This window comes from Quadrisphaera sp. RL12-1S, from assembly GCF_014270065.1.
GTDB lineage: Bacteria > Actinomycetota > Actinomycetes > Actinomycetales > Quadrisphaeraceae > Quadrisphaera.
The window spans coordinates 284,911-341,862 of sequence record NZ_JACNME010000002.1; the positions used below are offsets into that span (position 1 = coordinate 284,911).

The following is a 56,952-nucleotide window of genomic DNA, read 5'->3' on the forward strand; positions in this document are numbered from 1 at the left end:
GTCAACGAGCTGCTGGTGCACGCCTGGGACGTCGGCCAGGGCCTCGGGGTGGTCGTCGAGCCACCGGAGGACCTGGCACAGGTGGTGCTGGACCGGTTGTGGACGCGCGCACCCGCCGGGCCGGCGTGGGAGGTGCTGCTGTGGTGCACCGGCCGGGTGGCCCTGCCGGACCACCCACGGGTGGGCGACTGGGCCGAGCCGTCGCCCGCCCCCGCTGTCGGTGCGGGCCAGGACTGGTGACGCGCGCCGCTCGAGCGGCCGGGTCGCCGGCAGCGGCGTAGCATGATCGTCATCGGCACCACGAGACCGGAGGCGCTGTGGAACCGCAGTTCACGTGGGAGCTCTCGTCGTCAGGCCTGGCGGCGCTCGGCCTCGGTCTGGCGCTGCTGGGCGGGGCCAGCGTCGTCGTCGCCCGCTGGGGTGGCCGCAGCCGGCGCCGCGACGACCTGCGCCGCGCCGGACGGCCGGGCGCGGTGGCCCCGGACGAGGCCTACGAGGCGGGCAGCGCGTCGTCCGCGTGGATGCGCATGACCTGAGCCCCCGGCCGACGTCCCGCCGACGTGACCATCTGTGCTCCTGCGCTGACGGTCCGGGGTGTTGCCACGGCCGGGGGTGTGACGAGCGCCCGGAGGACCATCCCGGGTGTCGGCGTGCGGAGAGCTCGGCTGCCACCGTGCCGGGATGAGGATCTTGCGTGGTCGGCCGTCCCGGCCGAAGCCCGTCCCGACCGGTCATCCGCTCGACGACCACTTGCTGCTGCTGATGTCCCAGCGCAGCGACCTGACGTCCCCCCGGCACTGGGTGCACTACCTGTACTTCCCCGAGGAGGCAGACGCTCGCCGTGCCGGCGCTGCGATCACCGCTGCCGGGTGGGAGATCCAGGCCCTCGAGCCGGCCGTCGAGGGAACGAGCTGGGTGGTGGTTCCCGAGCAGCACGACGCCGTGGTCAGCGAGTCGGCCGTGGTGGCCGCCCGCCAGTTCTTCGAGGACGTCGCGGCCCGGGTCCCCGGCGCCGAGTACGACGGCTGGGAAGCCAGCGCCTGACCCACCGGCCCGGAGGACTACCAGCGCAGCCGGTCGAGGTGGCCACGGGTGCCTCCTCGGCCACGGCCAGTTCCACGCTGGGGCAGCCGCACCAGCGGTCGGAGACCACGACGGCCGTGCCGGCTTGCTGGCGCAGTGCCGCGACTCCGCGCCCGTCCAGGCTCAGCATCTGGTGCAGCACCGCGGCCTCGGCGGGCGTCAAGGGCCGGGGGAGGTGCGCCGTCATCCAGGGAGTCTCCTGCAGCGCGAGCGTCGTGCCCACCGCCGGCCGCATGCGGGGCAGCGATCGCCGACGCCAGCCCTCGGTGGTGGTGCTCCCCAGGCTCGGAGGATCGGCCCCTTGGGCGTGGTCGGCTGGTCACGCTGAAGGGGCCGATCCTCCGAGGTGCCTGACCGCGGCTCCTGCGGCGGTCCCGCGACCGGTTCCCGCGGGGAACCTCACCACGCTCTCAGGACACCGGCGAGAGCGACCCAGGGGCCTGGTTCCCGCGCAGGTCTCGGTGGCCGTGATAGGCAGACCTCCATGATCGGCAGTCGCTCCCGCGCGGTGACCGGCGCGGCGTGCGGGGTCGCGGCGGTCCTGGTCGGGACCGGGTGCTCGGGGCCGGCCCCGGTCATGAGCTCTCAGGAGGTCGCCCTCGTCGTCGGCGACCGGAGGAGCACCCCTGAGCGGGTGGTCACCGCGTACATCGCCGCTCTCCAGGAGCACGACGTCGATGCCGCGCGCGCCCTCGAGGCCGATGCAGACGCGGGACTGGCCGACCCGTGGCTGGACGACGCACCGCGGATCAGCGACGTGCGCGTCCGTCCCGCAACGCCTGAGCCCACCGCCGGCTCTGCGGCCGAGGGGTTCCGCACCGCCGTGTACGTCCCGGTCCAGTTCACCCTGCACGGCGGCGACGGGTCGATGCAGGACGGCGCCAACGGCTGGGGCTACCCGCTCGCCCGGAACTCCGACGCCGACCCCTGGCGCATCGTCGACGACGGCGTCGGATGAGTCCGGCCCGTCGTGCCTGCGGTCCGACGGGCCGCTGAGGGAGCAGCTCCGCGAGAGGGCCGATCGCTGTCGCCGAGCGGGGAACCGCGTGAGGACGACCGGGCAGACCGGTGGGGCTCACTCGGTGAGACTCAGGTAGGACGTCGTCCCGAAGAGCTGGAAGATCCCCGTCGAGGCAGGTCCAGCCGGCTCGACGTACAGCGTGCACGGCGGGAGGCTCTCAGGGTCTGCTGCGAGGCACCTGCAGGTCGCGGAGCCGAAGTCGGACGGCGCCGGTGAGGAGCGCCGTGTCGTCGAGCCGTCCCTGCGGCACCGGACCGGACGAGGAGGTGGCGCGTCACAGGCGCTCCAGCCACGGGTGCTGCGGGTGGGCCGTGGACAGCGCCGACCGCAGCCAGCTCCTCGCGGGGGCGTCGAGCAGCGGCAGCGCGGCCTCGGCGTCGACCCGGTCCACGTCGCGCAGCGCCGCTGCCTTGTGCAGCAGCTGCACCTCCGGGCGCAGGTAGCGCACCCCGTCCCGCTCCCACACGAGCTCGGCCAGCGGCCTGCGGACCCGGGCGTCGCGCTTGTAGACCCAGTCCGCCCCGTCCGCGGTCATCAGGAGGACGTCGTACACCCACGGGCTGGCGCCGTCGGCGCGGAGCCAGAGGTTGCTGCACCCCGCAGGGAGGACCTGCCGCGGCGTCAGGAGAGGACGCAGCGCGCCGTCGAACGCCGCCCAGACGTCCAGCCGGCCGTGGAGGTGCTCGTGCAGCAGGGGCGTGTCGGCGACGGGGATGCTCAGGTCGAGGTCCCCGTGCGGGCGCGGTGCGCCCGTGAAGGCCTCCACCGCCCAGCCCCCGGCGATCCACCACGCGCCGGGGTAGCCGCTCAGCAGGGCAGCGGCGTCGTCGGGGGTGCGTCTGCGCCAGGGGCCGTACCACCGGACGACGTCGTCATGGCTCAGCACCGGTCACAGGCTGCCACGACGACGCGGTGGCCCCCGTGCTGCCCACGGCCTCTCCCGCCGGCACGGGCGCACGGTGGCGGTGTGTCAGGCCAGGCCGAGCACGTCCAGGGCCCAGGCGTCCTCGAAGGCCCGCTCGCGCCACGCCTCGTAGCGGCCCGAGCGGCCGCCGTGCCCGCCGTCCACCTCGGTCTTGAGCAGCACGTCGGGGGCGCCGTCGCCGGCCTGCAGCCGCATCCGCGCCACCCACTTGAACGGCTCCACGTAGAGCACGCGGGTGTCGTGCAGGCTCGTGGTCACGAGCAGCTGCGGCCACGTCGGCGACCCCGGCCCGCCGTCGTGCACCGACGGCAGGTTCTCGGTGGGGGCGTAGCCCTTGATGAGCGCGTAGGCGTCCGCGTCGCGGATCGGGTCTCCCCACTCCTCCTGCTCGGGCACGGTCAGGGGCAGCGACTCGTCGAGCATGGTGGTCAGCGGGTCCACGAACGGCACCGCCGCGAGCACCCCCGCGAACAGCTGCGGCGCGAGGTTGAGCGCCGCGCCCACGAGCAGCCCGCCCGCCGAACCGCCGGAGGCGACCAGCCGCGCCGGGTCGACGTACCGCTCCCGGCCCAGGTGCTCCGCGGCGGCCACGAAGTCGGTGAAGGTGTTGCGCTTGCTCGCCAGGCGCCCGTCCTCGTACCAGCGCCGTCCCAGCTCACCGCCGCCGCGCACGTGCGCCACCGCGAACACCACGCCCCGGTCCAGCAGCGACAGCCGCGGCACGGAGAACCACGGGTCGAGGCTGACCTCGTAGCTGCCGTACCCGTACAGGTATCCCGGCGCGGTGCCGTCGGCGGCGACGTCGGCGCGGCGCACCACCGACAGCGGCACCGCCACCCCGTCCGGGGCCGTGGCCCAGGCGCGCTCCTCCACGTAGGCCGACGCGTCGTACCCGCCGCGCACGGGCGTCTGGCGGCGCAGCACCAGCTGCCCGTCGCGCTCCCCGCCGGACAGGTCCAGGTCCACCACCCGCACCGGCGTGGTGAACGACGTCTGCTGCAGCCGCAGCAGCGGCGCCTCGAAGGACGGGTTGCCCGCCAGCACCGAGGACGCCAGCGCCGTGGGCACCGGCACCTCGACCGGCTCGCCCAGCACGCCGTCCCCGGAGATCCCCAGGACGGCGACGCGCGGCAGCGCCTCCCGCCGCCACGACACCGCGACGTGCCCGGCGAAGGCGTCGACGTCCTCCAGGCGCCGCCCCGGCTCGTGGCCGACGACCGTGGTCCAGCGCTGGTGCGCGGTCGCCGGGTCGGCGCTGCCGTCGAGGACGCCGTCGGCGTCCAGCAGGGCGAGCGCGAAGTCAGGGGCGTCGTCGTCGTGGAGCACCAGGAGGGCGTCACGTCCCCCGAGGACGACGTGGTCGACCGAGTACTCGACGCCGTCGCGGCGCCCCGCCACCGACACCGGCGCCTCGCCCGGCGCGCGGTCGGTGCCCCCGGCGTCCAGCAGCCACACCTCGGAGGTGTTCTTCGACCCCGCCGACAGCACCAGGAAGCGCCCCGAGCGGGTGCGGCCCACGCCCAGCCAGTACCGCTCGTCGTCCTCGCGCAGCAGCACGGCGTCGCCCTCGCCGTCGGCGGAGCTCTCGCCGACCACGTGGCGGCGCACCTCGAACGGGCGCCACGCCTCGTCCACCACGGAGTACAGCAGGGTGCGCGAGTCCGAGGCCCACGTCGCCCCGTGCCCCAGCCCGGCGATGGCGACGTCGAGGTCGGCGCCCGTCACGAGGTCGCGCACGCGCAGCGTGAACCGCTCGTCGCCGGTGGTGTCCGCCGACCACGCCAGCAGCTGCCCGTCCGGGCTCACCGACGCCGCCCCGAGCGCGAAGAACGCGGAGTCACCGGCCTCGGCGTTGCCGTCCAGCAGCACCTGCTCCCCGGGCAGGGCGGAGCCGTCCTCGGGCAGCGCCGGCGGCTCCCACGCGCCGGGCTCACCGACCGGCACCGGCGCGGGGACGCGGCAGACGAGCCCGTACTGCTGGCCCTCCACCGTGCGCCGGTAGTACCACCAGGCGCCGTCGCGGGAGGGCACCGACAGGTCGGACTCCTGCGTGCGCGAGCGCACCTCCTCGAACAGCTGCTCCCGCAGCGGCTCCAGGTGCGCGGTGCGCGCGGCCGCCCACGCGTTCTCGGCGTCCACCAGCTCGCGCACGCCCGGGTCGTCGGTGTCGCGGAGCCACTCGTGCTCGTCGACGACGACGTCGCCGTGGTGGACGCGCTCGACCCGCTCGCGGCGGGCGACCGGCGGGTGCTGAGGGACGGTCTGCACGTCGGGAGCGCTGCTCACGCGTCCGACCCTACGGCGCCCCCTGCGCCGCGCGGTCAGCCGCGGGGGACCCAGCCGACGGCGAGGACGGTGGTGTCGTCCGCGCGGGCGGACACCGAGCGCATGAGCTGGTCGCACAGGGCGTCCAGCGACGGCGCCCCACCGCTGGCGGTGGCCAGCACCCGCGCCAGCCGGTCGGTCCACTCGGTGCGGCGCTCCTCCACGAGCCCGTCGGAGTACAGCAGCAGGGCCCCTCCCGGCTCGAGCGCCACCTCCGTGGCGGAGAACTCCACCTCGTCGATGAGCCCGACGGCCGGGCCGCGCTTGCCGTCGTCCACCAGGCGGGCCACGCCGTCACCACCCCGGAGCACCAGCGGCGGGTGTCCGGCGTTGGCGATCCGCGCCGCGCCGGTGGCCGGGTCGACCACCACGACGACGGCGGTGGCCAGCTCACCGGTCAGCAGCCGCGTCACCAGCTCGTTGAGGCGCTCCAGCGCCTGCGCCGGGTCCCGCGTGGCCAGCACGTACGCGCGCAGCGCGTTGCGCATCTGCGCGCTGATGGCCGACGCCGCCAGGCCGTGGCCCGCGACGTCGCCGAGCACCACGGCGGTGCACCCGTCGGCCAGCGGCACGATGTCGTACCAGTCGCCACCCACGACGTCGTCGCTGTGGGGGACGTAGCGCACCGCGAGGTCGAGCCCGGGGACGTCGGGCAGCTTCTCCAGCAGCAGCGTCTGCTGCAGCGCGGTGGCCAGCCGGTTGGTGCGCTCCACCTCGCGCAGCATCGAGTCGGACAGGTGCCGGGCGAAGCCGAGCGCGGCCTCCACCTCGTGCGGGGCCCACGCGACGGCCGTGCGGCGCACCGTCTCGCTCCAGGCCGCGAAGGAGTGGCGCGGGCTCAGGCGCAGGTCGCCGCCGGGGGCGCTGACCACGGCGTTCGACCGCGGGTCACCGCCCCAGGTGACCTCCCGGAGCACCTCCGGGCGGAACCAGGCGACGAGGTCGCCGGGCTGACCGCCCGCGACGGGCGCGGCGAGCACACCGCTGGCCACGGCCCACACCTCGTCAGCGTCCGCCCCGGGCACCGCCGCGGCGACCTCCGGGGCGCTGGCGGCCAGCGACGACGTCACCAGCGGTCCTGCCGCAAGGTGCGCCTGCAGCGCGGAGAGCACCTCGGCGGGCGGCGTCGCGCCCAGCAGGCGCAGCTCGCCGTGCACGCGCAGCGCGGCGCCGCCGCACGGCACCAGCTCGGCGACGGTCACCTCCTCGCGGGTCAGCGCCTCCAGCGGCATGTCGGGGGTCGTGGCGAGCAGCTCGGTCAGGCGCCCGCGCACCCGGGCGGCCGCCACGACGTCCTGGTCGGCCTCGCGGCCCACCGCCACCGGCAGCAGCAGCGAGGCGGTGCGCCCGAGGAACTCCGCAGCCGTGCGCACCGGGACGCTGGGCCGGTGCGGCCCGGCGTAGTGGTGGCAGGCGATGAGGCCCCACAGGCGGTCCCCGTGCATCAGGGAGATGGACATCGAGGCCGCGACGCCCATGTTGCGCAGGTACTGCAGGTGCACGGGGGAGACGCTGCGCAGCACCGCCAGCGACAGGTCGAGCGGCTCACCGGTCGGCTGCGGGGGCTCCAGCGGCACGGGTGCGTAGGACGAGGTGGGGATGATCCGCAGCCACTGGCGCGCGTAGAGGTCGCGGGCCTGGGCGGGGATGTCGGAGGCGGGGTAGCGCAGCCCCAGGAACGGCTCGAGGTCCTCGCGGCGGTCCTCGGCCAGCACCTCGCCGTTCCACTCCGCGTCGAAGCGGTAGACCATCACGCGGTCGAACCCGGTGAGCTCGCGCACACCGGTGGCCAGCCCCTCGGCCAGCTCCGCCACGCTGCCGGCGTCCTGCAGGCGCCGCAGGACGGCGGGCAGCTGCAGGTGCCAGGGGGTCGCCGCGCCCTCGTCGCCGGCGGCGGCCTCGAGCTCCAGCACCACGAGCGGCTCGCGGCCCGCGCGCGGCAGGCGGTGGGCCACCGCGTGGTAGCGACGGCCCGAGCCGGGCGGCAGCTCCACGGGGTCGGTGGTGGTGGCCTGCGCCTCCCCGCCGGAGGCCACGGAGCGCACGAGCTCCGCCAGCTGCACCGCCAGGTCGGGCAGACGGCCCCCGGCCTGCGCGGCAGCTCCGAGGGCCTGCGCGGAGCCGGCGGAGGCGGACAGCACCACCAGCCCATCCAGCTCGTCGGGCTCGTCGGGCTCGTCGGCGCGGGGACCGACCACGAGCAGGTGGCCGTGGGGCTGCACCGAGCCGGGGACGCGGATCGGCTCGACCGCGCAGGCGGCCTCGGCAGCGGCCAGCTCGGCGGCGTCGAGGTCACCAGCGCGGCCCACCTCGACGGCGGGGCCGCCGGCGGCGTCGACGCGCTCGCCGGTCAAGGGGCCGTGCGCAGGCTCGGCGGTGGACCGCTCAGGGGAGGGCACGGGGCTCCAGCCGTCGGGAGCGGGTCGAGCGCGGGGTCACCGCCCGGTCTCCGCTCGGTCACCACCTGATCGCGGTGCACGAGGTCCGGGACCAGCGGGGTGTGCGCTCGGCCTGCGCGGGTAGGTCCGTGCCATCATCGCACCGCTGCTGCGCCCACCCGCCGACCAGGAGGCACCGTGCACCTCAGCTACGGTCTCCGGCTGCCGACGGACGTGCGCCACGTCCCGGTCGTCCGACACCTCGCCACCGCCACCCTGACCCAGCTGGGGGTGAGTCCGGACAGCATCGACGACATCGCCCTCGCGGTCACGGAGGCCTGCAGCAACGTCGTCCAGCACGCCGGCTCCGGCGCGGACTTCGAGGTCCGCGTCAGCGTGGAGGGCCAGTGGTGCCGCATCGAGGTGGTGGACGGCGGAGGCGGCTTCGACCCGGTCCGCGCCGCCGCCGACGTGCTCGCGGAGGGCCCCAGCAGCGACCTCACCCACGGGCGCGGCCTGGGGCTGATGCGCATCCTCGTGGACCAGCTCCACTTCGAGCCGGGCGAGTCGGGCACCACCGTGGTCCTCGTCAAGCACCTGCAGCTGCTCAGCGGCTCGGTGCTGGCCGTGGCCCCGCCCAGCGGCTGACGCGCGCGGGGGCGCCGCAGGCCGTCGGCCTCCGGCGCCCCCGGCGTCGTCGTGCTGCGGTGGTGCTGGTCAGGACTCCAGCGAGGCGTCCAGGGTGATCTCCACGCCGGTGAGCGCCTTGCTGACGGGGCAGCCGGCCTTCGCGTCGGCAGCGGCCTTCTGGAAGCCGGCCTCGTCGAGGCCCTCGACCTCGCCGACCACGGTGAGCTTGATGCCGGTCAGCTTGAAGCCGCCGTCGGCCTTGTCCGGGCCGAGGGAGACGTCGGCCTTGACCTCGAGGGACTGGGGCGTGCCACCGGCGGCCGCGATGAGGGCGGACAGCTGCATCGCGAAGCACGAGGAGTGCGCCGCGGCGATGAGCTCCTCGGGGCTGGTGGTGCCGTCGGCGTCGTCAGCGGCGCGCTTGGGGAACGACACGGTGTAGGTGCCGACGCCCGAGCTGGTGAGCTCGACCTGGCCGGAGCCCTCCTCGAGGGTGCCGTTCCAGGCGGTGCGAGCGGTGCGGGTGGGCATCTCGTCTCCTTGTCGTCAGTCAGCGCGTCTCGTCGACGCCGTCCTCCGGCAAACCTATCGCGCGCGACAGGAATCCCCCACTCGGGGCACCCCCGCCCGGCGATCAGCCGGCGATCTCCAGCCTGCCCGGGGGGAGCACGGCGTGCACCCCGTGGACCCCGCCGTTGACCACCTGCGTGACCCGCAGGTCCACCGCCGCCGACGCCAGCGCCAGCGCCCGCTGGCGTGACAGCCCGTGCCGGGCGACCAGCAGGTCCACCACCCCGCCGAGCGCGTCCGCGGTGGCCTCGTCCAGCGACGTCCCGGTCCCGAGGACGACGACGCCGGCCGGCGTGCTCGCCCACGGGCGCCCGCCCGGCAGCGTCCACGCCGCCTCGCCGTCGTCGTCGTGCGCCTCGCCGCCAGGGACGGCTGCCCGGTGCAGCACCAGCTGCAGCTCCAGCCGCTCCAGCGGGCACTCCAGCGCCACCCCCGCCACCTCGCCGTCACCCTGGGCGGCGTGGCCGTCCCCGAACGACAGCAGCGCCCCCGGGACCTGCACGGGCAGGAACAGCGCCGAGCCGGCCACCAGCTCGCGGCAGTCGACGTTGCCCCCGGTGCGCCGCGGCGGCACCGTGGAGCGCGGACCGGCCCCGGCGGGGATGGCGGGGCAGGTGCCCACCAGCCCGGGGAACGCGCGCACCGCCACCCGGTCGCCGTGCTGGTCCACCGCGGTGCGCCGCTGCTCGTCCAGGCGCCACACGAGGACCTCCCGGGGCAGTCCGTCCACCCCGGCCGCCCGGTCGGCGAACGTCTCGCGAGACCCCGCCCCGGTCAGCGCCCACGCACCCGGCCGCACGTCGCGGATCCGCACCTCCAGCACGTCACCGGGCTCGGCGCCGCGCACGGCCACCGGGCCGGTGAGCGCGTGCCCGGGGTCGAGCGCGGGGTCGTGGCCGGGCCAGCGCAGCAGCCCACCGGGGTCTCCGGCGGCCAGCGCGGCTTCCGGCTGCTCCAGCGCGTGCCAGCCGGAGTCGAGCGTGACGGCCTCCACGACGTCGCCGTCCTCGACCACGAGCACCGGGGCCAGCGACGGGTCGAACCGCCCGTGCGGCGGGTGCTCGCGCGGGTCCAGCCGGTGCCGCGCCGGTCCCGCCCCCGGTGAGGACGACGAGCCGGACGACGACGACGACGGCGGCGGCGTGGCGGCGCGGCTCACGCCGAGGCGCCGCGCAGGGGCAGGACCAGCTCGGACAGGGGCCTGCGGGAGCGCTCCAGCTCGCGCCGGCGGGTCTTCTCGTCCAGCACCGACAGGTCGCCCTGGCGGCCCACGGCCAGCACCACGAGCGGCTCCACGCCGGCGGGGACCTCGTACGCCTCGCGGACCCGCTCCACCTCGATGCCGCCCATGGTGTGCACCACGAGGCCCTCGGCGGCCGCCTGCACCGTCAGGTGGGCCACGGCCTGACCGGCGTCGAGGTCGGCCCAGCGCAGGTCCTTCCCCTCCGGCGTGGTGCGCTCGGCGGCCACCAGCACCAGCGCCGAGGCGCCCGCGGCCCAGGCGGTGTTGAAGCCCATGAGGGTGCCGAAGAGCACCTCGTGCTCGGGGGTGCCCCGCAGGGCCAGGGCCACGCGCCACGGCTGGGTGTTGCTCGCGCTGGGGGTCCAGCGGACGGCCTCGAGGAGGCGGCCCGCGGTCTCGTCGTCCAGCTGGTGCTCGGGGTCGAAGGCGCGGGTGCTCCAGCGCTCGGACAGCAGCGGGTGCAGGTCCGGCGCGGCGGGGGCGGAGGTGGTGGTGGTCACGTGGTCGGGAAGCGACGGGCGTCGCCCGTTTCTTCCCGCCGCCGCGCCGCACCGTCCGCGCTCCACCCCGACGGGCGCGTCACAGGTGCCCCAGGCGCGCCCGCACCACCGCGTAGACGCCGTAGGCGGCGAACCCGGCGCCCACGCAGCCCAGCAGCACCGACCCGGCCGGCAGGAGCAGCAGCGCCCGCAGCGCGGCGTCCAGGCCCCCGGCCTCCCGGGGGTCGTTGGTGACGGCCGCCACCACGAAGAGCACTCCCACCACGCACAGCGCCAGACCCTTGGCCGCGTACCCGACCACCCCGGCCACGTCCACGCCCAGCCGGCCGGGCCCCTCGGGCAGGCGCAGGTCCTCCCGGAACCGCCGCCGCACGCCCTTGACCACGTGGTAGGCGCCCACGGCGAACACCGCCAGGCCCGCGGCCGCCACCGCGACCGTGCCGGCCAGGTTCTCCATGAGCTGCTCGGTGACGTCGTCGCTGGTGTCCTCGGTGTCGGTGTGACCGCCCGCCGCGTACGTCACCGCCGTGACCACCACCGCGCTGTAGACCACCCCCTTGGCGAGGTCCTTGACGCCCGCGCCCCGCTGCCGCCACCGCAGCTCCAGAGCCCCGTCCACGAGGTGCCACAGCGCCAGCGCCGCCAGCGCCGCGCTCGCGGCCCACAGCAGGACCTGCCCACCGGGGGTGGAGGCCACCGCCGCCAGGGCGCCGCCCTGGTCGGCGGTGCCGCCCTGCACGCCCACCGCCAGGCGCACCGCGAGCGCCCCGATGAGCACGTGCAGCAGACCCGACAGGGCGTAGCCGACGCGGGCGACCGGCTCCAGGTGCTCGCGGGCGGCGCGGGCGCCGTCCTCGACGTCGTCGGAGACGTCCCCGTCACCGTCGCGGTCCACCCACGCGCGCAGCCGCCGGGGCAGGTCCCGCAGCGGGCCCCGCAGCAGCACCCGCGGGGACCGCTGCACCGTCGACGACGACGACGCGGGCGGCATGGCGGACATGGTGGCCCCGCCGACCGCGGCCGGCACGTCGGGACGAGGGTCCCGGTCCGCGCCTCAGGAGCGCGCCGGGAGCACCGCCACCAGGTCGGAGACCACCGCGCCGGCGGCGCCGAGCGCACGGGCGCGCGCCAGCTGGTCGGGGGTGGTGAGCACGTGCGCGAGCACGGGCCTGCCCAGCCCCAGCACCTGCTGCCAGCGGGCGTCGGGGGCGCCGACGTCCAGGCCGAGCAGGTCCCAGGAGCCGGCGGCGCGCGCCAGCAGCTGCGGGTCGGCGTCCAGGTCGCGCGCCCAGCAGAAGCCCCAGCTGCGCCAGCCCTCGCGGCGGGCGGCGTCCGCCCACGACGTGGTGGCCAGGGGCGCCTTGGCCACCACCCAGTCCTGGGACGAGGGCACGGTGCGCAGCGCGGCCACGAGCTCGGGGTGGAAGCGGGTGGCCACGGCCTTGGGGTCCACGAAGAGCACGCGCCGCCCGCCCCAGCGCTCCAGCAGCTCCTCCAGCCGGGCGTACGGGCGCTTGGGCTGGGTGCGGTCGCGCGTGCCCGCGGGGCTGATGCGGTAGGAGGCGACCTCCTCCCAGGTGTGCTCGACGGCCTTGAAGCCCTGCGTGCCGGACGTCCTGTCGAGGGTGCCGTCGTGCAGGCCGAACCAGACCCCGTCGGAGGTCCTGGACAGCGACACCTCCAGGGCCCCCGCGCCGAGCGCGGCGGCCTTCTCGTAGGCGAAGGCCGACATCTCGGGCCAGTCGCGCGAGCCGCCGCGGTGGGCCACGGTGAAGCCGGGGGTGGCGAGCAGCCGGTCGACGTCGGGCGGGACCTCCGCCCGCGCCGGGGCGGCGAGGCGCTCGGCGCCCAGGGCGGCGGCGCCCACGGCGGCCAGGCCGGCACCGGCGAGCACCGCGCGCCGCGTCCACACCGCCCGGCCCGCCCCGCCGGCCCGGCCGCTCGTCGGCTCGCTCATCCGCTCCTCGCCCCGCCCCACGTCCACCTCGTCCACCCGCACGCCGCCGTCGTCGTCAGCCCCGTCCTACCGCCCAGCCTGGTGGCTGGCCCAGCCCCCGCGGCGCACGTCCACCCCATCGGCCGTCGCGTCGCCGCGCTGCCGGGCCCCCGCGGCGCTGGGATAGCGTCGCGAGGGTGCTGGACCCCACCAACCCCCTGGCCGCACCGAGCACCCTGCCGCACGGCCTGCCGCCGTTCGACGCCCTGCGCACCGAGCACTTCGCGCCGGCGCTGCGGGAGGGGATGGCGCAGCAGCGCGCCGAGGTGGAGGTGGTCGCCGCCGACACCGGGCCGGTGGCGTTCGCCGGCGTCGTCGGTGCGCTGGAGGCCTCCGGTGAGCTGCTGTCCCGGGCGGCCAACGCCTTCTACAACCTCGTCTCCTCCCACTCCGACGACGCGCTGCGCGCTGTCGAGGCCGAGCTCGCACCGGAGCTCACGGCCCACGGGGACGCCATCCACCTCGACCCGCGCCTGTTCGCCCGCCTCACCGCGCTGCGCGAGGCCACCGCCGGCGGCTCCCCGGACGCCGAGGGCACCGTGCTCGACGACGAGCAGCGGGCCGTGCTGGAGCGCTGGTGGCGCGACCTCGCCCGCGCGGGCGCCGGGCTGGACGAGGCCGCCAAGGCGCGCCTGCGCGAGCTCAACGCGGAGCTGTCGCGGCTCACCACGCAGTTCGGCACCGAGCTGCTGGCCGCCACCAACGCCGCCGCCGTGCACGTCACCGACCAGGCCGAGCTGGCCGGCCTGACGCCGGGGGAGCGCGCCGCAGCGGCGCAGGCCGCGGTCGCCCGCGGCCTGGACGGCTGGGTGCTGCCGCTGTCGCTGCCCACCGACCAGCCGGTGCTGGCCTCGCTGGACCACCGGGGCCTGCGCGAGCGGGTCTTCCGCGCCTCCACCACGCGCGGGCTGGGCGGTGAGCACGACACCCGGGCGCTGCTGGTGCGGATCGCGGCGCTGCGCGCCGAGCGCGCCGGGCTGCTGGGCGCCGCCCACCACGCCGAGCACGTGCTCGAGGAGGCCACCGCCCCCTCCGTGGAGGCGGTCATGGAGCTGCTGACGTCGGTGGTGCCGGCTGCGGTGAGCAACGCTCGCGGCGAGGCGCTGGAGCTGGCCGAGGAGCTGCGCGCGGTCGAGCAGGACGACGACGACGCTGCCGGCGCCGCGGGCGAGCTGCGCCCCTGGGACTGGGCGTGGGCCGCCGCCCGGGTGCGCGCCCGGCGCTTCAGCCTGGACCCGGCCGAGCTCAAGCCGTACTTCGAGCTGGACGCCGTCATCACCCGCGGCGTGTTCGCCGCCGCGACCGCGCTGTACGGCCTCACCTTCACCGAGCGGCCCGAGCTGCCCACCTACCACCCCGACGTGCGGACCTGGGAGGTCTTCGACGAGGCCGGGGCCTCCGTCGGGCTGTTCCTCGGCGACTTCTTCGCCCGGGAGTCCAAGCGCGGCGGCGCGTGGATGAGCAACTACGTGGACCAGCTCTCGCTGCCGGGCCGCCCGGCCACCCGGCCCGTGGTGGTGAACAACCTCAACGTGCCGCGCCCGCCGGACGGCGAGCCGGCGCTGCTCACCCCGGACGAGGTGGAGACCGCCTTCCACGAGTTCGGCCACGCCCTCCACGGGCTGCTCTCCGACGTCCGCTACCCGCGCCTGTCCGGCACCACCGTGCCGCGCGACTTCGTGGAGTTCCCCTCCCAGGTCAACGAGGTGTGGGCGTGGGACGCCGGCCTGCTGCCCGCCTACGCGCGGCACGTGGAGACCGGGGAGCCGCTGCCGGCCGCGACGGTGGACGCGCTGCTGGCGTCGCGCTCGTACGGCCAGGGCTTCGCCACCACCGAGATCGTGGCGGCCATGCTGCTCGACCAGGCCTGGCACCAGCTGGCGCCCGGGGAGTCCGTGGCCCCCGGGGACGTCGAGGCGTTCGAGGCGGCCGCGCTGGAGCGGCACGGCATCGCCCTGGAGCTGGTGCCGCCGCGCTACCGCTCCACGTACTTCAACCACGTCTTCTCCGGCGGGTACTCCGCGGGCTACTACTCCTACCTGTGGAGCGAGGTGCTCGACGCCGACACGGTGGAGTGGTTCACCGAGAACGGCGGGATGCGCCGCGAGAACGGCGAGGCGTTCGCCCGCGAGGTGCTCTCCCGCGGCGGCACGGTGGACCTCGCCGCCGCCTACCGGGCGTTCCGCGGCCGCGACCCGCGCGTGGAGCCGCTGCTGCAGCGCCGCGGCCTCGCCGCGACCGGCTCCTGAGGGACGGGGCGGGCGTGCCGCGGGTGCCGGGGGAGAACAACGGGCTGGGCACCGCCTCGCTGGCGGTGGGACTGGTCTCGCTGGTGCTGGGCCTCGTGCTCCCCGTGCTGCTGCTCGGCGGTGGCGTGGGGGTGTGGCTGGCGGTGCGGGCCCGGCGGCGCGTCATCGACGGGGACGCGCAGAACACCCGCACGGTGCTGGCCGGGTTCTTCACGTCCTCGGCCGCGCTGGCGCTGTTCCTCGTGCTGCTGACGGTGGGGGTCCTGCGCTCGTCCGGCGCGCTCTCCTGAGGGCCCTCTCCTGACGCGGCCTCCCCGGGGGGTCTCCCTCGCGTGGTCCGGACCGCGCTGCTGCACCATGGCGGAGTCCGGACGCTGCGGTCCGGCGGACGGGGCGGGGGCTCGATGACGGCGCTGCAGGAGCCGGGGGTGACAGGTCTCGGGCCCGGGGCCGGGACCGCGGAGCTGCTGGCCGAGCTGGCCGAGCACCTGTCCGGGGAGCTGCGGCTGCGCCCCCTGCTGGAGCGGGTGCTGCGCGCGGCCCTGGAGCTTCTCGGCTGCGCCGACGGCGCGGTGAGCCTCCTGGAGGACGGCGGGCGCACGTACCGCAAGGAGGTGGAGGTCGGCGTGGTCTGCGACGCCGGGCGCAGCTTCCCGGTGGACGAGGGGCTGTCGGGACAGGTGCTGCGCGGCGGCGCCCCCGTGCTGGTCACCGACTACGCCGACGTCCCCTCCGGTCACCTCCACGCCGTCGACCGGGACCGCCTGCACGCCGCGGTCGGCGTCCCCGTGCTCCACGGCACGGCGGCGGGCACCGCGGCCGGCACCGTGCTGGGGGCGCTGGTGGTGTTCTCCTCAGACCCGGACCGGCGCTTCACCACCGCCGACGCCGACCTGCTCGCCCTGTTCGCCCGGCACGCCGCCGTGGCGCTCACGGCCGCGCGGCTGCACGCGGCGCTGTCGGAGCGGGACCGCGCCACCGCCGCGGCGCGCGACCGCGAGGCGGCCGCCGCCCGCGCCGCGGAGCGCACCGGCCGCCACCTCGCCGAGGTGGTCGAGCACCTCGCGCACGGGCGCCCCGGACCCGCCGAGGCCGCCGCGCGGTGCGCGCTGGCCGCCTCGCGGCAGGCGTCGGCGTCGTCGTCCTCGGCGGTGGCGGGGGTCCGGGGCGGCGGACCGGTGGCACCCGCCGCGCTGGAGGGCGCCCTGCGCGCCGAGGCCGACTGGGCCCACCGCGCCCTCGGGCTGCCGGTGCGGGTGGTGGTGGCCGGTGCGGCGAGGTCGGTGGACCGGGACGTGGCGGACCACCTCGTGCTCGCCGTCCGCTCCGCGGTGCTGCGCCTGGGCACCGGCGCCCGCGCCACCGCGCTGCGCGCGGGGCTGGTGCACGGCGAGGACGGCGTGGCCCTGCTCGTGGAGGACGACGGCGGCGCCGGTGACCAGCCCGACCCCGAGCTGACCGAGCTGGTCGCCGCCACCGAGCGCCTCGGCGGCACCGGCCAGGTCACCACCACACCCGGGTGGGGCACCCACCTGCGGCTGCACCTGCCGCGCTCGCGGCACGGCGGCGAGCCCGGTGCCACCTCCACCACGGGTGTGCTGGTGGTGGACGGCAGGCCGGCGCTGCGCGCGGGGCTGGTGGCGCTGCTGGCTCAGCCGGGGTCGGGCGTGAAGGTGGTGGGGGAGGTGGCCGCGGCCGAGGAGGTCGTGGGCGTGGCGGGCGCCGCGCGGCCGCACGCGGTGCTGGTCGGGTCACCGCGCGGCGCCAGCGCCGCGGCCGCGGTCGAGGACCTGCGCGCCTCCCACCCGAGGCTGCCGGTGGTGCTGCTGTCCTCGCTGCCCGACGACGTGGGCGCCGCGGAGCTGGCGGCCGCCCTGGTGCGCGCCGCGCGCACCGCCTCCTCGCCGGGTGCGGCGGCCGCGCCGGCGGGGACCGCCGTGCCGACCACGCCGCGGGAGCGGGAGGTGCTGGCGCTGCTGGAGCGCGGCCTGTCCGACCGGCAGATCGCCGACGAGCTGGTCATCACCCGCAAGACCGTGGAGAAGCACGTCGGCTCGCTGCTGCGCAAGCACGGCGTGCCGAGCCGCACCGCCCTGGTCGCCGCCCGCCTCCACTGACGGGTGGAGGAGGTGGTGGAGGTGGGGGATCCCCCCACCTCCGGGGCGGTGGAGACGGGGGAGGTTCCCGATCCTCGGCCCCGGGACGGCGACCTAGCGTCGTCGCATGCCCGTCGTCAGCCTCACCGAGATCGTCGGCCCGGCCGCGCAGCAGCGCTACGGCGTCCCGGCGGTGAACGTCCTCAACGACCTCACCCTCGAGGGGGTCCTCGCCGGCGCCGTCGAGGCGCGCTCCCCGGTCATCGTGCAGACCAGCGTCAAGACCGTGAAGAGCATCGGCTCGGAGGTGCTGTTCTCGCTGTGGACGGCGATGACGCGCGGCATCGAGGTGCCCGTCACGCTGCACCTGGACCACTGCCCCGACCGCGCCGTCATCTCGGAGTGCCTGCAGCGCGGGTGGAACTCCGTGCTCTTCGACGCCCACGAGCTGACGCTGGAGGAGAACCAGCGCCAGACCGTCGAGGTGGTCGCCGAGGCGCGCGGGTACGGCGCGCACGTGGAGGGCGAGATCGAGGGCATCGGCGTGGAGGACGGCGTCGGCTCCGAGGCCGTCGGCCCCGACGGGCGCCTCGCCGTCGAGCGGCAGGTGGAGTTCGTGCGGGCCACCGGCGTCGACGTGTTCGCCCCGGCCATCGGCAACGCCCACGGCCAGTACGCCAGCGCCCCGACGCTGGAGGGCGACAAGGTCACCGCCATCGTCGAGGCCACCGGCGTCCCCGTGGCGCTGCACGGCGGCACCGGGCTGAGCACCGAGCAGTTCGGTGACCTCATCGCCCGCGGCTGCGCCAAGGTCAACATCTCCACCGGCCTCAAGGAGGCCTACATGAGGTCCAACCTGGCCTTCCTCAAGGACGCCGAGGCGAAGGGGAAGTGGGACCCGCCGTCGCTGTTCACCGCGGTGCGCGCCGACGTCGTGGCCTTCACGAAGGGCCTGTGCGAGACGTTCGGCTCCGCCGGGAAGGCCGCCTGATGGGGCAGACCCCGCGCAGGGCGCTGGTCTTCGACTGCGACGGCGTGCTCGCGGACACCGAGCGCGACGGCCACCTGCCCGCCTTCAACGCCACCTTCGCCGAGGTCGGCCTGCCCGTGCAGTGGTCGGAGGACGACTACGCGGAGAAGCTGAGGATCGGCGGCGGCAAGGAGCGCATGGCCAGCCTGCTGACGCCGGAGTTCGTCCAGGCCAACGGCCTGCCCACCGACGCCGACGGGCAGAAGGCGCTGCTCGCGGACCTGCACCGCCGCAAGACCGCCCGCTACACCGAGGCCGTGGCGCGCGGCGACCTGCCCGCGCGCCCCGGCGTCGCCCGCCTCGTCGAGGAGGCCGCGGCGGCCGGGTGGGCGCTCGCGGTGGCCTCCACCTCGGCGGAGGCGTCAGTGCGCGCGGTCCTCGAGCACGCCGTCGGCGCCGAGCGAGCCCGCGACGTCGCCGTGTTCGCCGGAGACGTGGTGCCCGCCAAGAAGCCCGACCCCGCCATCTACGCGCTCGCCGTGCGCGAGCTCGGGGTGGACGCCGACCGCGTCGTCGTCGTCGAGGACTCCCGCAACGGGATGCGCGCGGCGCTCGGCGCGGGACTGCGCTGCGTGGTCACCACGTCCAGCTACACCGCCGAGGAGGACTTCACCGGCGCCGCGCTCGTGGTGCCCGACCTCGACCACGGGCCCGACGGGCCGGTGGACCTCGCCGTCCTCGAGCGGGTCCTCGCGGGCCCCGCGCCCTCTCCCGCCACCCAGACCCAGGAGGAGCAGGCATGAGCACCGCCACCGCCACCACCACCCAGGCCGACGTCGAGCGCGTCGTCAGGACCGTCGCCCAGACCGTGGTCGAGAACGAGAAGGCCTTCAGCGACCTCGACGCCGTCGCCGGCGACGGCGACTTCGGCTTCTCGATGGCCCGCGGCTTCGAGAAGGTCCTCGAGGGCTGGGACGGGCTCGACAGGTCCGACCCCGGCACCTTCCTCACCAAGGTCGCGCTGGTCATCACCAGCCGCATCGGCGGCACCTCCGGGCCGATCTGGGGGACGCTGTTCCTGCGCGCCGGCACCACGGTCAAGGGCTCCGAGACCGTGACCGCCCAGCAGTGGGTCGAGGCGCTGCGCGCCGGGGTCGAGGGCATCAAGCAGCGCGGCGGTGCCGATCTCGGGGACAAGACCCTGCTCGACGCCCTCGCGCCGGCCACCGACGCCCTCGAGAAGGCGCTCGACGACGACGCCGACGGGCCCGCCGCGGTCCGCGCCTTCGCCGAGGAGGCCCGGCGGGCCGCGGACGCCACCGCCTCGATGCAGGCCCGGCGCGGCCGCGCGTCGTACTCCGGGGAGCGCAGCATCGGCTCCGTCGACGCGGGAGCGACCGCCGTCGCCGTCCTGGCCGAGGCCGTCGCCGACGAGCTGGCCCGCTGACCCGCCCTGCCCGCTCGGCCTGAGAGCCCTCCGCCACCGTTCTCGACGAGGAGATGACCGTGAAGAAGTTCGTCAACGACCCCCAGCAGTTCGTGCCCGAGATGCTCCAGGGCCTGGCCCTGGCCAACCCCGACACCCTCAAGTACGTCCCCGAGCACAACCTCATCGCCCGCGCCGACGCTCCGGTGGCCGGCAAGGTCTCGATCGTGCAGGGCTCCGGCTCCGGTCACGAGCCCGCGCACGTCATGGCCGTGGGGAGGGGCATGCTCGACGCCGCCTGCCCCGGCGACGTCTTCGCCGCCCCGCCCATGGACTACGTCTACGAGACCGCCAAGCTCATGGCCTCCGACGCGGGCGTGCTGCTGCTGGTGAACAACTACACCGGTGACCGGATGGCCTTCGACATGGGCCGGGAGATGGCCGAGGCCGAAGGCATCAAGGTGGCGGTGCTCCTGATCGACGACGACGTCGCGGTGAAGGACTCCTCCTTCACCGTCGGGCGGCGCGGCGTGGCGGGCAACTTCTTCGTCATCAAGGCCGTGGCCGCCGCCGCCGAGAGGGGCGCCTCGCTGGAGGAGCTCGTCGAGCTGGGGAAGCGGGTCAACAGCGTCACCCGCACCATGGGCCTGGCGCTCACCAGCTGCACCCCGCCGGCCAAGGGCTCCCCGCTGTTCGAGCTGGGCGAGGACGAGTACGAGCTGGGCGTCGGCATCCACGGCGAGCCGGGCCGGTCGCGCGAGAAGATGGCCGACGCGAACACGCTGGTGGCCAACCTGCTCGACCCGGTGGTCTCCGACCTGCCGTTCTCCTCCGGCGACGAGGTGGCGCTCATGGTCAACGGCCTGGGCGGCACGCCCATCAGCGAGCTGTACCTCGTCTACGGCATCGCCCACCGGCGGCTCGCGGACGCGGGCATCACCGTGGCCAAGAACTACGTGGGCGAGTACTGCACGTCGCTGGACATGGCCGGCGCGTCCATCACGCTGGTCAAGCTCGACGACGAGATCAAGGGCCTCCTGGAGGCCCCCGCCGAGATCGGCCTGCGGATCTTCTAGCGCAGGGCGGTGATGGCGGCGGCGACGCGCTTCTCGCTGACGGGACCGCTCGCCCCGACGGTCTGGGCGAACAGGCTCACACGCAGCTCCTGCAGCTGCCAGCGCACCGCGCGCACCTCCTCGGCGTCCCGGCGCGCCGAGGGCAGCGCCGCCACAGCGCGCTCGAGGTCCGCCTCGAGCCGCTGGACGACGCCGGTGCGGTCGCGGTCGCGCTGCGCCGCCTGGGCAGCACCACCCCCGCCACCGGAGCCGCCGAGGACCTCGAGCCGGCGCAGCAGCGCGCGCAGGTAGCGCTGCACGTCAGGCAGCCGCGCCAGCCCCACCTCGGCCACGAAGCCGGCGTGCACCAGCACCCCGAGCTGGGCGCGCACGTCGGCCAGGGACGCCACCAGCGGCAGCGAGGCCGGGGTCCTGTCGAGGGCGTGCTCGACGTCGCGGGCCGACTTCAGCACCCGCTGCACGAGCCCGAGCACCTGCTGCGTGGTGGCCAGCAGGTCGGGGCGGACCGCGCGCAGCAGCGCGTCGAAGGTCTGCCCCTCGCGGACGCCGAGCCCGCCACCGGGGGCGCGGGCGCCGACGAGGTGGTCGACCGCGGCGTCGGCGCAGTCCGCCAGCAGCGCCTCCACGGTGCCGTGCGGTGACCGCGCCAGGGCCAGACGGGCAGGTGTCCCCAACCCGTCCAGCAGCGACTTCGTCGGGTTGGCCAGCACCAGTCGCGCCAGGCGGGCCACGCCCCGCGGGTGGGCGGCGCGCGCCTCGGCCTCGGTGGCCAGCACGCGCACCGCGATCCGCCGCTCGCCGTCCTTCGTCTGCTTCGACGCGGCCGTCCAGCGCTCCACCACGAGGCTGGGGAAGCCGACCACCGGCCGCCCGTCGGGTGCGGCGGTCTCCACCTGCTCGGCGAGCACCAGCCCAGCCGGCCAGGCGGTGAGCGCCTCGTGCTCGAGCTGCTGCCCGGACGCCCTGGCCCCCGCCGTCACCGCCTGCACGACGGCGGCGCGCTGCGCGCCGGCGGTCTTCTCGCGCAGCGCGGCGAGGTCCTTGCCGGTGGCGACGACGCGCCCGTCGGCGTCCTCGAGGGCGTACGTGGGCAGCAGGTGCGGGGCGGTCTCCGCCAGCCGCGCGGCGTCCCAGGCCTCGGGGGGGACGACGACGCCGCGCCGCGCGCGGAGGACCTCGGCCACGGCGTCGACGAGCCTCACCCCGGGCGGTGGGACGGCCGGCAGCGCGGCCGCCACCTCGCGGGCGGTGTCGGGAACCGGCACCAGCTGCACGCGGACCGGCTTGGGCAGCGCCCGCAGCAGCGCCGTCACCAGCTCGGTGCGCCACGCGGGCACGCCCCAGTCGAGCCCGGTCTCCGGCACCTGCGCGAGCACGGCGAGCGGCACGTGGACGGTGACGCCGTCCCGGGTGGACCGCGGGTCGAACAGGTAGCTCAGCGACAGGTCGAAGCTGCCCGAGCTCCACGACGTGGGGGCGTCCTCCACGTCCGCGTCGCCGGTGGTGAGGTCGGCGACGGTCAGGGTCAGCAGGTCCGGCCTGGTGCGCCGCTCCTTGCGCCACCACGCCTCGAACGCGCGGGCGGAGGTGGCGTCGGCGGGCAGCCGGGCGTCGTAGAAGGCGACCAGCGCCTCGTCGTCGACCCGCAGGTCGCGGCGGCGGGTGCGGGCCTGCAGCTCCTCGACGTCGCGCGCCACCGCGGCGTTCGCCTCCACGAAGGCCACGGCGGCGCCGCGCGCGTCCCACTCCCCGCCCACGAGGGCGTGGCGGATGAAGAGGTCCCGTGCGGTGAGCGGGTCGAGCCGGGCCAGCGGCACGGTGCGCCCGGCCACCAGCGGCAGGCCGTACAGCGTGACCCGCTCGGTGGCCACCGCCGCACCGCGCTGCTTGCTCCAGCGCGGCTCGGAGTGGCTGCGCACCACCAGGTGCGAGGCCAGGGCCTCCACCTGCTCCGGGTCGACCCGGGCGACGACGCGCGCCCACAGCCGGGAGGTCTCCACCAGCTCGGCGGCCACCACCCAGCTGGGGGAGCGCTTGGCCAGCACCGACCCCGGGGCGATGGCGAACCGCGTGCCGCGCGCCCCGACGTACTCCGCCGGGCCGCGGCGCCGGGTCTCGCGCTGGCCGTCGCGCCCGTTCTTCTCCTCAGCACGCAGGTCCTTGCTGCCCACCTGGGTCAGCAGCCCTGCGAGCAGCGCCGCGTGCACCTGCGCGCGCACCGGCTCCAGCTCCTCGCCGGTGCGCACCCGGGCGCTCTCCGCGCCACCGGGCGTGGAGATGCCGAGCCCGCGCAGCACGCGCCGCAGCTGGGCGTGGACGTCCTGCCACTCGCGGATCCGCAGGTGGTGGAGGAACTCGGCCTTGCACATCCGCCGGAACGACGACGACGACCGCTCGGCCGCCTGCTCGGTGAGGTACTTCCAGAGGTTCAGCGTGGAGACGAAGTCGGAGTGCTCGTCGGCGAAGCGCCGGTGGCTCTTGCGGGCGGCGTCGGCGTTCTCCAGCGGACGCTCCCGCACGTCCTGCACCGACAGGGACGCCACCAGCACGAGGAGCTCCGGGACGACGCCCTCGCGGTCGGCCTGGAGCAGCATCCGCGCGAACCGCGGGTCGGCCGGCACCTGCGCCAGCCGCTTGCCGACCTCCGTCAGGCGGGGGTTCCCCTCCGGCGTGGCGGTGTCGATCGCGCCGAGCTCGTGCAGCAGCGCCAGGCCGTCGCGCACCTGGCGGCGGTCGGGGGCGTCCAGGAAGGGGAAGTCCTCCACCGCGCCCAGGCCGAGGGAGGCCATCTGCAGGATGACGCTGGCCAGCGACGTGCGCTGCACCTCGGGCTGGGTGAACCGCGGCCGGGACTCGAAGTCGCGCTCGCTGTAGAGCCGGATCGCCACGCCGTCGGCCACGCGACCGCAGCGCCCCGACCGCTGCGCGGCGCTCGCCTGGCTCACCGGCTCGATGGGCAGGCGCTGCACCTTGGTGCGCGCCGAGTACCGGGAGATGCGGGCGGTGCCGGTGTCGACGACGTACCGGATGCCCGGCACCGTCAGCGACGTCTCCGCCACGTTGGTGGCCAGCACGATCCGCCGCGAGGTGCCGGCGCCCGGCTTGGAGAAGACGCGGTGCTGGTCGGCCGCCGAGAGGCGCCCGAACAGCGGCAGCACCTCCGTGGCACCCGCGCCGCCCGAACCCGCCGGGCGCAGACCGGGGACCTCCCGCCGCTCGATCGCGGCGGTCAGGGCGTCGGCGGTGTCGCGGATGTCGCGCTCGCCGGAGAGGAACACCAGCACGTCACCCTCACCGAGCGCGGTGAGCTCGGCGACGGCGTCGAGGATCCCCTCCGTCTGGTCCCGGTCCTCACCCCGACCGTGGCGCGCGTCGTCGGGGTCGGCCTCGAGCGACTCGCCGTCGTCGTCCTCCCCGTCCTCGCCGGCACCGCCGGCACCGTCGAGGGGCGCCTCGTCGAGGCTGAGCGGGCGGTAGCGCACCTCCACCGGGAAGGTGCGCCCGGAGACCTCCACCACCGGCACCTCGCCCGCGACGGTCGAGAAGTGGTCGGCGAAGCGCTGCGGGTCGATGGTCGCGGAGGTGATGACCACCTTGAGGTCCGGTCGGCGCGGCAGCAGCCGGTGCAGGTACCCCAGGAGGAAGTCGATGGTGAGGGACCGCTCGTGCGCCTCGTCGATGATGATCGTGTCGTAGGCGAGCAGGTCCGGGTCGCGCTGGACCTCGGCCAGCAGGATGCCGTCGGTCATGAGCTTGACCAGGCTGTCGGGCCCGACCTCGTCGGTGAAGCGGACCGCGTAGCCGACCGCCTGGCCGACTGCTGCTGAGGGCCCCCCCAGCTCCTCGGCCACGCGCTCGGCCACCGCGCGCGCCGCGATGCGCCGCGGCTGGGTGTGCCCGACCAGGCCGCGCACGCCGCGGCCCAGCTCCAGGCAGATCTTGGGCAGCTGGGTGGTCTTGCCCGAGCCGGTCTCGCCGGCGACGACGACCACCTGGTGACCGGCGATGGCGGCCGCGATGTCGTCGCGGCGAGCGCTGACCGGCAGGTCCGGGTAGGTGATGGAGCCGACGAGGGCGTCCGCGGACGCCGCCCGCGAGGCCAGGCGCCCCTGCGCGGCGAGGACCTGCTCGGCGACCTCGGCCAGCTGCCGGGCCCGCCGGGGGCCCTGGGCGCGCTCGGCGCCGTCCAGGCGCCGGGCCAGGCGGCGCTCGTCGCGCAGGGTGGTGGCCACGAGCCCGCTGCGGAGCACGGCCGGGTCGGGGCCCGCGGTCGTCGTCGTCATCTCGCCGTCCAGGGTAGGCGGCGGGAGCGGCGGGCGGCCCGCGGGTTTTCAGCGGGTGCGGACGGCGAGGACGGCCACGTCGTCGTCGCGGTGGCCGTGGAGCAGGTCCGGCAGCACGGTGTCGAGGAGGTCGTCCAGGTCCCGGTGGCCCTCGCGCTCCAGCTCGGCGAGCAGCGCGGCGGTGCCCGCGTCGAGGTCGGCGTCGCGCCGCTCCACCAGGCCGTCGGTGTGCAGCAGCAGGGTCGCGCCCGGCGGCAGGGGGCAGCGGTGGTCGCGGCGGGCCGATCCCGGCACCACGCCCACCATGACGTCGGGCCCGGGCTCCCCGCTGCTGGTGGGGACGACGACGGCGCGCGCGCGTCCGTCCCCGTCCGGCGCCACGAGCACCGGCGGCGGGTGGCCGGCGCTGCTCCAGGTCAGGTGGCGCGCGCCGCCGGGGGTCTGCGGCGGGTCGACCCGGGCCACCACGAGGGTGGCCAGCACGTCCAGCCCCAGAGCGTCGAGGGCCGCCTCGGTGCGCGCGATGAGCGCCGACGGCTCCTGCCCGCCCTCCACGGCGTAGGCGCGCAGCACCGCGCGCACCTGGCCCATGGACGCGGCGGCGCGGATGTCGTGGCCCGTGACGTCGCCGATGACCAGGGTGGTGGCGCCGGAGGCGTCCACGAGCGCGTCGTACCAGTCGCCGCCCACCTGGTCCCCGGAGCTCGCCGGGGTGTACCGGCTGGCCAGCTGCAGGCCGCGCGGCTGGGGCAGGTGCGTGAGCATCGCGGACTGCAGCGTGCGGGCGGCCTGCCGGCGGTCCTGCAGCTGCGCCAGGTGGGAGCGGCGCACGCCCGCCACCACGGCCACCACCGCGGTCGACAGCGCCACCACGCCGCAGCTGACCAGCGTGGTGAGCGGCGGGGTGCCGTCCACCAGGCAGGTCCACAGCGCCACCAGGGTGGCCAGCAGTCCCACCGCCACGACGTGCCAGCGGGCTCCGCCGATGGCCGTGATCGTGGGCGCCAGGGCGAACGCACCCCCGATGTTCGCCGCGCCCGGGTCGCCGCTGAGCTCGCCGGAGACGAGGTCGGTCGCCGTCAGCCCGACGCACGCCGCCACCCCGAGCCACAGCCAGCGCCGGGTGGGTCGCAGCAGCACGTGCTCGTCGTCCGCGCCTGCGCCGAAGCCCCCGCCCATCCGCCCAGCGTGCCGCACGCGGCTGGGAGCGGTAGGCAGGAGGCATGAGCGAGAGCACCCACGAGAGCGGCGTCGGCAAGACCGGGGGGCTTCCCGGCGCCAACGCCGACCCGGCCGCCGCCGAGACCCCGGAGCGCGAGCTCGCCGAGCTGCAGGCCGGTGAGGTGTCCCCGCCGGAGCCGGGCAGCGCCGGCAGCTGAGCGCGGCTCGCCGGCTGCCGTCGTCGTCCTGGTCCTCGGGTCAGGACGACGACGGCACCGCGGCGACGGCCCGCTCCAGTTCCGCCACGTCGATCTTCCGCATGGTCATCATCGACTGCATCGCGGCCCGGGCGCGGTCGGGGTCCGGGTCGGCCATGAGCTCGGTCAGGCGCTGCGGGACCACCTGCCAGGAGAAGCCCCACGGGTCCTTGAGCCACCCGCACTCGCTCTCCTGGCCGCCGCCGGCGACGAGCCCGTCCCAGTAGTGGTCGGTCTCCGCCTGGTCGGCGCACAGGACCTGGATGCTCACCGCCTCGTTGGGCGTGAACGCCGGGCCGCCGTTCAGCCCCAGGAAGCGCCGCCCGTCGAGCGTGAACTCGACGGTGAGCACCGCCCCCTCGGGCGTGCTGGGGTTGTCGGCGGGGGAGCGGACCACCGCGTCGACCGAGCTGTTCGGGAACAGCTCGGTGTACCGGCGGGCGGCCTCCTCCGCGGCCCCGTCGAACCACAGGCACGTCACCATCTCGGGCATGGTCGTCGTCCTTCCTCTCGATCCTGTGGGGTGTGACCGTCCGGGCGCGCGGGAGTCATCGGTGCTGGCTTAGCGTGATCCGGTGAGCGAGCTGCCCGCCAGTTCCGTCGCGGGGTCCGTCGAGGAGTCCGTCGAGGAGCTGGCCGCGCTGCTGTCCTCCGCCCGGGCCTCCGGGCGCGGTGTCATGGCGCTGACGGGGGCGGGCATGTCCACCGCGTCGGGCATCCCCGACTACCGCGGGCCGACGGGCTCCCAGCGCAAGGGCTCGCCCATGCGGTACGAGGAGTTCCTCCACGACCCCGAGGGCCGCCGGCGCTACTGGGCCCGCTCCTACGTGGGCTGGTGGCAGATCGCCACCGCCCGGCCCAACGCCGCGCACGCCGCGGTGGCCGACCTGCAGCGCTCCGGAGCGGTGGGCGCCGTGGTGACGCAGAACGTCGACGGGCTGCACCAGGCCGCCGGCAGCGAGCGCGTGCTCGAGCTGCACGGGACGCTGGCGCGGGTGGTGTGCCTCGGCTGCGGCGCGGTGGTGCCCCGCGCCCAGCTGGACCGGCGGCTGCGCGCGGCCAACCCCGGCTTCGCCGAGGCGGCCGAGGGCGTCGCCGACCAGCTGCGCGTGAACCCCGACGGCGACGTCGACCTCCCCGAGGACCTCGTGGCCTCGTTCGTGGTGGTGCTGTGCCCGGTGTGCGAGGTCGGGACGCTCAAGCCCGACGTCGTGTACTTCGGCGAGCCGGTGCCGAAGGACCGCGTGGAGCGCGCCTACGACCTGCTGGAGCTGGCTCCGGCGCTGCTGGTGCTCGGCTCGTCGCTGACGGTGATGAGCGGGTACCGGTTCGTGCGGGCGGCGGTGCGGCGGGGCCAGCCGGTGGCGGTGGTGACCGACGGCGCGACCCGCGCCGACGCCGACGGCGTCCTCAAGGTGGCCGCCCCCGTGCAGGAGCTGCTGCCTCAGCTGGTGTCGCGCCTGGCCTCCGAGCCCGCCGACGCGCTCTCCGCGTCCCGCTGACCCGCCCCCTGCCCCGCCTCCTGCCGCGACGATCAAGGAAGTGGCACACGCGCCGGCGTTGGCGACTTCCTTGATCGTCGCGGTGGAGGTGGGGGGTTCAGCTGGCGATGTGCGCGCCCAGCCAGCCCTGCGGCAGCCCGAAGGCGTCCACCACGCGGAGCGCGTGCGGCCGGACCTGCGCGCACAGCGCGTTCACCGCGGTGGTGAGCTCGCGGCTGCGGCCGGCGGTGACGAGCCCGCGCTCCAGGTACCAGGCGCGGTCGGCCTCCACCAGCGAGAGCACGTGCAGGTCGAGCAGGCGCGAGAGGAGCACCTTCGCGCGCTCGTCCTCGGCCCGGGCGATGGCCGCGTCGGCGGTCCGGGCCACCCACGCGTCGAGGTGCGCGCGGGCGGCGAGCACGAGGTGGTCCTGCACCTCGTTCATCACCGTGAAGCCGCTCTCACCGGCCTGCGCGCGCTTGCGCATCCGCAGCGCCAGGCTCTCCAGCGTGCGGCGCTCGCGGTGCTCGAGCATCCGCAGCTGCCAGGCCCTGTCGAAGAGCTCGGAGTCGGCCTCCTCCGGGGCCGACCCGGCCTGCTTGGCCGCCCCGCGCTGGCGCAGCGCGCTGATGTCCGTGACCACCTCGCCGACGAAGCCGGCGACGGCGCGGGCGGGCGTGCGGCCGGCGTAGGCGTCCACCAGGGACGTCGTCACCGCCCGGGCCTGCCCGATCCTGCCGGCGCCCTTGAGGGCGTCGCGGTGCTCGGAGAGCAGGTGCTTGCCCAGCAGCTGCAGCAGGACGGTGTTGTCGCCCTCGAAGGTGGTGAAGACGTCGGTGTCGCCCTTGAGCTGCGCGATCCGGTTCTCCGAGAGGAACCCGGAGCCGCCGCAGGCCTCGCGCGCCTCCTGCAGCGAACGGGTCGCGTGCCAGGTGAGCAGCGCCTTCATGCCGGCGGCCTTCGCCTCCAGGGCCTTCTGCGGGCCGGGTGCGGGGGCGGCGCCCAGCAGCACGGGGTTGGTCACGCGGTGCAGCTCGGCCACCAGGTCGTCCTGGGCCAGGGCGTACACCGCGGAGGAGGCCAGCAGGGGCAGCAGCCGGCGCTGGTGGGTGCGGTAGTCCAGCAGCGTGACCTCCTCGCCCTTCGCACCACCCGCCTTGGGGAACTGCGCGCGCCGCTCGGCGTAGGTCACCGCGATGGCCAGCCCGGTCTTCGCGGCGGCCAGCGCCGCCGCGCCGATGCAGACGCGGCCCTTGACCAGGGCGCCGAGCGTGGTGAAGAAGCGGGCGTTGGGGTTGGAGATCGAGGAGGTGTACGTGCCGTCCTCGGCCACCTGGCCGTAGCGGTCCAGCAGGTTCTCCCGCGGGACCCGCACGTGGTCGAACATGATCCGGCCGTTGTCCACGCCGTTCAGGCCCATCTTGCGGCCGCAGTCGGACAGGGTGACGCCGGGCAGGGCGCTGCCCGCCTCGTCGCGGATCGGCACGAGCACCGCGTGCACGCCGTGCGTCTCGCCCCGGGTGACGAGCTGGGCGTAGACCACGGCCATCCGCGCGTCGCGCGCGGCGTTGCCGATGTAGTCCTTGCGCGCCTCGGGGCCGGGGGAGTGGACCACGAACTCGCCCGTGGCCTCGTCGTAGGTGGCGGTGGTGCGCAGGTTGGCGACGTCGGAGCCGTGCCCGGTCTCGGTCATGGCGAAGCACCCGAGCAGGTCCAGCTCGACGGCGTCGCGCAGGTACCTCTCGTGGTGCTTCGCGGTCCCCAGGGCCTGGATCGAGCCCGCGAACAGGCCCCACTGCACGCCGGCCTTGATGGTCAGCGACAGGTCGGCGTGGCCGAGCATCTCGAAGTTCACCGTCTGCGCACCGACGCTGTCGCCGCCGATGCCGCCGGTGGCGCTGGCCGCGAAGCCGTAGCGGTGCTCGCCGGTGGGCACGACCTCCCGGAGCCGCTGCAGCGTCAGGGCGCGGTGCTCCTCGGTGGACAGGTGGTCCGTCGGCTCGCACCACGCGGCGGGGATCGTGGCGCGAGCCCTGTCGCGCACGGGGGCCCAGCGCCCGTCCAGCACCTTCTGGACGGCGCGCGGGTCGGCGACCAGCTGCTCGGGGTCGACCGGCCAGACGCGTCCGGCGGCGCCCTCGCCCTGGCCGTCGAGGCGGCTGGGGGCTCCGCCCGCGGTCTCGGCGACCCCGGCGGCGACAGCAGCGGCGTCGGTGCTGCTCGGGCCGGCCGCGCTCTGGGTGGTGGGGCTGCTCATGGCGTCTCCTCCAGGTGGTGCTGCGCCGCCCGGTCGGGGCGGTCGGTGGGCGGGGTCGTGAGGGGCGGTGTCGCGGAGGGCGGGGCCGTCACCACCGGCGCCCGGGACAGCCCGCCCCAGGCCAGGGCGGTCAGCTGCTCGGCCAGGACCGCCGCTGGAGTGCGCCGCCCGCCCTCGGGGACGGGAGTGCCCATCCAGTGGTCGGCCGCGGCGCGGACCATGCCCACCAGGCCGTGGGCCCAGGGCTCGGCGGTCCCGGCCTCCAGGCCGGCGGCCCGCAGCTGGCGGGCGATGGCGCGGGCGAACTCGGCGCTGACCGCCTGGGTGAGGCCGGCCAGGGGGTCCGCCGCGCTGGTCGCGGCCACCGACCCGGCGCCGCGGGTGACGAACCAGTACACGTCGGGGTCGTGCTCGACGAGGCGCAGGTAGGTGGCGATGACGGCGCCGAGGGCCGCGCGCGGGCGCTCGTGCTGGGCGGCGGCGGCGGCCAGGTCGCGCAGGATGCGCCGGCTCACGCGGTCGGCGACGGCGAGGTAGAGCTGCTCCTTGTCGGCGAAGTGCCGGTAGAGCGCGGTCTTGCTGGTGCCGGCGGCGGCGGCGATCTCGTCGACCCCCACGCCCGGCCCGTGCTGGGTGATGGCGCGCAGCGCGGCCTGGACCAGCTCCTCGCGGCGGGCGCGGCGGTGCGCCTCCCAGCGGGTGCTGCGCCCGTCCTGCACGGGGGTGGCTGGTGCGGGGGCAGCACTCGCCGGCGCAGGCGTCGTCGCGGCGGGCGTCACCGAGCGAGCGTAACCCGGTACCGCTGGTACCCGCTACCTCCAGTACCGGGTAGACCCCGTCTGCGGGTACCGTCGTGAGGTGGCCACCCCCAGCGCTCCCGCGACCGCCTCCAGCCCACGGGCGTCCCAGGCAGCGGGCCTGCGCGACGCCGTCGTCGTCGCCGCGGACCGCACCCCGTTCTCCCGCGCCGGGCGCGCCTACGCGCGCGCCTCCAGCCAGGACCTCCTGGCCGCCGCCCTCGACGGGCTCACCGCCCGCACCGGCCTGGCGGGCCAGCGCCTCGGCGCCGTCGTCGCCGGGTCGGTCCTGCGGCACAGCACCGACCTCAACCTCACCCGCGAGGCGCTGCTGTCCAGCGCGCTCGCCCCCACCACCCCCACCACCGACCTGTCGATGGCGTGCGCTACCGGCCTGGAGGCCGCGGTCATCGTGGCCAACGCCATCCGCGTCGGGCAGATCGACTCCGGCATCGCCGGCGGCGCCGACTCCGCCAGCGACGCGCCCCTCGCGGTCGGTGACGACCTGCGCCGCACGGTGCTCGCCGCGCGCGCGGCCCGGTCGACGACGCAGCGCCTCCGGGCGCTCGCGGGCCTGCGCCCCAGCGCGGTGCGCATCGAGGCCCCCCGCAACGCCGAGCCCCGCACCGGCCTGTCGATGGGCGAGCACGCCGCGCTGACCGCGGCCGCCTGGGGCGTCAGCCGCGCCGCGCAGGACGGGCTGGCCGCCCGCAGCCACCAGGCCCTGGCACGGGCCTGGGACGAGGGCTTCTTCGACGACCTCGTCACCAGCTGCCTGGGCCTGCGCCGCGACGACGTGCTGCGCCCCTCCACCACCGTGGAGGCCCTCGCCGCGCTCAAGCCCGTCTTCGGGCGCGACCTGCCCGCCGACCAGCCCGGTGCCGCCAGCATGACCGCCGGCAACTCCACCCCGCTGACCGACGGCGCCGCCGTCGTCCTGCTGGCCAGCCGCGAGTGGGCCGCAGAGCACCGCCTGCCGGTGCTGGCGAGGGTGGTCGACGCGGAGTCCGCCGCGGTCGACTTCGTCACCGGCACCGACGGCCTGCTCACCGCACCCGTCTACGCCATGCCGCGGCTGCTGGACCGGATCGGCTGGACCCTGCAGAGCGCCGACGTCCTCGAGGTCCACGAGGCGTTCGCCTCGACCGTGCTCGCCACCCTGGCCGCGTGGGAGTCCGAGGACTTCTGCCGCGAGCGGCTCGGGCGCCCCGCGCTCGGTGCCGTCGACAGGACGCGCCTCAACCCCGTCGGCTCGTCGCTCGCCACCGGCCACCCGTTCGCCGCGACCGGTGGGCGGGTGCTCGCCACCGCGGCCAAGCAGCTGCACCGGCTCGCCGCTCGTCGGGGCGCGGGCGAGAGCGCGCCGCGCGCGCTCATCTCCGTCTGCGCCGCCGGTGGGCAGGGCGTGGTCATGGCGCTGGAGGCGGCGTGAGCGCGGGGCCCGCTCGGGGCGCGCAGGTGAGGGACGTCTACGCCGAGCTCGTCCGCACCGCGCCCGGCGCCGCGGTCGCGCGGCGGCTCGGGCTGCCGCGCCCAGCGGTGCTGCGGCGCTCCGAGCCCGGTGCGCCGCTGCTGGGCGGCCCGGCGCTCGTGCTCGCCGCCGGGTCGGGGGCGTCGGTGTTCCGCACCCGCGAGGCCGGCGATGCGCTGGCCTCGCTGCTGGCGCGCGCCGGCGCTGACGCGCAGCTGGACCTCGCCGCCGTGCCCGAGGGGACGCGCCTCGGCGCGGTGGTCGTCGACGCCACCGGCGTCACCCGCACTCCCGACCTCACCGCCCTCGGCCTGGCGCTGGGCCCTGCGGTGCGCCGCCTCGGGGCCAGCGCCCGGGTGCTGCTCGTGGGCCGGACCCCGGCCCACCTCGACGACGTCGAGGCCGCCGCGGTCCAGCAGGGCCTCGAGGGCCTCGTGCGCACGGTCGGCAAGGAGCTGCGCGCCGGCGCCACGGCCGGCCTGCTGCGCCTGGCCCCCGATGCCGGCCCGGCGGAGCTCGACGGGCCGCTGCGCTTCCTGGTCTCAGCGCGGTCGGCGTTCGTGGACGGGCAGGTCGTGGACGTGGCGGCCGCGGTCCACGACGACGACGTGCGCCGCGCCGGCGAACAGCCGCTGAGCGGCGCCGTCGCCGTCGTCACCGGGGCCGCCCGCGGCATCGGGCGGGCCACGGCGCAGGTGCTGGCCCGGCAGGGCGCGCACGTGGTGGCGGTGGACGTGCCCGCCGCCAGCGGCGACCTCGCGCGCACCGCCAACGGCGTGCGCGGGCAGGCGCTCGCGCTCGACGTCACCGCACCCGACGCCCCGCACCGGCTGGTGGAGCACCTGCGGCGCGCGCTGGACGGGCCCGGGGCCGACCGGCTCGTCGTCGTCCACAACGCCGGCATCACGCGGGACCGGCTGCTGGTCAACCTCGACGCCGCCCGCTGGGAGGCGGTGCTGGGCGTCAACCTCGCGGCGCCGCTGCGCCTGACCGAGGCGCTGCTCGACGCCGGGCTGCTGGGCGCGGGGGCGCGGGTGGTGGGGGTCTCCTCCACGTCCGGGCTGGCGGGCAACCGCGGGCAGGCCAACTACGCGGCGTCCAAGGCGGGCGTCGCGGGGATGGTCCGGGCGCTCGCGCCGCGCCTCGGGCAGGTCGGGGCCACGGCCAACGCGGTCGCGCCGGGCTTCATCGAGACCGAGATGACCGCGAAGATCCCGCCGCTGCTGCGGCAGCTGGGTCGGCGCACCGCCAGCCTGCAGCAGGGCGGCCTGCCGGTGGACGTCGCCGAGGCGGTCGCGTGGCTCGCCGAGCCCGCCAGCGCCGGCGTCACCGGCCAGGTGGTCAGGGTCTGCGGCCAGGCGCTGGTGGGCGCGTGAGCCGGGAGGAGTCCCAGCGGTCGGAGCCGTCGCTGGCGCCCGTCTACGCGCGGGCGGTGCTGAGCGCGCGCCGCAAGGGCGCGGCGCTGCGCGCCCGGGCGGCGGCGGGGGAGCCGCTGGTGCTCCCCGCCGGACCGGGCGGCGTTCCCGCGCAGGTCGTCCGCCCTGGAGCGTCGGTGGGGACGGACCGGGCCGCGGCGCTGGCCCGCGCCACGGGTGTGCCGCTGCGCCCGGTCCTTCCGGTGCTCGGTCCGCACCTGCTGGCCTTCGCCGCCCAGCTGGAGCTGCTCTCCGCCGAGGAGTTCCCGCTGCCGCTTCCCGGCCTGGTGCACGTCACGCAGGTGGTGCGCCAGCACCGGCCGCTCGCCCCGGGGGAGCGCGTGGACGTGCGCGTCGCGGTGCGCGGGCTCTCGCAGCACCCGAAGGGCGCCGTGGTCGAGCTGGGCTCGGTGCTGACCAGCGCTCAGGGCGAGGTCGTGTGGGAGGGCACCAGCGGCTACCTGGCGCGCGGGGCCTCGGCGGCCGGGGCGGGCGCGACCGGCGTCGTCGTCGGCCTGGGCGACGGGCTGCCGGAGCCCGCCGTCAGGACGGCGGCGCGCTGGCGGGTGCCCGCCGACGCCGGGCGCCGCTACGCCGCCGTCAGCGGTGACGTGAACCCGATCCACCTCTCCGCGCTGGCCGCCAGGGCGTTCGGGTTCCGCGGCGCCATCGCGCACGGCCTGTGGACGCTGGCCCGCGCGGTGGGGCAGGTGGAGCCCCGGCTCGGGCCCGCCGTCGAGGTCCGCGCCCGGTGGGGCTCGCCGCTGCTGCTCGGCTCGCGCGCGACCCTGTGCGCCGAGCCCGTCGACGACGGTGCCGGTGCCGCCGGGGGCGGGTGGTCGCTGGCCGTCCGGTCGGGCGTCCCGCTGCCCGGCGACCGCGTGCACCTCACGGCCACCGCCGCCCCTCTGCGCCCCACCTCGTGATCCTGGGCGCTGGCCACCCTCGACCAGGGGGGCCAGCGCCCACGACCACCGACGGGGTGGGGGTCAGGCCTTGTCGAGGGCGTCCGGCTTGTGGACGGCCTCCTTGCCGGTCTTGTCGCTCTTGACCAGGTACTGCGGGTCGTCGTCGTCGGCCTTGACCGTGCGGCCCGCGGCCTCGGTGTCCTCGGTGATCTTCTTCTCCACCGTGCCCTCGACGGTGTTGCCGTGCGACGACCACTCGACGTCGTCGCCCTTGCGGAAGGTCTGCTCCTCAGCCATGGGCCCTCCCTGCCCAGCGCCGGGCGGCTCACACGCGCCTCACCCGACCGGAGGCAGCACGGAGATCGTCATCTGATGTTCTTCTGATGCATCACGGGGTCCCCGCTGTTGATCCGGCGCCGCGAGGGCCCTACGGTCGGGGTGTCCGGGACGTCCGCGCCAGCGGTGACGCGGGTGCCCGGCTCACCTCGGGAGCGTGCATGAGCAGCAACCGCGCAGTGGCCTACAACGGCCACGGTGTCGACGTCATCGACATCGACTACCCGACGTTCGAGCTCAAGGACGGCCCGGGCGTCAACCCCGCCAACGTCGGCCGCCCCGTCCGGCACGGCGTCATCCTCAAGACGGTCTCCACCAACATCTGCGGCTCTGACCAGCACATGGTCCGCGGGCGCACCACCGCCCCCGAGGGCCTCGTGCTGGGCCACGAGATCACCGGCGAGGTGGTCGAGGTGGGGCCGGACGTGGAGTTCATCAAGGTGGGCGACCTCGTCTCGGTGCCGTTCAACATCGCGTGCGGCCGGTGCCGCAACTGCAAGGAGCGCAAGACCGGCATCTGCCTCAACGTCAACCCCGACCGCCCGGGCTCGGCGTACGGGTACGTCGACATGGGCGGCTGGGTCGGCGGGCAGGCCGAGTACGTCCTCGTGCCCTACGCGGACTGGAACCTGCTGAAGTTCCCCGACAAGGACCAGGCGATGGAGAAGATCCTCGACCTGACCATGCTGTCGGACATCTTCCCGACCGGCTTCCACGGCTGCGTGACCGCGGGCGTCGGCGTCGGGTCGACCGTCTACATCGCCGGCGCCGGCCCGGTGGGCCTGGCCGCGGCGGCCGGGGCGCAGCTGCTCGGAGCCGCCGTCGTCATCGTCGGTGACCTCAACGAGGACCGCCTCGCGGCGGCGCGGGCGTTCGGGTGCGAGACCGTCGACGTGTCCAAGGGCGACCCCAAGGACCAGGTCGAGCAGATCCTCGGCGTGCCCGAGGTCGACTGCGGCGTCGACGCCGTGGGCTTCGAGGCGCGCGGCCACGGCTCCGGTGCGCAGCAGGAGGCGCCGGCGACGGTGCTCAACTCCCTCATGGAGCTGACCGCGGCCGGTGGCGCGATGGGCATCCCCGGCCTCTACGTCACCGGTGACCCGGGCGGTGTCGACGACGCCGCCAAGCGCGGTGCGCTCTCCCTCGACCTGGGCACCGGCTGGGCGAAGTCGCTGAGCTTCACCACCGGCCAGTGCCCGGTGATGAAGTACCACCGCGGCCTGATGATGGCGATCCTGCACGACCGGGTGCAGATCGCGAAGGCCGTCAACGCCACGCCGATCTCCCTGGAGGAGGCGCCCCAGGGCTACGCCGACTTCGACAAGGGCGCCGCCAAGAAGTACGTGCTCGACCCGCACGGGGTCATCAAGCGCTGACCCCGCCCCCCATCCGTGATCATGGGCGATCGGCCACCCCAGGTGGCTGGGCGCCCATGATCACGGTGGGAGAGGGGGAGGGTCAGCGGCGGACGCTGCTCATGTCGGGGTAGCGCTCTCCGGCGGTGGCGCCGGCGGGTGCGGCCTCGTCCAGGCGCGCCAGGTCCTCGGCGGTGAGGTGCACCTCCAGCGCCCCCACGTTCTCCTCCAGGCGCGCCACCTTCGTGGTGCCGGGGATCGGGACGACGTCGGGGCCCTGCGCCAGCACCCACGCCAGCGCCAGCTGCGCCGGCGTGCAGCCCTTCTCCTCGGCGATGGCGCGCACCCGGTCCACCATCCGCAGGTTCTGCTCGAACGCCTCGCCCTGGAAGCGCGGGTTGTTGCGGCGGAAGTCGTCCTCGGCGAAGTCGTCGGGTGAGGTGATGGCGCCGGTGAGGAAGCCGCGGCCCAGCGGGGAGTAGGGCACGAAGCCGATGCCCAGCTCGCGCACGGTGTCGAGCACGCCGTCGGACTCGACGTCGCGCGTCCACAGGCTCCACTCTGTCTGCAGGGCCGTCACCGGGTGCACGGCGTCGGCGCGGCGGATGGTCTCCGGCGCCGCCTCGGAGATGCCCAGGAAGCGCACCTTGCCGGCGGTGACCAGCTCGCTCATCGCGCCCCAGGTCTCCTCCACGGGCACGGTGGTGTCCACGCGGTGCTGGTAGTAGAGGTCGATGTGGTCCACGCCGAGCCGCTGCAGCGACGCGTCGCAGGCGGTGCGCACGTACTCGGGCCGGCCGTTGACGCGGCGGGTGCCGTCCTCGCGGCGCTCGTTGCCGAACTTGGTGGCCAGCACCACCTCCTCGCGCCGCGCGCCGATGGCACGGCCGACGAGCCGCTCGTTGGTGAACGGGCCGTACATGTCGGCCGTGTCCAGCAGCGTGACGCCCAGGTCGAGGGCGCGGTGGACCGTGCGGACCGACTCCTCGTCATCTCGGGCGGCAGCGCCGCCGTAGAACTCGCTCATCCCCATGCAGCCCAGGCCCAGGGGTGAGACGGACAGGTCGCGCAGGCGCCGGGGCGCGCGCTCGGTGGTGGTCATCACGGGTCTCCTGCGGATCGGGGGTCAGCGGCGGCGCAGCGAGGCGTCGGCCAGGGACGGCGGGACGTAGCCGGCGTCGGCGGTGGCCAGCGTGGTGCCCGGCGGCACGATCTCGTCGATGCGGTCCAGGACGTCGTCGGCCAGGACGACGTCGACGGCGCCGAGCTGGCTCTCCAGCTGCTCCATGGTGCGCGGCCCGATGATCGGGCTGGTCACGCCCGGGTGGCGCAGCACGAACGCCAGCGCCAGGTGCACCAGCGACAGGCCGGCCTCGTCGGCGAGGGTGGCGAGGGCGTCAGCGGCCTCGAGCTTGCGCTGGTTGTCCGGCAGCGACAGGTCGAAGCGCGCGGGGATGCGCTGGGCGCGGCTGGAGGTCGGGGCGGTGCTCGAGTCCATGCCCTTGCGGTAGCGCCCGGTGAGCCAGCCGCCGGCCAGCGGGCTCCACGGCAGCACGCCCATCCCGAACTGCTGGGCCACGGGCAGCACGTCGCGCTCGATGCCGCGCACGAGGATCGAGTACGGGGGCTGCTCGGTGACGTAGCGCGACAGCCCGCGCTCCTTGGCGACCCACTGCGCGTCCACCACCTCGTGGGCGGGGAACGTCGAGGACCCGAAGTAGCGGATCTTCCCCGCACGCTGAAGGTCCGTCAGCGCCGAGAGCGTCTCCTCGTGGTCGACCGCCGGGTCGGGCCGGTGGATCTGGTACAGGTCGATCCAGTCGGTCTGCAGCCGACGCAGGCTGTCCTCCACCTCCCGGACCAGCCAGCGCCGGGAGTTCCCCTGGCGGTTGGGCCCCTCACCCATCTGGCCGTGGGCCTTGGTGGCGAGCACCACCTCGTCGCGCCGGCCCAGCAGGGCCTTGCCGACGATCTCCTCGCTCTCGCCCTGCGCGTACACGTCAGCGGTGTCGACGAAGTTCACGCCGGCGTCGAGCGCGCGGTGGATGATCCGGATCGAGTCGTCGTGGTCGGGGTTGCCCCACGCGCCGAACATCATGGCGCCGAGGCAGAGGGGGCTGACCTGGACGCCGGTGCGTCCCAGAGTGCGGGTGTCCACACCCGCCACGCTGCGCCTGCTCGCGCCGTCCCGCACCCCGGGGACCCGCGCCGGGGACGTGCGCCGGGGGAGTGCCCTGAGGACGCGCCCTGGGCTGGTGGGGCTAGGCGGCGTCCTGCAGCGGGTGGATGCGCAGCGCGACCTGCTCCGGCGGCGTCTTCCCGCGCTTGCGGGCCGCGGCCGCGCCGGCGCGCTGGCCCCCCAGCAGCAGCCGGCCGAGCAGCGGGTGCTTGATCTGCACCAGCAGCCGCAGGCGGCGGACCACGGCCGGGTCCACCACCACCTCCGCCAGGGCCTCCAGCTCGGTGGCGCCCGGCTCCGGCGTCCCGCGGCGGTCGCACGGCACCAGCAGCACCCGGCCGTTGTGCCGCAGGCGCTTGACCTTGCCGGCCTGCGCACCGGTGATGACCAGCAGGTCCCCGTCGCGGCCGCCGAGGGCGGACCTGTCGGCGACCACCCAGACCGGGGTGGGGACCGGCACGCCGGTGCGGCGGAAGGTGGTGAGGCGGACGTAGCTGTTGCGGCTCAGCGCGATGAGCTCCGCGGAGCCGGCTGCTTCGGCGTGGGTGGCCACGACGCCAGCCTAGGGCTGGGAGGATGGTCGTGGGACGACAGCGCAGCCGACCCGGACCCTCGCCAGCACGCCAGACCGGAGGCCGCGCACGCCGTGGACGCACCCCAGCACGCCCCGACCCAGCCCGCAGGGAGCTCGGCGGGCCCGGCTCTGCTGGCGCTGGCCATCGGCGCCTTCGCCATCGGCTCCACCGAGTTCCTCATGATGGGGCTGCTGCCCCAGGTGGCCGCCGACCTTCGCGTGTCCGTGCCGGCGGTCGGCTACGCCATCTCCGCGTACGCGCTCGGCGTCGTCGTCGGAGCCCCGACCCTCACGGCGCTGTCCACGCGGTTCCCCCACCAGCGGGTGCTCGCGGGCCTCATGGCGCTGTTCGTGGTGGGGCACGCGGTGACGGCGCTGGCGCCCGGGTACGACGGGCTGCTCGTCGGGCGGTTCGTCACGGGGCTGTCGCACGGGTCGTTCTTCGGCGTCGCGGCGGTGGTGGCCAGCCGCCTCGCGCCGCCGGGCAAGGCCGCCAGCGCCATCAGCCGCGTCTTCACCGGCCTCACCGTGGCGCAGGTGCTGGGCGTGCCGTTCGGCACGCTGCTGGGCCAGCACCTCGGCTGGCGATGGGCGTTCGCCGCCATCGGCCTGCTCGGCGTGGTGACGGCGCTCGCGGTGCTGCGCTGGGTGCCGCTGCGGCGCGACACCGCCACCCCGCTGCGCCGGGAGATGGCCGACCTCGCCCGGCCGCAGGTGCTGCTGACCCTGGCCGCCACCGCCGTCGGCACCGGCGGGCTGTTCGCCGTGTACAGCTACGTCGCGCCGATCCTCACCGACCTCGCCGGCTTCTCCGCGGGCGCGGTGGCGTGGGTGCTCGTGGTCTACGGGCTCGGCACCGTGGCGGGGACGCTGCTCGGCGGCCGCACCGCGGACCGCTTCCCGGAGGCCTCGGTGGTGCTGGGGCTGCTCGGCCTGGGCCTGGCCTGCCTGCTGCTGCTCGCGCTGTCGGGGTCGCGGGCGGGCGCGCTGGTGGCCCTCGTGGTCTTCGCCGTCATGGCCTTCTTCGTGGGCCCGACGCTCATGAACCGCACCATCTCCGTGGCGCCCGGCTCGGGCCTCATGGCCTCGGCGTTCAACCAGGCGGCGTTCAACGCCGCCAACGCCCTCGGCGCCGCGGCCGGCGCGCAGGTGCTCACGGCGGGGTTCGGCCTGCGCGCCACCATGGTGGTGGGCGCCTGCCTCGCCATCGCCGGGTCGCTCGTGGCCCTCGTGGCGGTGGTGCTGCTGCACGGCGCGCCGCAGCCCGCCGCCCGGATCGCCGAGCTGGCCCGCGCCCGCGCGGCCCGCCGCGCCGCCGAGCACGAGCCGTCGCTGGTGCTGGAGGCGCTGCGCCTGGCGGGGGAGGCCGGCGCCACCTCGTGCGTGGCCGCGGTGCGCCTGTCCGAGCCCTGGCCCCGGGGCTGACTCGCTGGTCCGGGCGCGCCGGGTGAGGATCGGGCGGTGCCCGAGGGTGACACCGTCGCGCGGCTGGCGCAGCGCCTGCGCCCGCTGCTGGAGGGCCGCACCCTGGTGCACGGCCGCCTCAACGTGCCGGCGCACGCCACGGCCGACCTCGCCGGCGCCCTCGTCGTCGGCGTCGCCACCCACGGCAAGCACCTCCTGACACGGCTCGACCTCGCCGGAGAGGCCCTCACGCTCCACACGCACCTGCTCATGGACGGCGAGTGGGCGCTGCTGGGCCCCGGCAAGCGGCTGCCCGCGCGCCTGCTGCCCGACGTGCGCGTGCTGCTGGTCACCGACCAGCAGCGCACGGCCGCCGGGCTGCGGATGCCCGTGGTGGAGCTGCTGCGCACCGCCGACGAGGCCCGCGCCACCGGCCACCTCGGCCCCGACCTGCTCGACCCCGCCCTCGACGTCCCGGCCGCCGCCGCACGGCTGCTGGCAGACCCGGCCCGCCCGCTCGCCGCGGTCCTCCTCGACCAGCGCCTCGTGGCGGGGCTGGGCAACCTGTGGGCCAACGAGCTGTGCTTCCTCACCGGCCGCAGCCCCTGGACGCCGGTCGGCGACCTCGGCGAGCCGGGGGTGGCGCGCCTGGTGGTGCGGGCCGCCCGCGCGCTGCGCGCCTCCGCCAGCGGCGCCACCGGCTACCAGGTGACCACCGGCAACACCCGCCCCGGGCAGGAGCACTGGGTGGCCGGCCGCGCGGGGCAGGCGTGCCGGCGGTGCGGCACCCGTGTCGAGGTGGTCGCGGAGGCCGCCGGGGTACCGAAGGACGACGACGACGCCGCGGGCGTGCGGCGCCGCACGTGGTGGTGCCCCCACTGCCAGCCGGGCCCATCGCCGCTGACGCTGCCGCCGCGGAGCGGGCGTTGAGCTCCGCCGTCAGGAGGCGGGTCGCCGGGGTGGGTTGGCGATGACGAGGGACCCCACGACGGCGGCGGCGCCCACCAGGAGCGCAGGGCTCGGTGCCTGCCCCAACCACAGCCAACCGCCGGCGATGCCGAAGACCGGCACCGTGGACAGGAAAAGGCCTGCGCGCGACGGACCGAGGCGCCGCAGCCCCACGAGGTAGAGCCAGGTGGCCAGGGCGTACTGCACGAGACCCGTGGCGGCGGCCAGGGCGAGCACCGGCCAGCCCAGGTCTGGCACTCGCGCCAGCGCACCCGGCCCCTGGACCAGGAGCAGCGCCACCGCGGCGACCACCAGCCCCGCGAGCTGCTGCACCGACGCCTGGGTGGCCGTCGGCAGCACGGTCACGGCCCTCGCGCTCGCGATCGCCGACCCCGCCGCCAGCGCTGCTGCGCACAGCACCAGCAGGTCGCCGGAGGCGCTGCCTGCTCCGCCCTCGCGCAGCGACGCTCCACCGGTGACGAGCACCAGCCCCGCGGTCCCGAGGACCACGGCCGCCAGCAGGCGGCGCTCCGGGCGCTGCCGCAGCACCAGCCAGACCAGCACCACCGTGAGCACCGGCTCGCTCGCATCGATGGTGGTGGCGCTCCCCGCCGTCGTCATGGCCAGCCCCGTGAGGCCGACGACGTAGGACAGCCCCGGCTCGAGCGCACCGGCGGTGGTGCTGGCCAGCGCGGCGCCCCGGCCGGCTCTGCGGAGCGCGTCCCACGGCGCTTCCCGCAGCGAGGCGAGCGCGAGTGCTGTGGTGCTGGCGCACAGCTGCAGCACCAGGAGGGTGGTGGCAGGGACCACGTCGAGCAGCCCGCGGCTGGCGACCGTGGACAGGCCCCAGCAGGCGGCGCTGCCCAGCACGGCGGCGGCCGCCCAGCCCGTTCCGGTCGTGCGCCTCCCGGGCTGGATCCGGCGCCGTGCGCCTCGTGGCGCCGCCCTGTCCGCCGAGCGGGCGCCTGCGGAGGCGTTCACGCCCTTCCCGACCCGTCAGGTGCCTGCTGGTCGGAGGTCTCGAAGACCAGGCACCTCTGCTCGACGGGGCAGCCGAGCGGCACGCACACGTCGTCGTCGCAGAGCCTGCAGATGCGGGTCCCCGCGGCCGCGGAGGTGGTGACGGCTTCCAGCATGACCTCCAGCAGCGGGCCGAGCGCCGCGCGCTGCTCCTCGTCGAGCAGGGCTGTCACCGGGGTGAGCGCCCGTGCGCGCGCGTCGAGGGCGGACCGGCGGGCGGCCTCACCCGCGGCGGTCAGCTCCACGAGGACGGCTCGCGCGTCTCGCGCGGCTCCCGGGTGTCGGTCCACCAGCCCGGCCGCCGCGAGCCTGTCGATGGCGCGGACCGTCGCCGAGTGGGTCCGCCCGGTCGCCGCGGCGAGGTCGGTGATGCGCAGCGGTTCCTGGCCCACGAGGACGAGGACGGCGATGTCCTCGTGGTCGGGGCCGTCGCCGCGCGAGACGGCCTCCCACACGGCGTCACTGAGCCACAGCGACAGCGAGGCGAGCATGTTCTCGACCTTGTCCACGGGAGAAGTATGCGCCATGCACATATCCGTTCGCATCCGTCCGCCCGGTGGGCCGCGCCCTAGGCTGGCGCGCGTGACGAGCGACGCGCCCCGCGAGGTGCTGACCTGGGACCTGTTCGGGACGGCCGTGCGCGAGCTCGCGCAGCAGGTGGCCGACAGCGGCTACGAGCCCGAGGTCGTGCTCGCCATCGCCCGCGGCGGCCTCGTGCCCGGCGGTGCCCTCGCGTACGCGCTCGGGGTCAAGAACACCGCCGTGATGAACGTGGAGTTCTACACCGGCGTCGACGAGCGGCTGCCCGTGCCCGTGGTGCTGCCGCCGGTGCTGCAGGCCGTGGACATCGCCGGCAGCCGCGTGCTCGTCGTCGACGACGTCGCCGACTCCGGCCGGACGCTGCGCATGGTGCTCGACTTCTGCGCCGGCCACGTCAGCGAGGTCCGCTCGGCGGTCATCTACGACAAGCCCCGCTCCATCGTCGCCTGCGAGTACGTGTGGAAGCGCACCGACCGCTGGATCGACTTCCCCTGGTCCGCCCAGGGCCCCGTCACCGCGGCGCGGTGAGCGTCCGCGTCCCGTCGGCGTGGCGCCGCGTGGCGCCGCGCCGGTCCAGCAGCTCCAGCAGCGGGACGACGACGCGGCGCGTGGTGCCCAGCGCCCGCCGCGCCTCGCTGGCGGTGAAGGCCGCCGAGCGGTCTTCGAGCCCGGCCGCCAGCACCGCCGGCGCCGCCTGGGCGGCGCCGGCGGCCAGGTAGACGCCGTCGGCCACGCGCTCCAGCGCCCCGGCGCGCACCGCGGCCGCCAGCTCGCGGGGGCCCAGCCCCAGGTCGCGCAGGCGGTGCGCCTCCGGCGCCGCGTACGGCTCCCGGGCCAGGTCCGCCAGCACCGCTGTGACGGCCCGCTGCACCTGCGGCGGCAGCGCGGGCCCGGACGGGGCACCAGCGGCCACGAGCCGCCCCTCCCGCACGGCCACGGCCGGCCGCTCACCGCCGGCGCCGGCGCTGGACGCCGTGACCAGCGCCGTGACCAGGCCCGACGAGGCCAGCCCGAGCCGACGCCGCACCGCCTCCACCGGCGGACCCGGCTCCAGCGGGTGCTCCCGCAGGTGCGCCGCCAGCTCCCCGGCCAGCCGGCCCCTCAGCGCGTCGGCCAGGGAGGGGGCCAGCAGGTGGTCGCTGTCCGCCAGGACCCCCGGGGACGCGGCCAGGGCCTCCACCGCCGACCGCCGCAGCCCGAGCGCCCTCAGCTCGGCGCCGGTGGCCTGGCCGCGCCGGTCGAGCTCACCGGCCGGGTCGCCCGCCAGCACCGCGTGCTCGCCGATGCCGGCGAGCACCTGCGCGCGCTCGCGCGCCGCACCGCGGCGTGACAGCGCCGGGGGCGCGGGGTCGAGCACCAGCGCCGCCGCCAGCACCCGGTGGCCACCGGGGTCGCGGACCAGGCCGCGGTCCCCGGTGCGCAGCGGCAGCGGCGAGGCCAGCGACAGGCGGGCGTGGTGGGCGTCGAGGGGACGCAGGCGCACGGGCACCGCCGCCGTCCCGAGGTGCAGCACGAGGTGCTCCGGCCAGCGCACGTCGACGTCCGCGCCCGCGTCCCGGCCGGGGACGGGCAGCAGCCGGACGTCGGCGATCGTCGTCGTCGTGGTGGTGCCCGGGGCGCTGAGCGCGGTGCCGCGGCGCACGGCGTTCGCGGCGACCCCGCGCAGGTTCAGCGCCACGCGCGCCGGTCCGGTGGCGCTGCTGACCGGAGCGTCGAGGCTCTGCAGGCCGCGGACTCCCACGCGCTCGCCGTCCGGCAGGGCGAGCTCGTCACCGGCGCGCACCGTCCCGGCGGCCAGGGTGCCCGTGACGACGGTGCCGGCGCCGCGCAGGGAGAAGCTGCGGTCCACCCACAGGCGCACCGGCGCCGTCGGGTCCGGGCGGGGGGCCGAGGCCAGCACGCGCAGGAGGGCGCTGCGCAGCTGCGGCAGCCCCTCACCGGTGACGGCGCTGACCTCCACGCGCACCAGGTCCTCCAGGCCGGTGCCGGCGAGCTCGGTGGTGGCGCGGGCGAGCACGCGGTCGCGCTGGGCCCTGTCGGCGAGGTCGGCGCGGGTGAGCACCAGCAGGCCGCGCCGCACACCGAGGGCGGCGAGGGCGTCGAGGTGCTCGCTGGTCTGCGGCATCCACCCGCCGTCGGCGGCCACGACGAGCAGCACGGCGGGCACCTGGCCGACGCCCGCCAGCATGGTCGGCACGAACTTCTCGTGGCCGGGGACGTCGACGAACGCCACCTCGTCGTCGACGTCAGCCTCGGCGACGGTGCGATCCAGGCGGGTGTGCACGAAGCCGAGGTCGGTGGTCATGCCGCGCCGCTGCTCCTCGGCGAGGCGGTCGGGGTCGGTGCCCGTGAGGGCCCGCAGCAGGGCGGACTTGCCGTGGTCGACGTGCCCGGCGGTGGCGACGACGTGCACTCAGTCGTTCCCGCGGGTGTGCGCCCCGGCGGCCCGGGCGACGGCGGCGGCGAGGTGCTCGTCGTGCTCGGGGGCGACGGAGCGGAGGTCGAGCAGGCAGCGCCCGGCCTCGACGCGGCAGACCACGGGGGTGCGGTCCGCACCACGAGGCTGGCGCAGCGGCTCGGCGAAGGCCTGCGGGAGGCTGAGGGCCACCGAGGGCAGGACGACGCCGGGGGCCCCGCCCCCGCCCACCACCGCCTCGCTGTCGACCACCTGCACGTCGAGGTCGGGGTCGGCCGTCCGCATGACGGCCGCGCAGCGGCGGGCCCGCTCGCGGAGCTGGTCGAGGTCGGCCTCCAGGGCGGCGACCACCGGGGGAGGCGGACCGGTGAGCGTGGCCTCCAGGGCCGCCAGGGTCAGCTTGTCGACGCGCAGGGCCCTGGCCAGGGGGTGGCGTCGCAGCCGCTCGACGAGGTCGGCGCGGCCCAGGACCAGCCCGGCCTGCGGACCGCCGAGCAGCTTGTCGCCGCTGGCGGTGACGAGGTCGGCGCCGGCCCGCAGCGCGGTGGCGGCGTCGGGCTCGTCGGGGAGGTCGCGGCGAGGGGAGAGCAGGCCGGAGCCGGTGTCGACCAGCAGCGGAGCCCGCCCGGCGCAGACCCGGGCCAGGTCGGCGGTGCTGGGGGCGGAGGTGAAGCCCTCCACGCGGAAGTTGGAGGGGTGCACCTTCATCACCAGGCCCACCCGGCGGCCCTCGCGCGCGGCGGCCTCGAACGCCGCGGAGACGTCGGCGGCGGTGGTGCGGTTGGTGGTGCCGACCTCGCGCAGGCGCGCGCCGGTGGAGGCGACGAGCTCGTGCAGGCGGAAGCCGTCCCCGACCTCCACCATCTCCCCGCGGCTCATGACGACGTCGCGGTCGAGCCCGCCGCCGGCCAGCGCGGTGGCGGCGAGCACGAGCGCGGCGGCGCCGTTGTTGACCGCGTGCACCGCCTCGGCGTCGGGGACGGCGGCGGCCAGCGCGGCCGTCGCCCCCCGTCCGCGGCGGGCCCGACGTCCGGTGGCGAGGTCGAGCTCGACGTCGGTGGTGCCGGCGGCGTGCACCACGGCCTGCACCGCCGCCTGCGACAGCGGTGCGCGGCCGAGGTTGGTGTGCAGGAGCACGCCGGTGGCGTTGACGACCGGCCGCAGCGAGGAGGCGGTGGGGGGCAGGTCGTCCAGGACGGCGGCCACGACGGCGTCCAGGTCCGGGGTGAGCGCACCGTCGCGCACCCGCTGCTGGGCCCGGCCGACGGCGGCGCGCACCAGCGGACGCCCCAGGCGGGTGGCCGCGTCGGCGACGGTGGGGGAGTCGAGCACCGCGTCGGTGCGCGGCACCCGCCGGCGGACGTCAGGACCTGTCACCACCTCACCCTAGGAAGGCGGGCCGGTGACCGCTCCCGCGGCGTGGACGACGGGGCTGCGCCGCTCGAGCAGCACGACGTCGCGCCACAGCCCGGCCATCGGCCCGTGGCCCATCAGCCCCAGCCTCTCCCGCACCCCGACGACCCGGAAGCCGGCGGAGGCGTGCAGCGCGAGGCTGGCGGTGTTCTCGGGGAAGACGCCTGACTGGACGGTCCAGACGCCAGCGGCCTCAGTGGAGGCGATGAGGCCGTCCAGCAGCAGGCGGCCCACGCCGCGCCCCTGCGCGGCGGGAGCCACGTAGACAGAGTGCTCGACCACGCCCGCGTACGCGCAGCGGTCGGAGACGGGGACGACGGCGGCCCAGCCCAGCACATGGCCCGCGGCGTCGACGGCGACCAGGCGGTGCTCGGCGGCCTTCGAGGTGTCGAAGCCCTCCCAGGTGGGCGGGGCGGACTCGAAGGTGGCGTGCCCGGTGGCGATGCCGGCGGCGTAGACGTCGCGGACCGCCGGCCAGTCCGCTGGGGCCAGGGGGCGCAGCGCGACCTCGGCGCGGACCGCTCCGGGGGTGGGATGGGCGCTCACGGCCGGGGGTCCTCAGCAGGTGGTGAGCACGCCGGCCAGGGAGTCCAGCGCGCCGGGGACCAGGGAGTAGTAGGACCACACGCCGCGCTTGTCCCGGGTCAGCAGGCCCGCCTCGACGAGCACCCTGAGGTGGTGGCTGACGGTGGGCTGGGACAGGGCCAGGGGCTCGGTGAGGTCGCAGACGCAGGCCTCGCCGCCCTCGTGCGCGGCGACCAGGCTCAGCAGCCGGAGCCGGGCCGGGTCGGCCAGGGCCTTCAGCGTGCGGGCCAGCGCCACGGCGTCCTCGGGGCCGAGCGGCTCGCGCACCAGGGGTGCGCAGCACGCCACGACCTCGCCCGGGTGCGCCGCGGCGCCGGGGGCGGCGGGGGAGGTCTGCACGTCGGTCGCCATCCCGGGAGTGTGTCACCAGGCATCGATGAGTGTCTATGTTGACGCCTCCACCCGCCTGTGTCACGGTTCCATCGACACATGTCGATCCCTGCTGCGCAGCGGGGTGGGAGGTCCCTCATGAGCCCCGCCGTCCCAGCGGACGCCGGCACCGACCCGGCCGGTGCCCCGGCCGACCCTCATTCCGGCCCTCAGGCCCCCGTCCTCGCGCGCCTGTCCGCGCTCGACAGGTTCCTGCCGCTGTGGATCGTCGCCGCCATGGCCCTCGGCCTGGCCCTCGGCCGGCTGCTGCCCGGCCTGGGGAAGGCCCTGTCAGCGGTGCAGGTCGGGTCGGTGAGCCTGCCGATCGCGGTGGGCCTGCTGGTGATGATGTACCCGGTGCTGGCCAAGGTCCGCTACACCCAGCTCGGCCGCGTCACCTCCGACCGGCGCCTGCTCGTCGCCTCCCTGGCCCTGAACTGGGTGGTCGGGCCGGCGCTGATGTTCGCCCTGGCCTGGCTGCTGCTCCCCGACTCCCCGGAGTTCCGCACCGGGCTGGTGGTCGTCGGCCTGGCGCGCTGCATCGCCATGGTCCTGATCTGGAACGACCTGGCCTGCGGGGACCGGGAGGCCGCCGCCGTGCTGGTGGCGATCAACTCCGTCTTCCAGATCGTCGCGTTCGCCGCCCTCGGCTGGTTCTACCTGCAGATCCTGCCGGCCTGGCTCGGGCTGCCCACCACCGGCGCGGACTTCTCCGTCGTCGCCATCGTGGTGAGCGTGCTGGTCTTCCTCGGCATCCCCCTGCTCGCCGGCTACCTCACCCGCACCCTCGGCGAGCGCGCCGGGGGACGGGACTGGTACGAGCAGCGCTTCCTGCCCCGGCTCGGCCCCTGGGCCCTGTACGGGCTCCTGTTCACGATCGTGCTGCTCTTCGCCCTGCAGGGCGACGCCATCACCTCCGCCCCCGGTGACGTGGCCCGGATCGCGCTGCCGCTGCTGGCCTACTTCGTGGTCATGTTCGGCGGCGCCTTCGCCCTCGGCCGCGTCATCGGGCTGGACTACGCCCGCACCACCACGCTGTCCTTCACCGCCGCCGGCAACAACTTCGAGCTGGCCATCGCCGTCGCCATCGGCACCTTCGGCGCCACCTCGGGCCAGGCGCTGGCGGGAGTGGTCGGCCCGCTCATCGAGGTCCCGGTGCTGGTGGCGCTGGTCTACGTGGCGCTGTGGGCCGGTCGGCGCGCCTTCCCCGGTGACCCCACCGTCCCCGTCCCCCCGAGGAGCACCCCGTGACCACCCCGCCCCACGTCCTGTTCGTGTGCGTCCGCAACGGCGGCAAGTCCCAGATGGCCGCCGGGCTCCTGCAGCACGCCGCGGCCCAGCGCGGCGTGGCGGTGCGGGTCTCCTCCGCCGGCACCCGGGCCGGGACCTCCCTCAACGCCCAGTCGGTGGCGAGCCTGGCCGAGGTGGGCGTGGACGTCTCGGCCGCCCGGACCCACCAGCTCACCGACGACGACGTGCGCGGGGCCGACCTCGTGGTCGTCCTCGGGAGCGAGGCGCACGTCGAGCCGGTCGGGGGGACCCCCGTCGAGGTGTGGCAGACCGACGAGCCCTCCGCCCGCGGGATCGAGGGGGTGGAGCGGATGCGCCTGGTGCGCGACGACATCGCCGCGCGCGTGGAGGACCTCCTCACCCGCCTGGGCTGAACCGCCCGGCGCCGCGTGCGCGCTGCGCCCGTGATCAGGGTGGGGATGGTCGACGATGAGCGGGTGCCCGGCTCCACCCTCCTGCTCGTGCTCGACCTGGTCGGCGTGCTCGCCTTCGCCGTCGACGGCGCGCTGACCGCCTCCCGCACCGCGCGCCTGGACGTCATCGGGGTCATCACCCTGGGTGTCATCACCGCCCTCGGCGGCGGCATCATGCGTGACCTGCTCATCGGCAGGGTCCCTCCCGCCACCTTCTCCGACTGGCGCTACCTCGCCGTCGCCGCCACGGGCGGGGTGCTCGTGTGCGTGTTCGGCCACCGCATGGGCCGTCGCCGCGTGGCCCGCACCCTCACCGTGCTCGACGCCGCCGGCCTGTCCCTGTTCGCGGTCACCGGCGCCGGCACGGCGCTCGCGGCGGGCCTGGGCCCGGTGCAGGCGATCCTCCTCGGCGGCCTGACCGCCGTCGGCGGCGGCACGCTGAGGGACCTGCTGACCGGCCGGTCGCCGCAGGTGCTCAGCTCGGGCCTGTACGCCGTGCCGGCGCTGCTCGGCGCCGCCGTCGTCGTCCTGAGCGCCCAGGTCACCCACACCGACGTGGTGGGGATCGGCTCGGTGTGGGCGGTGGTGGCGGCCGGGCTGTGCTTCGCGCTGCGCATGCTGGGCGTGGTCCGCCGGATCGACCTGCCCGGACCGCGCCAGCCACCCGTTCCCTGACCCGACCAGGTGGTGGAGCGCGCCGCGGACGACGACGCGGGGCCCGCGCCCCTCAAGACCGCCGCCTGCAGCCCGATCACCTCGGTGGGCCCGGCACCGGGCCCAGCACGCAGACGGCGCCCGCCAGCGGGCCGGCGCCGCCGACCGGGGGGGCGAGCGGTGGTCTCAGCAGTGCGCGGGGTCAGGGTCGGAACGAGGCTGTCGGTGGCGCTGGGCGTGGTGCTGGCGCTGCTCGTGGCGGTCGGAGCGGTGGGCCTGGTGGGCCTGCGCAGCCAGCAGCGCGCCGCGGACACCGCCCACGAGGTCAGCACGGTGGTCCGGTACGTGCAGGACGTGCGCTACTACGACGCCGACGTCACCGGCTGGCAGGTCACCTACGCCTTCGACACCTACCGGATCGGGGTGGACGCGGCGCTCAAGGACGACGCGCCCAACCGCGCCGGCTTCCTGGCGGACAAGGCCTCGCTGCAGGCGCTGCTGGCCAAGGCGCCCACCGGGGCCATGACCGCTGACGAGCGCGCCCTCAACGACCAGCTCACCGCCAAGTGGCAGGCGTACTTCACCAGCGAGCAGCGCACGGTGGACCTGTACAGGAGCGGCGACCGGGTGGCCGCCGAGACCGAGATGCTCGACAACGGGTTCGGCATCTACGGCGAGGTGCTGACCCTCACGGCCGACCTCACCAAGTCCGTGGACGCCCGCGACGCCGCGGCCCAGGCGCTCGCGCAGAGCGAGGCCGCCAAGGCCCGCGCTCTCATCGTCGGCGCCCTGGGCGTCGCGGTGGCTGTGGTGGTCGCCCTGCTCGTGGTGCTCACCCGCAGCCTCACCGTGCCGCTGCGCCGCCTGCGCGCCGACGTCGCCGCCCTCGCCGAGGGCGACCTCACCGCGGAGCCGGTCGTCGACGGTCGTGACGAGCTCACCGACGTGGCCGACGGGCTGCGCACGGCGGTCCACGCCACCCGCGCCACCGTGAGCGACCTGCGCGGCGGCGCCGACGCCGTGGCCGACCTGTCCCGCGAGCTCACCGCCGTGGCCGGCGAGCTCGCCACCACCAACGCCGCCGCCGCCCGCTCCGGCCAGGAGGTGCGCACCGCCGCCGGAGAGGTGGCCGGCAACGTCACCACCCTGGCCGCCGGTGCCGCCGAGATGGGCAGCGCCATCCAGGCGATCGCGGAGGGCACCACCGCCGCCGCGGAGGTCTCCCGCCGGGCCGTCGAGACCGCGGACGCCACCAGCGCGTCGATGAGCGAGCTCACCACGGCCAGCGAGGCCATCGCCACCGTGGTGAAGACCATCACCGCCATCGCCGAGCAGACCAACCTCCTGGCGCTCAACGCCACCATCGAGGCCGCCCGGGCCGGCGAGATGGGCAAGGGCTTCGCCGTGGTGGCCGGTGAGGTCAAGGACCTGGCCCGCCAGACCGCGGAGGCCACGCAGGACATCACCGGCAAGGTCGGCGCCATCCAGGTGGGCAGCCGCGCGGCGAGCGAGGCGATGGCGCAGATCAGCGAGGTCATCGCCACCATCGACAGCCACCAGACGACCATCGCCGCCGCGGTGGAGGAGCAGACCGCCACCACCGCCGAGATGGCGCGCAGCGCCGCCGAGGCGGCCGCCGGCACCCACGAGATCACCGGTGTGGTGGACGGCGTGGCGACCGCGGGGGAGGCGGGGGTGCGCAGCACCGAGCGCGTGTCGGCCACGGTGGACCGGCTCACCGCCACGGTGGAGCAGCTGCGCTCGTCAGCGGCGGCGTTCCGCCTCTGAGGACGGGCGAGCGCGAGCACCGGAGGCACCGGAAGCAGCGGAGGCGGACGGGGATCGAACCCGCCAGACCGAGGTGCTCGGTCTCGTCGGCTTTGAAGGCCGCGACTCCCACCAGGTGAGCAGACGCCTCCCCGGCCCCGCTCCCGCACCGGGCGGGCGCGTGGCCGTCCCAGCAGGCTAGGCGAGCCGGGCCTGCCTAGCCTGCTGGGGTGAGCACCACCTCGCCCCTGGGGGCGACCCGCCGGCTGACCAGCTACGCGCACGGCGGGGGGTGCGCGTGCAAGATCCCGCCCGGTGAGCTGGAGGCCGCGGTCGCCGGGCTCCTCGGCCGGCAGCCGGCCGCCCCCGCCGTCGGCGGCGCGGAGCTGCTGGTCGGGCTCGACGACGGCGACGACGCGGCCGTCGTCGTCCTGCCCCCGTCGGTGGCGGGCGGGAAGGCGGTGGTCTCGACCACCGACTTCTTCACCCCCGTGGTGGACGACGCCTACGACTGGGGCCGCATCGCCGCCACCAACGCCCTGTCCGACGTGTACGCCATGGGCGCCGACCCGCTGGTGGCGCTCAACCTGCTGTGCTGGCCGCGCACCGGTGACGCGCCGCTGCCGGTGGAGCTGGCCGCGGAGGTGCTGCGCGGCGGGCTCGACGTGGCCCGCGAGGCCGGGTGCTTCGTGGCCGGCGGGCACTCCGTGGACGACCCCGAGCCGAAGTACGGCATGGCGGTCACGGGCCTGGTGGACCCGGACCGGGTGCTGCGCAACGACGCCGGCGAGGCCGGGCAGCCGCTGACGCTCACCAAGCCGCTGGGCCTGGGCGTGCTCAACAACCGGCACAAGGCGACCGGGGAGGTCTTCGAGGAGGCCGTGGCCGCCATGACCACGCTCAACCGCGACGCCGCCCGCGCGGCGCTGGCCGCCGGGGCGCGGGCCGCCACCGACGTCACGGGGTTCGGCCTGCTGGGGCACCTGTACAAGCTGGCGCGCGCGTCCGGGGTGACGGCGGTGGTCGACGCGGCCGCGGTGCCCTACCTGGCTGGGGTTCGCTCCTCGGTGGCGCAGGGGTTCGTGCCCGGGGGGTCGCGCCGCAACCTCGCCTGGGTGCAGCCCCACCTGGCCGTCGACGACGACGGCGGGCGGGTGGGCGAGGAGGAGCTGCTGCTGCTCGCCGACGCGCAGACCTCCGGCGGACTGCTCGTGGCGGCCGACCTCACGGCGGCCCTGCCGGGGTCGGCGCTCGTGGGGGAGCTGGTGCCGCGACGCGCGGACGGGGCCGTCGTCGTCGTGCGCTGACCACCCCCCTGGCCGTGATCATGGACTTCCCGCGCACCCTCCCTCGTGATCATGGGCGTTGTGCGCGGTCCACGTGGTCGCGCTGCCAGGCTGCGCAGATGCCTCAGGCTCCCAGGCCGGAATTCGGCCAGGGGAGCCCGAGGCGGCGGGCGACGTTGACCTGGCGCCGCGCCTCCCTGTTCGGGAGGTCCATGATCACGGACCGAAAGTGCTTCGGAAGTCCATGATCACGGACGGGGTGATGGGGTCAGAGGCGGCGGGCGATGCCCGGCTCGACCTCGGAGCCGCGCTGCTGCTCGCCGGCGAACGAGCTGATCACCACGAGCGTGCCGGTCAGGGCCGGGATGACCCACTGCATGAGGTCGAGCTTGCCCTGCGCCTCGACCACCTCGGCCGGGGTGCGCCTGGAGGGCTTGGTGCCGCCCTTGACGCGCGGGTCGCCGGCGGAGTCGACCACCTTGCCGAGCGCCCGCGCGTAGGCGGTCGCGCCCAGCGCCGCCACGGTCACGACGGTCTTGACGCTCGACATGGTCTTCACGCCGGGCTGGGCGGCGAGGCGCTCGCGGTTGCCGGCCAGCTGGCCCACCGAGCCGAGCAGGTGCGCGCCGATGGCGACGGCGTTGACGGGCGTCCAGCGGTTCCAGCCCGCGTTGGTGACGCGGCCGGCGTCCTTCTCGTCAGCCTCACCGGCCGCGGGGTTGAGGGCGACGGCGTTCGCGAGCGTGCCGCCGAACCAGGCGGCCAGGCCGACGTCGTGCAGGGAGCGGGACAGGGTGTTGCGTGCCATCGGGGTGCCTCCGGGAGGTCAGGCGGTCGGTGTCCGACCGGGTCCAAGTACCACCTACCCGGGGCCGGCGGGGTCACACCCGCATCACGGGGCGGTCTTCGGGGCCAGGTGCGGGTCGGCGTCGCGGCCCTCGCGCCGAGCGTCGAGGCGCTCGCGCTGGGGCACCACCGTGTACTTCGGGTCGCGGGCGGAGATCATGCCCGCCTCGTACACCCCGAACCTCGTCAGCGCGGCACCGGCGTTGAGCAGGGCCCCGGCCACCACCGACACGACCTTGCGCGCACGCTGCCCGCCCTGGGTGCGGGGCCAGACCGGCAGGTCGCTGGCCAGCGCCCCCGCGGCGCCCCCGGCCATGGCGACCCGGCTCAGGCGCAGCAGCACGCCCGCGCGACCGGTGCGGTAGGCCTCGCCGATCATCCCGACCCGCTGCTCCATGCGGTGGCTCAGCGCCAACTCCGCCACGGCTCCCGCGGCGCCCATGCGCCGCGCGGGCCCGGCCTCGGCCAGGGGCGCGGCGACCATCCCGATGCCCCCGGCGCTCGCGGCGCCGGACGCGGCGAACACGAACGGCAGCTCGGGGTAGACCGAGTGCCACGCGGGCACGGCGGTGTCGGCGATGAGGACGGCGGTGTAGGTGGCCAGCGGCGGCCCGAAGACGGCCGAGCCGATCCCGCCGACGCGCCCGGCCACCGGCAGCAGCACCGCGGCCAGGTGACCGAGCCGCTGGCCGGCGAGCTTGCGCACCAGCGGCAGCACCACGCCCGACAGCTCGTGCACCGCCGCCAGGCCGGCCCCGGTGGAGAACGGCATGAGGATCCACGAGCCCACGCTCAGGGGGGAGGTCCACTTGACCACCCGCAGCATGTTGAGGAACCGCGTGGGCATGCCGAGGTCGTCGATGAGGAGCACCACGGACACGATCGACCCGCCCGAGGCCGCCAGCCGCGCGACCTTGGCCAGCGCGGGCCGCCCCGTCGCGTCGGCCAGCGCGCCCATCACCGACGCCGCACCGCACATGCCGCCCAGGTAGAGGTACCCCGGCACCTGCGGGACCTCCCACACCGGCGTGTGGATGACCTGCCGGCCGTAGTAGGACTGGAACTCGGCGTCGGGGACGACGACGGACTCCGCCCCGCGACGCCGCCGCGGCCGGTCGCCGACGCCCCTCGTCGTCGCCCGGGGGGCGCCCTGCTCGCTGGGCTGCTCGCTCACGGGCGCCGTCCCAGGAAGGACAGCGCCACCACGCCGAACAGCGCTCCCGCCGCGGCCGCGGCGTGCCGCCACATCGACGGCAGGGCCTGGGTGGTCACCACCGGGTCCGGCGGGAGGCCGTAGACCTCCGGGTCGTCCAGCAGCAGGAAGAACGCGCCGTCACCGCCGACCCCGTCGCCGGGGTCGCGCCCGTACAGCTGCGCCTTCGGCTCGCCCTTCGCCTGCAGCTCCGCCAGGCGCGCGTCGGCGCGCTCGCGCAGCTCGTCGAGCGGCCCGTACTGGATCGACTCGGTGGGGCACGCGGTGGCGCAGGCCGGCTGCTTGTCGGCGCCGATCCGGTCGTAGCAGAGCGTGCACTTGTGGGCGCGGCCGGTGGACTCGCGCTTGCCGATGACGCCGTAGGGGCAGGCGGAGACGCAGTAGCCGCAGCCGTTGCAGACGTCGTCCTGAACGACGACGGTGCCGAACTCCGTGCGGAACAGCGCCCCCGTCGGGCAGACGTCCAGGCAGGCGGCGTGGGTGCAGTGCTTGCAGACGTCGGAGCTCATGAGCCACCGGACGCCCTCGATGGAACCCGACGGGCCCTGCTCGCCGGCGCTCTCGTGCGGCGGGCGCGTGACCTCCGGCTCGAGGAAGCCCTCGGGCCTGATGCTCGGCATCCCCAGGCTCACCGCGGGCTTCGCGTTCTGGGGCTCCGTGGCCGCCGGGGCGGCCTGCTCGACGAACGCGACGTGCCGCCACGTGCTCGCCCCGAGCATCGTCGAGTTGTCGTAGGACCACCCCGTGAGGTCCATCTCGCCGGTGGCGGGGACCTCGTTCCACTCCTTGCACGCCACCTCGCAGGCCTTGCAGCCGATGCACACGGAGGTGTCGGTGAAGAACCCCATCCGCGGCGGGTGGTCCTCGCCGTACCCGGAGTGCGACGCCGGGTCGTAGGACTCCCCGGTGGAGCGGGGCGTGGTGCTCGTCATGCCGTGCCTTCCTTCGAACCGCCGCGCGGGGTCGGCACGTCGTCGTCGGTGGGCAGTCCCGCCGCGGCGCGGCGCTGCGCGACGAACTCCACCAGCGCGGGCCCGCGGGGCCGGCGTCCGGGGACGACGTCGCACGCGCCGACCTTGTCCTGGATGTGCGTGTTGGGGTCCAGGAGGATCTCCACCAGCTCGTTCGCGGCGTCGCCGCGGCTGATGCCGTTCGGACCCCAGTGCCACGGGATGCCCACCTGGTGCACCACCTGCACCTGGCCGCCGTCCTCGCCGCCGCCGGGCAGGCGCAGCGGGCGGAGGCGCGGGGTGACCATGACGCGCGCCTCGATGGCGGAGCGCGGCGTGACGACGGTCGCCCACCCCTGGTGCTCGAGCCCGCGCTCGCGCGCCAGCTCGGCGGAGACCTCGATGAACATCTCCGGCTGCAGCTCCGACAGGTACGGCAGCGTGCGGCTCATGCCGCCGGCGGTGTGGTGCTCGGTGAGGCGGTAGGTGGTGAAGACGAAGGGGTAGACGTCCGAGCGCGTCGGCACACCGCGGTTGCCGGGACGGGGGAACGCCCGCCGCGTGGGGTTGTAGACCTGGCCCGGGTGCAGCGGGTTGCCCACGGGCGACTCGGCGCCCTCGTAGTGCGTGGGCAGCGGGCCGTCCACGACGCCGGACGGCGCGAACAGCCACGCCTTGCCGTCGGCCTGCATGATGAACGGGTCTCGCCCGGCGATCGCCTCGGGACCGCGCGCCCCGGCGGGCGGCACGTACGACGGCGGCTTGGTGGCCTCGAAGTCGGGCACGTCGTGCCCGACCCACTTCCGCTGCTCCTCGTCCCACCAGACGAGTGCCTTGCGCTCGCTCCACGGCCTGCCGTCCGGGTCGGCCGAGGCG

General features: G+C 76.1%; 53 protein-coding genes and 1 tRNA gene (2 of these 54 cut by a window edge). 26 read left to right on the plus strand and 28 right to left on the minus strand.

The annotated features are described in order from the left end of the window. The 4 genes from H7K62_RS04825 to H7K62_RS04840 all read left to right on the plus strand — a co-directional run. On the plus strand, nt 1-240 hold the 3' end of the coding sequence (locus H7K62_RS04825; RefSeq protein ID WP_186716800.1) for a maleylpyruvate isomerase N-terminal domain-containing protein. It extends 354 nt beyond the left edge of the window; the window shows 240 of its 594 coding nt (coding positions 355-594); the start codon falls outside the window, past its left edge; its stop codon occupies nt 238-240. A 77-nt stretch (nt 241-317) separates the two neighbouring features. Then, complete coding sequence (locus tag H7K62_RS04830) at nt 318-536, plus strand: hypothetical protein (protein ID WP_186716801.1); 219 nt, start codon at nt 318-320, stop codon at nt 534-536. A gap of 226 nt (nt 537-762) precedes the next feature. Then, nucleotides 763-1,044: a ribonuclease E inhibitor RraB gene (locus H7K62_RS04835; protein ID WP_186716802.1), complete on the plus strand. Its 282-nt coding sequence runs from the start codon at nt 763-765 to the stop codon at nt 1,042-1,044. A gap of 523 nt (nt 1,045-1,567) precedes the next feature. Next, entirely contained in the window at nt 1,568-2,041 is a 474-nt protein-coding gene (locus H7K62_RS04840; protein WP_186716803.1) for a hypothetical protein, read from the plus strand. A 337-nt stretch (nt 2,042-2,378) separates the two neighbouring features. On the opposite strand, the gene H7K62_RS04845 is transcribed toward H7K62_RS04840, so the two are convergent. The 3 genes from H7K62_RS04845 to H7K62_RS04855 all read right to left on the minus strand — a co-directional run bounded on the left by H7K62_RS04845 (nt 2,379) and on the right by H7K62_RS04855 (nt 7,753). Beyond that, nucleotides 2,379-2,990 carry a nucleotidyltransferase domain-containing protein gene (locus H7K62_RS04845; RefSeq protein WP_222437094.1) on the minus strand — a complete coding sequence of 204 codons (612 nt, stop codon included), beginning with the start codon at nt 2,988-2,990 and terminating at the stop codon, nt 2,379-2,381. An 84-nt stretch (nt 2,991-3,074) separates the two neighbouring features. Further along, nucleotides 3,075-5,315 carry a S9 family peptidase gene (locus tag H7K62_RS04850; protein WP_222437095.1) on the minus strand — a complete coding sequence of 747 codons (2,241 nt, stop codon included), beginning with the start codon at nt 5,313-5,315 and terminating at the stop codon, nt 3,075-3,077. 35 nt (nt 5,316-5,350) lie between these two features. Then, entirely contained in the window at nt 5,351-7,753 is a 2,403-nt protein-coding gene (locus tag H7K62_RS04855) for a SpoIIE family protein phosphatase (protein WP_186716804.1), read from the minus strand. A gap of 177 nt (nt 7,754-7,930) precedes the next feature. On the opposite strand from H7K62_RS04855, the gene H7K62_RS04860 reads away from it, so the two are divergent. Next, complete coding sequence (locus H7K62_RS04860) at nt 7,931-8,380, plus strand: ATP-binding protein (RefSeq protein WP_186716805.1); 450 nt, start codon at nt 7,931-7,933, stop codon at nt 8,378-8,380. A gap of 69 nt (nt 8,381-8,449) precedes the next feature. On the opposite strand, the gene H7K62_RS04865 is transcribed toward H7K62_RS04860, so the two are convergent. From H7K62_RS04865 to H7K62_RS04885, 5 genes are all read right to left on the minus strand, one after another. Continuing rightward, nucleotides 8,450-8,893, minus strand: coding sequence for an OsmC family protein (locus H7K62_RS04865; RefSeq protein ID WP_186716806.1), 444 nt, complete (start codon nt 8,891-8,893; stop codon nt 8,450-8,452). A gap of 103 nt (nt 8,894-8,996) precedes the next feature. Then, nucleotides 8,997-10,091, minus strand: a complete 1,095-nt coding sequence (locus H7K62_RS04870) for an acetamidase/formamidase family protein (RefSeq protein ID WP_370591608.1) — start codon at nt 10,089-10,091, stop codon at nt 8,997-8,999. Further along, nucleotides 10,088-10,675 (minus strand): nitroreductase family protein, encoded by a 588-nt coding sequence (locus tag H7K62_RS04875; RefSeq protein WP_186716807.1) that lies wholly within the window; start codon nt 10,673-10,675, stop codon nt 10,088-10,090. The genes H7K62_RS04870 and H7K62_RS04875 overlap by 4 nt, the downstream gene beginning before the upstream one ends. A gap of 79 nt (nt 10,676-10,754) precedes the next feature. Then, nucleotides 10,755-11,666, minus strand: coding sequence for a DUF1206 domain-containing protein (locus tag H7K62_RS04880; protein WP_222437096.1), 912 nt, complete (start codon nt 11,664-11,666; stop codon nt 10,755-10,757). Between the two features lie 63 nt (nt 11,667-11,729). Next, complete coding sequence (locus H7K62_RS04885) at nt 11,730-12,674, minus strand: glycerophosphodiester phosphodiesterase family protein (RefSeq protein WP_186716808.1); 945 nt, start codon at nt 12,672-12,674, stop codon at nt 11,730-11,732. A 134-nt stretch (nt 12,675-12,808) separates the two neighbouring features. On the opposite strand from H7K62_RS04885, the gene H7K62_RS04890 reads away from it, so the two are divergent. The 7 genes from H7K62_RS04890 (at nt 12,809) to dhaK (ending at nt 20,488) form a co-directional block, all read left to right on the plus strand. Further along, complete coding sequence (locus H7K62_RS04890; RefSeq protein ID WP_186716809.1) at nt 12,809-14,920, plus strand: M3 family metallopeptidase; 2,112 nt, start codon at nt 12,809-12,811, stop codon at nt 14,918-14,920. Between the two features lie 14 nt (nt 14,921-14,934). Next, entirely contained in the window at nt 14,935-15,210 is a 276-nt protein-coding gene (locus tag H7K62_RS04895; RefSeq protein WP_186716810.1) for a hypothetical protein, read from the plus strand. Between the two features lie 138 nt (nt 15,211-15,348). Continuing rightward, the gene (locus H7K62_RS04900) at nt 15,349-17,037 is read left to right on the plus strand and encodes a GAF domain-containing protein (RefSeq protein WP_186716811.1); all 1,689 of its coding nucleotides are present in this window, start codon (nt 15,349-15,351) and stop codon (nt 17,035-17,037) included. A 106-nt stretch (nt 17,038-17,143) separates the two neighbouring features. Then, a complete protein-coding gene (locus tag H7K62_RS04905) occupies nt 17,144-18,007 on the plus strand; it encodes a class II fructose-bisphosphate aldolase (protein ID WP_186716812.1) in 864 nt (287 codons plus the stop codon). After that, nucleotides 18,007-18,789: an HAD-IA family hydrolase gene (locus tag H7K62_RS04910; RefSeq protein ID WP_186716813.1), complete on the plus strand. Its 783-nt coding sequence runs from the start codon at nt 18,007-18,009 to the stop codon at nt 18,787-18,789. The genes H7K62_RS04905 and H7K62_RS04910 overlap by 1 nt, the downstream gene beginning before the upstream one ends. Next, nucleotides 18,786-19,433 carry a dihydroxyacetone kinase subunit DhaL gene (dhaL, locus tag H7K62_RS04915; RefSeq protein WP_186716814.1) on the plus strand — a complete coding sequence of 216 codons (648 nt, stop codon included), beginning with the start codon at nt 18,786-18,788 and terminating at the stop codon, nt 19,431-19,433. Before H7K62_RS04910 ends, dhaL begins: the two co-directional genes overlap by 4 nt. 59 nt (nt 19,434-19,492) lie before the next feature. Beyond that, nucleotides 19,493-20,488, plus strand: a complete 996-nt coding sequence (dhaK, locus tag H7K62_RS04920; protein WP_186716815.1) for a dihydroxyacetone kinase subunit DhaK — start codon at nt 19,493-19,495, stop codon at nt 20,486-20,488. On the opposite strand, the gene hrpA is transcribed toward dhaK, so the two are convergent. Together hrpA and H7K62_RS04930 are read right to left on the minus strand one after the other, a co-directional pair. Continuing rightward, on the minus strand, nt 20,485-24,771 hold the full coding sequence (hrpA, locus tag H7K62_RS04925) for an ATP-dependent RNA helicase HrpA (RefSeq protein ID WP_186716816.1): 4,287 nt from the start codon (nt 24,769-24,771) through the stop codon (nt 20,485-20,487). The two genes, dhaK and hrpA, sit on opposite strands and share 4 nt — an antisense overlap. 48 nt (nt 24,772-24,819) lie before the next feature. Further along, a complete protein-coding gene (locus H7K62_RS04930) occupies nt 24,820-25,950 on the minus strand; it encodes a PP2C family protein-serine/threonine phosphatase (protein WP_186716817.1) in 1,131 nt (376 codons plus the stop codon). A 44-nt stretch (nt 25,951-25,994) separates the two neighbouring features. Between H7K62_RS04930 and H7K62_RS04935 the strand changes: the two genes are divergently transcribed. Further along, nucleotides 25,995-26,150, plus strand: coding sequence for a hypothetical protein (locus tag H7K62_RS04935; protein WP_186716818.1), 156 nt, complete (start codon nt 25,995-25,997; stop codon nt 26,148-26,150). Between the two features lie 40 nt (nt 26,151-26,190). Here the strand turns inward: H7K62_RS04935 and H7K62_RS04940 are convergent, their stop codons facing one another. Next, entirely contained in the window at nt 26,191-26,682 is a 492-nt protein-coding gene (locus tag H7K62_RS04940) for a VOC family protein (RefSeq protein WP_186716819.1), read from the minus strand. Between the two features lie 82 nt (nt 26,683-26,764). On the opposite strand from H7K62_RS04940, the gene H7K62_RS04945 reads away from it, so the two are divergent. Further along, nucleotides 26,765-27,691, plus strand: coding sequence for an NAD-dependent protein deacetylase (locus H7K62_RS04945; protein WP_370591609.1), 927 nt, complete (start codon nt 26,765-26,767; stop codon nt 27,689-27,691). Between the two features lie 97 nt (nt 27,692-27,788). Here H7K62_RS04945 and H7K62_RS04950 read toward each other — a convergent pair whose 3' ends face one another. Together H7K62_RS04950 and H7K62_RS04955 are read right to left on the minus strand one after the other, a co-directional pair. Further along, nucleotides 27,789-29,927, minus strand: coding sequence for an acyl-CoA dehydrogenase family protein (locus H7K62_RS04950; RefSeq protein ID WP_186716820.1), 2,139 nt, complete (start codon nt 29,925-29,927; stop codon nt 27,789-27,791). After that, entirely contained in the window at nt 29,924-30,706 is a 783-nt protein-coding gene (locus tag H7K62_RS04955; protein WP_222437097.1) for a TetR/AcrR family transcriptional regulator, read from the minus strand. The genes H7K62_RS04950 and H7K62_RS04955 overlap by 4 nt, the downstream gene beginning before the upstream one ends. Before the next feature lie 79 nt (nt 30,707-30,785). Here H7K62_RS04955 and H7K62_RS04960 point away from each other — a divergent pair, with 79 nt between their 5' ends. Genes H7K62_RS04960 through H7K62_RS23550 form a run of 3 tightly spaced genes read left to right on the plus strand, consistent with a single transcriptional unit; the run spans nt 30,786 to nt 34,536 of the window. Then, nucleotides 30,786-32,156, plus strand: coding sequence for an acetyl-CoA C-acetyltransferase (locus tag H7K62_RS04960; protein WP_186716821.1), 1,371 nt, complete (start codon nt 30,786-30,788; stop codon nt 32,154-32,156). Nucleotides 32,157-32,182: 26 nt separating this feature from the next. After that, on the plus strand, nt 32,183-33,571 hold the full coding sequence (locus H7K62_RS04965; RefSeq protein ID WP_186717053.1) for a 3-oxoacyl-ACP reductase: 1,389 nt from the start codon (nt 32,183-32,185) through the stop codon (nt 33,569-33,571). Continuing rightward, nucleotides 33,568-34,536, plus strand: coding sequence for a MaoC/PaaZ C-terminal domain-containing protein (locus tag H7K62_RS23550; protein ID WP_186716822.1), 969 nt, complete (start codon nt 33,568-33,570; stop codon nt 34,534-34,536). The genes H7K62_RS04965 and H7K62_RS23550 overlap by 4 nt, the downstream gene beginning before the upstream one ends. A gap of 63 nt (nt 34,537-34,599) precedes the next feature. Here the strand turns inward: H7K62_RS23550 and H7K62_RS04975 are convergent, their stop codons facing one another. After that, nucleotides 34,600-34,815, minus strand: coding sequence for a hypervirulence associated TUDOR domain-containing protein (locus tag H7K62_RS04975; RefSeq protein ID WP_186716823.1), 216 nt, complete (start codon nt 34,813-34,815; stop codon nt 34,600-34,602). Between the two features lie 200 nt (nt 34,816-35,015). Here H7K62_RS04975 and fdhA point away from each other — a divergent pair, with 200 nt between their 5' ends. Beyond that, nucleotides 35,016-36,230 carry a formaldehyde dehydrogenase, glutathione-independent gene (gene fdhA / locus H7K62_RS04980; protein ID WP_186716824.1) on the plus strand — a complete coding sequence of 405 codons (1,215 nt, stop codon included), beginning with the start codon at nt 35,016-35,018 and terminating at the stop codon, nt 36,228-36,230. Between the two features lie 82 nt (nt 36,231-36,312). Here the strand turns inward: fdhA and H7K62_RS04985 are convergent, their stop codons facing one another. From H7K62_RS04985 to H7K62_RS04995, 3 genes are all read right to left on the minus strand, one after another. Next, nucleotides 36,313-37,311, minus strand: coding sequence for an aldo/keto reductase (locus H7K62_RS04985; RefSeq protein ID WP_186716825.1), 999 nt, complete (start codon nt 37,309-37,311; stop codon nt 36,313-36,315). Nucleotides 37,312-37,335: 24 nt separating this feature from the next. Continuing rightward, a complete protein-coding gene (locus H7K62_RS04990) occupies nt 37,336-38,367 on the minus strand; it encodes an aldo/keto reductase (protein ID WP_186716826.1) in 1,032 nt (343 codons plus the stop codon). Between the two features lie 103 nt (nt 38,368-38,470). Continuing rightward, nucleotides 38,471-38,941 (minus strand): PPOX class F420-dependent oxidoreductase, encoded by a 471-nt coding sequence (locus H7K62_RS04995; protein ID WP_222437099.1) that lies wholly within the window; start codon nt 38,939-38,941, stop codon nt 38,471-38,473. A 93-nt stretch (nt 38,942-39,034) separates the two neighbouring features. Here H7K62_RS04995 and H7K62_RS05000 point away from each other — a divergent pair, with 93 nt between their 5' ends. Both H7K62_RS05000 and H7K62_RS23555 read left to right on the plus strand, forming a co-directional pair. Next, nucleotides 39,035-40,387 carry an MFS transporter gene (locus tag H7K62_RS05000; RefSeq protein ID WP_222437100.1) on the plus strand — a complete coding sequence of 451 codons (1,353 nt, stop codon included), beginning with the start codon at nt 39,035-39,037 and terminating at the stop codon, nt 40,385-40,387. 36 nt (nt 40,388-40,423) lie between these two features. Continuing rightward, entirely contained in the window at nt 40,424-41,296 is an 873-nt protein-coding gene (locus H7K62_RS23555) for a DNA-formamidopyrimidine glycosylase family protein (protein ID WP_186716827.1), read from the plus strand. 9 nt (nt 41,297-41,305) lie between these two features. Here the strand turns inward: H7K62_RS23555 and H7K62_RS05010 are convergent, their stop codons facing one another. Beyond that, nucleotides 41,306-42,295 carry a DMT family transporter gene (locus tag H7K62_RS05010; protein ID WP_186716828.1) on the minus strand — a complete coding sequence of 330 codons (990 nt, stop codon included), beginning with the start codon at nt 42,293-42,295 and terminating at the stop codon, nt 41,306-41,308. After that, nucleotides 42,292-42,843 carry a MarR family winged helix-turn-helix transcriptional regulator gene (locus H7K62_RS05015; RefSeq protein ID WP_186716829.1) on the minus strand — a complete coding sequence of 184 codons (552 nt, stop codon included), beginning with the start codon at nt 42,841-42,843 and terminating at the stop codon, nt 42,292-42,294. The genes H7K62_RS05010 and H7K62_RS05015 overlap by 4 nt, the downstream gene beginning before the upstream one ends. 73 nt (nt 42,844-42,916) lie before the next feature. On the opposite strand from H7K62_RS05015, the gene H7K62_RS05020 reads away from it, so the two are divergent. Then, complete coding sequence (locus H7K62_RS05020; protein WP_370591610.1) at nt 42,917-43,402, plus strand: phosphoribosyltransferase; 486 nt, start codon at nt 42,917-42,919, stop codon at nt 43,400-43,402. On the opposite strand, the gene selB is transcribed toward H7K62_RS05020, so the two are convergent. Genes selB through H7K62_RS05040 form a run of 4 tightly spaced genes read right to left on the minus strand, consistent with a single transcriptional unit; the run spans nt 43,386 to nt 47,639 of the window. Beyond that, entirely contained in the window at nt 43,386-45,287 is a 1,902-nt protein-coding gene (selB, locus tag H7K62_RS23560) for a selenocysteine-specific translation elongation factor (RefSeq protein ID WP_186716831.1), read from the minus strand. The two genes, H7K62_RS05020 and selB, sit on opposite strands and share 17 nt — an antisense overlap. Continuing rightward, nucleotides 45,288-46,667 (minus strand): L-seryl-tRNA(Sec) selenium transferase, encoded by a 1,380-nt coding sequence (gene selA / locus H7K62_RS05030; protein ID WP_370591611.1) that lies wholly within the window; start codon nt 46,665-46,667, stop codon nt 45,288-45,290. A gap of 9 nt (nt 46,668-46,676) precedes the next feature. After that, nucleotides 46,677-47,249: a GNAT family N-acetyltransferase gene (locus tag H7K62_RS05035; RefSeq protein ID WP_186716833.1), complete on the minus strand. Its 573-nt coding sequence runs from the start codon at nt 47,247-47,249 to the stop codon at nt 46,677-46,679. Nucleotides 47,250-47,261: 12 nt separating this feature from the next. After that, nucleotides 47,262-47,639: an ArsR/SmtB family transcription factor gene (locus H7K62_RS05040; RefSeq protein WP_186716834.1), complete on the minus strand. Its 378-nt coding sequence runs from the start codon at nt 47,637-47,639 to the stop codon at nt 47,262-47,264. Nucleotides 47,640-47,756: 117 nt separating this feature from the next. Between H7K62_RS05040 and arsB the strand changes: the two genes are divergently transcribed. The 4 genes from arsB (at nt 47,757) to H7K62_RS23565 (ending at nt 51,802) form a co-directional block, all read left to right on the plus strand. Beyond that, nucleotides 47,757-48,908, plus strand: a complete 1,152-nt coding sequence (gene arsB, locus H7K62_RS05045; RefSeq protein WP_186716835.1) for an ACR3 family arsenite efflux transporter — start codon at nt 47,757-47,759, stop codon at nt 48,906-48,908. Next, nucleotides 48,905-49,321, plus strand: a complete 417-nt coding sequence (locus tag H7K62_RS05050; RefSeq protein WP_186716836.1) for an arsenate-mycothiol transferase ArsC — start codon at nt 48,905-48,907, stop codon at nt 49,319-49,321. Before arsB ends, H7K62_RS05050 begins: the two co-directional genes overlap by 4 nt. A gap of 63 nt (nt 49,322-49,384) precedes the next feature. Continuing rightward, the gene (locus H7K62_RS05055) at nt 49,385-50,035 is read left to right on the plus strand and encodes a trimeric intracellular cation channel family protein (protein WP_222437101.1); all 651 of its coding nucleotides are present in this window, start codon (nt 49,385-49,387) and stop codon (nt 50,033-50,035) included. A 171-nt stretch (nt 50,036-50,206) separates the two neighbouring features. Then, a complete protein-coding gene (locus H7K62_RS23565; protein ID WP_370591633.1) occupies nt 50,207-51,802 on the plus strand; it encodes a methyl-accepting chemotaxis protein in 1,596 nt (531 codons plus the stop codon). Between the two features lie 37 nt (nt 51,803-51,839). Here the strand turns inward: H7K62_RS23565 and H7K62_RS05065 are convergent. Then, nucleotides 51,840-51,933, minus strand: a tRNA-Sec gene (locus H7K62_RS05065). 96 nt (nt 51,934-52,029) lie between these two features. Here H7K62_RS05065 and selD point away from each other — a divergent pair. Next, complete coding sequence (gene selD, locus H7K62_RS05070; RefSeq protein ID WP_186717056.1) at nt 52,030-53,088, plus strand: selenide, water dikinase SelD; 1,059 nt, start codon at nt 52,030-52,032, stop codon at nt 53,086-53,088. 247 nt (nt 53,089-53,335) lie between these two features. Here selD and H7K62_RS05075 read toward each other — a convergent pair whose 3' ends face one another. From H7K62_RS05075 to fdh, 4 genes are all read right to left on the minus strand, one after another. After that, entirely contained in the window at nt 53,336-53,875 is a 540-nt protein-coding gene (locus H7K62_RS05075; protein WP_186716839.1) for a hypothetical protein, read from the minus strand. A gap of 84 nt (nt 53,876-53,959) precedes the next feature. Further along, the gene (gene nrfD / locus H7K62_RS05080; protein WP_186716840.1) at nt 53,960-55,087 is read right to left on the minus strand and encodes an NrfD/PsrC family molybdoenzyme membrane anchor subunit; all 1,128 of its coding nucleotides are present in this window, start codon (nt 55,085-55,087) and stop codon (nt 53,960-53,962) included. Beyond that, a complete protein-coding gene (locus H7K62_RS05085) occupies nt 55,084-56,058 on the minus strand; it encodes a 4Fe-4S dicluster domain-containing protein (RefSeq protein ID WP_186716841.1) in 975 nt (324 codons plus the stop codon). Before H7K62_RS05085 ends, nrfD begins: the two co-directional genes overlap by 4 nt. Then, nucleotides 56,055-56,952 carry the 3' end of a formate dehydrogenase gene (fdh, locus tag H7K62_RS05090; protein ID WP_255479675.1) on the minus strand. 2,498 nt of this gene lie beyond the right edge of the window, so the window shows 898 of its 3,396 coding nt (coding positions 2,499-3,396); the start codon falls outside the window, past its right edge; its stop codon occupies nt 56,055-56,057. The genes H7K62_RS05085 and fdh overlap by 4 nt, the downstream gene beginning before the upstream one ends.

Coding starts and splice junctions, on each gene's coding strand:
- dhaL (WP_186716814.1), top strand. CDS start 18,786: ATGAGCACCGCCACCGCCACCACCACCCAGGCCGACGTCGAGCGCGTC.
- H7K62_RS04865 (WP_186716806.1), bottom strand. CDS start 8,893: ATGCCCACCCGCACCGCTCGCACCGCCTGGAACGGCACCCTCGAGGAG.
- H7K62_RS04950 (WP_186716820.1), bottom strand. CDS start 29,927: ATGAGCAGCCCCACCACCCAGAGCGCGGCCGGCCCGAGCAGCACCGAC.
- hrpA (WP_186716816.1), bottom strand. CDS start 24,771: ATGACGACGACGACCGCGGGCCCCGACCCGGCCGTGCTCCGCAGCGGG.
- arsB (WP_186716835.1), top strand. CDS start 47,757: ATGAGCCCCGCCGTCCCAGCGGACGCCGGCACCGACCCGGCCGGTGCC.
- H7K62_RS05085 (WP_186716841.1), bottom strand. CDS start 56,058: ATGACGAGCACCACGCCCCGCTCCACCGGGGAGTCCTACGACCCGGCG.
- H7K62_RS04880 (WP_222437096.1), bottom strand. CDS start 11,666: ATGCCGCCCGCGTCGTCGTCGTCGACGGTGCAGCGGTCCCCGCGGGTG.
- H7K62_RS04985 (WP_186716825.1), bottom strand. CDS start 37,311: ATGACCACCACCGAGCGCGCGCCCCGGCGCCTGCGCGACCTGTCCGTC.
- H7K62_RS04835 (WP_186716802.1), top strand. CDS start 763: ATGTCCCAGCGCAGCGACCTGACGTCCCCCCGGCACTGGGTGCACTAC.
- H7K62_RS05040 (WP_186716834.1), bottom strand. CDS start 47,639: ATGGCGACCGACGTGCAGACCTCCCCCGCCGCCCCCGGCGCCGCGGCG.
- H7K62_RS04910 (WP_186716813.1), top strand. CDS start 18,007: ATGGGGCAGACCCCGCGCAGGGCGCTGGTCTTCGACTGCGACGGCGTG.
- H7K62_RS04975 (WP_186716823.1), bottom strand. CDS start 34,815: ATGGCTGAGGAGCAGACCTTCCGCAAGGGCGACGACGTCGAGTGGTCG.
- fdhA (WP_186716824.1), top strand. CDS start 35,016: ATGAGCAGCAACCGCGCAGTGGCCTACAACGGCCACGGTGTCGACGTC.
- H7K62_RS04935 (WP_186716818.1), top strand. CDS start 25,995: ATGAGCGAGAGCACCCACGAGAGCGGCGTCGGCAAGACCGGGGGGCTT.
- H7K62_RS04940 (WP_186716819.1), bottom strand. CDS start 26,682: ATGCCCGAGATGGTGACGTGCCTGTGGTTCGACGGGGCCGCGGAGGAG.
- H7K62_RS05075 (WP_186716839.1), bottom strand. CDS start 53,875: ATGGCACGCAACACCCTGTCCCGCTCCCTGCACGACGTCGGCCTGGCC.
- H7K62_RS04840 (WP_186716803.1), top strand. CDS start 1,568: ATGATCGGCAGTCGCTCCCGCGCGGTGACCGGCGCGGCGTGCGGGGTC.
- H7K62_RS04930 (WP_186716817.1), bottom strand. CDS start 25,950: ATGGGCGGGGGCTTCGGCGCAGGCGCGGACGACGAGCACGTGCTGCTG.
- H7K62_RS04905 (WP_186716812.1), top strand. CDS start 17,144: ATGCCCGTCGTCAGCCTCACCGAGATCGTCGGCCCGGCCGCGCAGCAG.